Source organism: Halomonas alkalisoli (assembly GCF_021412585.1).
Taxonomy (GTDB): Bacteria; Pseudomonadota; Gammaproteobacteria; order Pseudomonadales; family Halomonadaceae; genus Halomonas; species Halomonas alkalisoli.
In genome coordinates this window covers 57,672-114,263 of sequence record NZ_JAKCMI010000037.1, presented here as the reverse complement: position 1 = coordinate 114,263, position 56,592 = coordinate 57,672, and the positions used below count along the sequence as shown (strand labels likewise).

The window sequence follows — 56,592 nt, the reverse complement described above, 5'->3', positions numbered from 1 at the left end:
TGATATCGCTCGGCGCGGTCCCGCAGCCAGTAGCCAAGGCGAGAGGGGTCCACCGGCCATACCGGTACGAACAGGCCGACCTTGTCGAGCGCCTGGAACCAGGCGCTCTTCTGCTGGCGGTAGTCGAGCTTGCCCATGGAGATCAGCAGCACGTCATCGCTGCCCTGGAGCTCCCCGGCATGCTCCTTGAGTGCCTTGGCACCCTCCTGGCCCAGGCTGCTGGCGCCCAGCCTCAGCTCGATCAACTTGCTGGAGGCGAACAGCGACATGCTGGCGGCGGTTTCACGCAGCCGGCCCCAGGCGAAATTGGCTTCCACATGGAGAATGTCGCGCTCTTCGACGCCGCGCGCGCGTGCGGCCGCGCGGACGGCATCGCAGGCTTCCATGTGCTGCAGCGGCTCGTCACCGGCGATGATGACCACCGGGGGCAGCTTCTTGGCCAGCGCATCGGCAAGCTTGTCGGCAAAGACCTTCATCGTCTACTCGTCACTCCAGTGAGCGCAGCCGGTCCAGAAGCCGGCGGGTGGCATCGCGCCGCAGCTCCTGCCGGGCCTCCTCGCGGAGATCCTCTTGAGCCAAGAGATTGTCATCGCTGACCGTGAAGCGGGTGACGACCTCGAGCTGCTGCTGAGGCAGTCGATAGGCACCGTCGGAGCGTCGCTGAACCGAGTAGGGCAGCCGGAGCGCCATTTCCAGCTCGCGGGGCCCCGTTCCCTGGATGCCAAGGGGGCGCTCACGGAACTCCTCGGCACCCAGGTTCAACACCAATGGCGCCTGGGCGTGCACACGGGTGTCGCCGGACTCCAGCCTTTCCCGCACCATGCCGGCAAGATCGCTGTCGCTACCGGCGATGGCAAGCTCGCTGAGGGCCGGGCCAGGCGTATCGAGACCGCGCAGGCGATAGCCGCAGCCTGTGAGGCCGAGACTGGCGCTCCCGGTCAACAATAGCCCGAGGAAGGTGCGTCGCTGCATTGATCGACTCCTTTACGTGTTACGCCACTACGATATTGACCAGCTTGCCGGGCACCACGATCACCTTGCGGACCGTCTTTCCCTCGATGTGGCGCTGCACGTTCTCGGCAGAGAGTGCCTGGGATTCGATGGCGGACTTGTTGGCATCCGCCGGTGACTCGATACGTGCCCGCAGCTTGCCGTTGACCTGCACGACCAGCTCGAGGGTGTCGCGTGCCAGGGCTGCTTCATCCAGCTGTGGCCAGCGAGCGTCGATGGCTGGCTCGTCATGGCCCAGGCTGTGCCACAGGGCGTGGCAGGCGTGCGGCGTGATCGGGGAGAGCAGCAGTACACAGGCCTCGATCGCTTCGCGTGCCACGGCCAGGTCCTGGCCACTGCCGTCATGATCGGCTTGGAAGCGACCCAGGGCGTTGGAAAGCTCCATGACCGCGGCGATGGCCGTATTGAAGGTGGTGCGACGGCCGATGTCGTCGCTGGCCTTCTTGATCGTCTCGTGGGTCTTGCGGCGCAGCTCGCGCTGAGGCTCATTCAACTGGGCCACATCGAGTGTGCCGGGCTGCCCGGCTTCCAGGCGCTCGGACTCGATATGCTCAAAAACAATGCGCCACAAGCGCTTGAGGAACCGACTGGCGCCCTCGACGCCGGAGTCGGACCATTCCAGCGACTGCTCGGGCGGGGCGGCGAACATCATGAACAGGCGCACGGTATCGGCGCCGAAGCGGTCGATCATCGATTGCGGGTCGACGCCGTTGTTCTTCGACTTCGACATCTTCTCGATGCCGCCCATCTCCACCGGCTGGCCATCTTCGATCAGCACTGCGCTGATTGGGCGGCCCTTTTCGTCGCGCTTGACCTCCACGTCGGCGGGGTTGAACCACTCCTTTCCGCCGTTGGGCGTCGAACGATAGAAGGTCTCGGCGATCACCATGCCCTGGGTGAGCAGGCGCTGGAAGGGCTCGTCGACCTTCACCAGGCCCAGGTCGCGCATCAGCTTGGTGAAGAAGCGCGCATAGAGCAGGTGCAGGATGGCGTGCTCGATGCCGCCGATATAGAGATCCACCGGCAGCCAGTAGTCGGCACGCTCGTCGAGCATGGCATCGTGGTTATCGGCACAGCAGAAGCGTGCGAAGTACCAGGAGGACTCCATGAAGGTGTCGAAGGTGTCGGTCTCGCGCACCCAGCCGTCTCCCAGGTCCGAGAACTCGGGCATCTTCTTCAGCGGCGAACCGCTGGCATCGACGGTGACTTCCATGGGCAGGGCAACCGGCAGCTCCGCGTCGGAGAGCGGCACGGTCTGGCCCTCGGGGCCGTACTTGACCGGGATCGGTGCGCCCCAGTAGCGCTGGCGGGCGACACCCCAGTCGCGCAGGCGATAGTTGGTCTTCACCTCGCCACGGCCGAGGGACTCGAGCCTGGCGGCGATGGCATCGAAGGCCTGTGTGAAATCGAGGCCGTCGAATTCACCGGAGTTGATTACCGCGCCGTACTCTTCCAGGGCACCCTCGGAGAGGTCCGGTGCCTGACCATTCTCGTCGGCGATCACCGCTTCGATTGGCAGGCCATACTTGGTGGCGAATTCCCAGTCGCGCTGGTCATGGCCGGGTACCGCCATGACCGCGCCGGTACCGTATTCCATCAGCACGAAGTTCGCCACGTAGACCGGCACTTCTCGCCCGGTCAGCGGATGCACCGCAACATGCCCGGTGGGCATGCCCTTCTTCTCCATGGTGGCCAGCGCCGCTTCGGAGGTGCCGCCACGGGCGCACTCCTCACAGAAGGCAGCGATTTCGGCGTTGCCTGCCGCTGCGTCACGGGCCAGGGGGTGGCCGGACGCCACGGCAACGTAGGTCACGCCCAGCAGGGTATCGGGGCGGGTGGTATAGACGCTGACCGGTTCGACTTCCGCGCCATCAGCGTTCTTGATATCGAAGCTGAGCTCGATACCCCTGGACTTGCCGATCCAGTTGCGCTGCATGGTCTTGACCTGCTCGGGCCATTGGATCTTGTCCAGGTCGGCGAGCAGTTCATCGGCGTAGTCGGTGATCTTGAGAAACCACAGCGGGATCTCCTTGCGCTCGACCAGGGCGCCGGAGCGCCAGCCGCGCCCCTCGATGACCTGTTCGTTGGCCAACACCGTCTGGTCCACCGGGTCCCAGTTGACCGTCGACATCTTCTTGTAGACCAGCCCCTTCTCCACCAGCTTGGTGAAGAACCACTGCTCCCAGCGGTAATAGTCGGTATCGCAGGTGGCGAACTCCCGGCTCCAGTCGTAGGCGAAGCCCAGCGCCTTCAACTGATTGCGCATGTAGTCGATGTTGTCGTAGGTCCACTTGGCCGGCGGCACCCGGTTCTGGATCGCCGCGTTCTCGGCCGGCATGCCGAAGGCGTCCCAGCCCATGGGCTGCATGACGTTCTTGCCCTGCATGCGCTGATAGCGGGAAACCACGTCACCGATGGTGTAGTTGCGCACGTGCCCCATGTGCAGCTTGCCGCTGGGGTAGGGGAACATCGACAGGCAGTAGAACTTCTCGCGGCTGGCATCTTCCACCGCCTTGAAGCACTGGTTCTCGTCCCAGAACTGCTGGGCGTCGCGTTCGATCTCAAAGGGCTTGTACTGTGCGTCCATCGGTTTTCGCGCTTACCTTGAATGTCGGGCACCGTGACAGGGCACGGTGCGGGTCGGCGGAGTCTTGTCCGGCGTCAGGCGTTGATCGCATCTTGGCGATAAAACGTTGAACTGACGGCTAGATGTCGTCTAAATGGTAACCAAGGATACCCCACTAGGGCAGGGCCGGCCATGCCCGACCCCGCCTGCGAGCCGCTTCGAGGAGAAGAGCATGAGCGAACGTCCCGACCTCAATCGCGAACACCGGCTGCGCGAAGCCTACGAGCGCATGCTGGATAGGCTGCGTGATGGCGCCAAGGAGCTGACCTGGGAGAACCTGCAGCAGGAACTCGACGATGCCGTTGAGTTCGAGGCCGAGCTCGAGGAGTTCACCAAGGACGAGTTGGCCTTGCTGCGCGCCTGGGTCGAGCGTGACCTGGTCGACATGCGCCGCTATCTCCATGCCGGTGGTCATAGCGTCGCCACCTGGCTGGGCATCGATCTCGACCAGCTGTCGCGGCGCGTGGTGGAAGCGCTGTTCTCCATCGCCGATCGTAGCAAGGTCGAGCGGTTGCGTTTCGAAGAGGACCTGGAGGCGTCCCGCGCCGACTACTGCGAGGGCGAGATGGCTGCCCCGGGGCGCATGGCCTGCGTCCACTGCGATGCCGTGGTCGAACTGGAAGGTGTGACGCGCATAGAACCTTGCCACCAGTGCGGGCATCGCTATTTCTATCGCGTTTCGGAGTGATCGTGTCCTGGAGTGCGAGGGGGGCGCCGGGGTGGTCTACCAAATTCGATCCAGTAGCAGAAGGGCGGCCACCACCAGACTGCTCATGATCAGCGCGTAGAGTAGGTTGTGTTTCATCATGCGGTAGCCGCTGACGCCGTAGCGCCCCTGCAGCGAGAGGTTGATGCCAGACAGCGGCCCCACCGAGGTGCCGACCGCCCAGGAGGCCAGGGCCGTGAAGGCGAACAGGGTCTGGCGGTCCGCGCCCAGGTCGAGCATCGAAGCCAACACCGAGACGCCGATGATGGGGTGCAGCCCGACGATGGCGCTGGCGACAATGGCCAGAAAGCTGAAGATTGCTTCCCTGGCGCCAAAGTGGTCGAACAGTGTCCATTCACTGCCGGTTGCCGCGGCAATGGCGGTGGAGAGGCCGAGGGTCAGCAGCCCGGCTGACAGGAACAGCGTAATCTCCCCGCGCATGGCGGGTAGTCGCATCAGGGTATGCTGACGAACGCGATACAGCGTCCAGCGGGGGCCGGCGGGCAGGTTGCTGGCCAGTGCCACGGCGGGCAGCAGGAAGGTGATGATGCTGACGATGCCCAACTGAGGTGTCAGGCGATAGTGAAACAGCATCACCAGGGCGGCCATGCTCAGCGGCATCAGCAGGCTGCGGGGTGAAAGCGAGAACCCTGCCACCTCCGCGAGATCGAAGCGACGCGATAGCTCGAAGGTGGTCAGTGCCCCGCTGAGCAGCGCCAGCGGCAGGCCGATGGCCAGTACCCGGGAGTACTCGAGCGCCGGGGCCAGCGTCATCACTACCCCCATGGAGGCGAAGAAGGGCGACCAGAGGGCGGCGCTGGAGAGCCCCCGGTTGAGTGCCAGCAATTGCGGCGTGGTCAAGGGACCGCGTCGAGCTAGCCGATCACCGATCATGAACACGGTCGATAGATTGAGGATGGTGCCGAGCATATGAACGCCCAGCCAGGTACCGGCGGTGCCGCGACTCCCGGTGACAGGTCGGCCCAGCGGTCGCTTCGAACCGCTGCGGTTGCCGATCAGCCCGATGAAACTGACCCCCACCAGCATGGCGACCACGTAGGTGTTGCCATCCAGCACGGCCGGCCAGGCAATGGCGGCATCGTAGCGCAGCCGGGCCAGCACCAGCAGCCCCAGCCCGATGGCGGCGAGGACCCCGGCCTGCCAGCGGGTACGGAGGGGCGTGTCGGGCCACAGCAGTGCCGTTGCCAGCCAGAAGCTGTAGCCAACCAGATGGGGGAGCGGCAGCAGATCGACGAAGCCCAGGATCTGCAGCAGCAGGCCGAGCAGGATCAGGGTTCCGGCCAGGGTGTGGCGTGATGAAGGTGCTGTCGATGAAGGCGAGGTCACGTCGACGAGAGGCTCCGTCTCGAAAGGCTGGTCTACAGTTTGATAAGCAGTCTAACAAGATACGCCCGGGTCAGTCCCGGCTTGCTTCGTCGCGAGCCGCTTCCAGCAGGCCAAGCATGGCCCTGGCCGCATTGGAGAGGGTGCGGCTCTTGTGCATCAGATAGCCCAGGGAGCGGTGGATAGGAGGATGGTCCACCACCAGCTCATGGAGTTCGCCGGCCACCAGTCGCTCAGGCAGCAGGCTCCAGCCCAGGCCGATGGCGGTCATCATCTTCAGCGTTTCCAGATAGTTGGTAGAGAGCGCAACTGGCAGGGAGAGGCCGGCCGAGGCGAAACGGGTCTCGATCAGGGTGCGGGTGAAGGTCATCGGGCCCGGCAGCACGGCATCGAAGGCACAGAGTTCGTGCAACGACAGTCGGGGCTGTCCGGCTAACGGGTGGTCATGGGCGCAGACGAAGCAGAGCCGGTCGTCCCACACTGGCACCACTTCGAGCTGCGGGTCCGGGTGTGGCGCGAGCGTCACCACGGCGAGTTCCAGTTCACCGTCGAGTACCCCCTGGTAGGCCTGCTCGGAGTCGAGGAACTGCAGGTCCAGGCGCACTTCCGGATGGTTGCGGGTATAGGCCTTGAGCAGCGGCGGCAGGCGATGAAGGCCGATATGGTGACTGGTGGCGAGGGTCAGGCTACCGGCGACGCTGCCACCAAGATTGACCAGCGCCCGTCGGCTGTCGTCCACCATGACCAGGATCTGCCGGGCGCGCGGCAGCAGGATTCGACCGGCTTCGGTCAGCGTGACGCGGCGGCCGATGCGATCGAACAGGCGGGCGTCGATCTGGTCTTCCAGCGTGGCGATCCGCTTGGAGACCGCAGGCTGGGTCAGGTGCAACTGCTCGCCCGCCCGGGAGAAACTGCCGCTGTCGGCCACGGCGAGAAAGGCCTGAAGGCTCTGGGTATCCACGGGCTTCCCTTGTCGAAGTGATGTCTTTCAACTGGTATTCCAATATGGAATCCAATGAATAAATAACATGAATTGCTTTTATGGTCGAGTCGCGCAAGACTGACTGTCAATCGGCCAACCTATGTGGCAGGGGCTTTGCCGGCGACAAGGTCTTCGAGGGGGCGCTGTGAATCCATCCCTGGACGCTACATTTGCCATCCATGGCAAATGACCCCCTCTCCGACCTGTCCCCGGCGCCCCTTGGCTAGCGCTGCTGCAATGGCCACCTGAAGCAGAACGTCAATACAAGACCGGACAGGCAAAGGGCCCCAGAGCCCGGGAGAACGATATGGCAGGCCAGACACTCTACGACAAGCTGTGGTCGCAGCACCTGGTGAAGGAGCGCGACGACGGCACCGCACTGATCTACATCGACCGCCAGTTGCTCCACGAAGTGACTTCGCCGCAGGCCTTCGAGGGGCTGCGCCTGGCCGGGCGCAAGCCGTGGCGGCTCGACGCCAACCTGGCAACGCCTGACCACAACGTGCCGACGACGCTCAAGGAGCGTGCCGAAGGCAACGCCGGCATCAAGGATCCGGTGTCGCTGATCCAGGTGCAGACGCTTGATGACAACTGCGTCGAGTTCGGCATCGAGGAGTTCAAGATCAACGACCCGCGCCAGGGCATCGTCCACGTGGTGGGGCCGGAGCAGGGCGCTACCCTGCCGGGGATGACCGTGGTCTGTGGCGACTCTCATACCGCCACCCACGGCGCCTTTGCGGCCCTTGCGCATGGCATCGGCACCTCCGAGGTGGAGCACGTGCTTGCCACCCAGTGCCTGCTGGCGCAGAAAATGAAGAACATGCAGGTTCGGGTCGAGGGCAAGCTCGGCGCGGGTGTCACCGCCAAGGATGTGGTGCTGGCCATCATCGGCAAGATCGGCACCGCCGGAGGCACCGGTTACGCCATCGAGTTCGCCGGCAGCGCGATTCGCGACCTTTCCATGGAAGGCCGCATGACCGTGTGCAACATGGCCATCGAGGCCGGCGCCCGGGTTGGGTTGATCGCAGTGGACGAGACCACTATCGACTACCTCGGCAACCGACCCTTTGCCCCGTCCGGTGAGCTGTGGGGCGCTGCCGTGGCCGACTGGCGCAACCTGGTTTCGGACAGCGACGCCGTCTTCGACAAGGTGGTGGAGCTCGATGCCGCCGAGATCGAACCCCAGGTCAGCTGGGGCACCAGTCCCGAGATGGTCACCGGCATCTCCGGCGAGGTCCCCGACCCGGCCGAGGCCGGTGACGACACCGTGCGCCGCGGCTACACCCGGGCGCTGGAGTACATGGGCCTCAAGCCCAGGCAGAAGATTACTGATATTCGCCTCGATAAGGTCTTCATCGGTTCCTGCACCAATTCGCGCATCGAGGACCTCCGCGAGGCCGCCAAGGTGGCCCGCGGCAAGAAGGTGGCCGACTCCATTCAACTGGCCATGGTCGTGCCGGGCTCGGGCCTGGTGAAGCGTCAGGCCGAGGCCGAGGGCCTGGACAAGATCTTCATCGAGGCCGGTTTCGAATGGCGCGAGCCGGGCTGCTCCATGTGCCTGGCCATGAATGCCGACAAGCTCGGCGCCGGCGAGCACTGCGCCTCTACCTCGAACCGCAACTTCGAAGGTCGCCAGGGCTACGGCGGGCGTACCCACCTGGTCAGCCCGGCCATGGCCGCCGCCGCCGCCATTGCCGGTCATTTTGTCGATGTGCGTCGTTTGGACGACCAGCCCGTAGCAGAGGAGGCCTGAGCCATGAACAAGTTTGAACGCACCGAAGGCCTCGTCGCGCCGCTGGACCGGGCCAATGTCGACACCGACCTGATCATCCCGAAGCAGTTCCTCAAGTCGATCAAGCGTACCGGCTTCGGCGTCAATCTCTTCGACGAGCTGCGCTACCTCGACGAGGGGCAGCCCGGCCAGGACTGCTCGCAGCGTCCGGTGAATCCCGATTTCGTGCTCAACCAGGCGCGCTACCAGGGCGCCAGCATCCTGCTGACGCGGCGCAACTTCGGCTGCGGCAGCTCCCGCGAGCACGCTCCCTGGGCGCTGGAGGACTTCGGCTTTCGTGTGGTGATCGCGCCGAGCTTCGCCGACATCTTCTACAACAACGCCTTCAAGAACGGCCTGTTGCTGGTCACGCTGGGAGAGGAGACGATCGATCGCCTCTTCGCCGAGGTGGAAGCCAGCGAAGGCTATCGCCTCGACGTCGATCTGGAGAACCAGCGGGTGATCACGCCCTCCGGCGAGATCTTCGAGTTCGAGGTCGATGGGTTCCGCAAGCACTGCCTGCTCGAGGGGCTCGATGATATCGGCCTGACTCTCAAGGACGAGGATGCCATCCGCGCTTTCGAACAGCGCCATCGTGCCGCGCGGCCCTGGCTGTTCCGCGATAGCGCTCAGGCCTGACTCTTTACATGCTGAATCCGCTGGAGGCGCGGGGCTGATCCGGTGGCAGGCCTGCGAGGATGCGCTGTGAACCCATCCCTGGGCGCTACTTTTGCCATCCATGGCAAAAGACCTCCTCTCCGGCTTGCCCCCGGCGCCCCGCGGGGCTGATCCGGCGGCAGGCCTCCTCGCAGGCCTGTCGCCGTGCAGCCTGCCGCCATTCGCTAAAGAAAGGCAAGGACAAGGATTGAATAACACATGACACGCAAGATTCTGGTACTGCCGGGCGACGGCATCGGCCCCGAGATCACTGCCCAGGCGAGCCGCATCCTGGCCGCCTGCCAGGCCCGCGGCCTCGACGTCGAGGTGGAAGAAGGCCTGGTCGGTGGCAGCGCCTACGACGAACACGGCGAGCCGCTGCCCGCGGTGACCCTGGACAAGGCCAAGGCCGCCGATGCCATCCTGCTCGGTGCCGTGGGTGGTCCCAAGTGGGACAAGCTCGAGGATCTCACCAAGCGCCCCGAGAAGGGCCTGCTCGGCCTGCGCAAGAACCTCGGCCTGTTCGGTAACCTGCGCCCGGCCATCACCTATCCGCAGCTCGCCTCCGCCTCCAGTCTCAAGCCCGAGCTGGTGGCCGGTCTTGACATCATGATCGTCCGCGAGCTCACCGGCGGCATCTACTTCGGCCAGCCGCGTGGCATCGAGGTGCGCAACGGCGAGCGGGTCGGCTTCAATACCTATATCTATTCCGAGAGCGAGATCGAGCGCATCGGTCGGGTCGCCTTCGAAATGGCACAGAAGCGCGGCAAGCGCCTGTGTAGCGTCGACAAAGCCAATGTGCTCGAGGTTACCATCCTGTGGCGCGAGGTCATGGAGCGCCTGGCGCCGGAGTATCCCGATGTCGAGCTCTCGCACATGTACGTGGACAATGCGGCCATGCAGCTGGTGCGCGCGCCCAAGCAGTTTGACGTGATGGTCACCGGCAACATGTTCGGTGATATCCTGTCGGATGCCGCGGCGATGCTGACCGGCTCCATCGGCATGCTGCCCTCAGCTTCGCTCAACGAGAGCGGCCAGGGCATGTATGAACCTTGCCACGGCAGCGCGCCGGACATCGCCGGCCAGAACGTGGCCAATCCGCTGGCCACCATTCTCTCGGTGGCGATGCTGCTGCGCTATTCCCTAGGCGAGCCTGCGCTGGCCGAGCGTATCGAAGCGGCCGTGGGCAAGGTGCTGGACGACGGCCTGAGAACCGCCGATATTGCCTCCGAGGGGACGCGTACCGTCTCCACCAGTGAAATGGGTGACGCCGTGCTGAGGGCCTTCGACGCAATTTGATACGCAGGCCGGGGGCTATGCCCGCTATCCTCGTAGGGGCGGACGCCCCAGGCAAGCCTGTCTCGCGACAGGTGCGGCTAAAAAGACCCGGCGCAATTCTGTATAATGGCTGGTTCATACTTTTCAGGAGGACTTCACATGTTGAAAGTCGGTTTCGTCGGTTGGCGTGGCATGGTGGGTTCGGTGCTCATGCAGCGCATGCAGGAGGATGGAGACTTCGACGGCATCGAGCCGATCTTCTTCACCACCTCCCAGGTCGGCAAGCCCGGCCCGGACATCGGTGTGGACGTTCCTCCGCTCAAGGATGCCACCGACATCGACGAGCTCAAGGCGCTGGATGTCGTGATCACCTGCCAGGGTGGCGACTACACCAAGCAGGTCTATGGCGATCTGCGCGGTGGCGGCTGGAAGGGTTACTGGATCGATGCCGCCAGCACCCTGCGCATGGAGGACGAGGCCACCATCATCCTCGATCCGGTCAACCGCAAGGTGATCGACGATCAGCTCTCCCGCGGCGCCAGGACCTTCGTCGGCGGCAACTGTACCGTCAGCCTGATGCTGATGAGCCTGGGTGGCCTGTTCGAGGCCGACCTGATCGAGTGGATGACCTCCATGACCTATCAGGCCGCTTCCGGCTCCGGTGCCAAGCACATGCGCGAGCTGCTCAACCAGATGGGTGCACTGCGCGACAGCGTGGCCACTGAGCTGGACGACCCGGCCAGTGCGATTCTCGATATCGACCGCAAGGTCACGGCGGCCATGCGGAGCGATGCGTTCCCGACCGATAATTTCACCGCTCCCCTGGCCGGCAGCCTGCTGCCGTGGATCGACGTCAAGCGCGACAACGGCCAGAGCAAGGAGGAGTGGAAGGGAACCGTCGAGACCAACAAGATCCTCGGCCTGCAGGACAACCCGATCCCCATCGACGGGCTTTGCGTGCGAATCGGCGCCATGCGCTCCCACAGCCAGGCCTTCACCATCAAGTTGAAGAAAGATGTGCCGATAGATGAGATTGAGGACCGCCTGGCCAGGCACAACGACTGGGTCAAGGTGATCCCCAACGACAAGGAAGCCACTATTGCCGGGCTGACCCCTTCGGCTGTCACCGGCACCTTGACCGTTCCGGTGGGCCGTCTGCGCAAGATGCAGATGGGGGGTGAGTACCTCTCCGCCTTCACTGCCGGCGATCAGCTTCTGTGGGGTGCTGCCGAACCACTCAAGCGTATGCTGAAGATTCTGCGCGAACAGTGATTCAACGCTTGGACTAGCGATGGCGGGGCGCTTCTTTCGGGAAGCGCCCCGTTTTCATGTGGGGAGATGGCAATTGGGGAAAACCAGGTAAAGACGAGTCACCATGGGCCTGGGCAAACACAGACTAGGGAGAATGTGATACAAATTTCGTATTGGCTTGGTCATTGCCTGAGAATAAATCAAACGAACTGCTGCACGTCGGTGACGACAGCGGCGCAAGGGAACCTATGAGACGCAAGCTGACAATTGCCATGCTGCTATCGCTTTCGGCCTCGAGCCTTCAGGCGCTGGCACTTGGGGTCGGGGAGGTCGCGGTAAGCTCTCCGCTCAATGCGCCATTGCGTGCCACGATCCCGTTGACCGATACCTCCGGCCTGGAGCCGGAATTGTTGAGAGTGTCGGTGGCCGAACCCCGTGAGTTCGAATCCGCCGGACTGACCCGCTCGCCGTTGGCTGCCAACGTGCGTACTTCCGTACAGGTGCGAGATGGGCAGCTGGTGGTGGATCTCATCACGGAGCGTGCCGTACGCGAACCCTGGCTGGACTTGATGCTGAGCTTCGAGTGGCCGGGAGGCCGGCAGCTTCGAGAGGTCACCCTGCTACTGGATCCGCCCGATTACGACCAATTGCCGGTTTTGGTCGGGCTATCGCCCGCGCAGCCTGCCTCCACGGCCGGGCGCTCCGCCACCGAACCCGTGCGGGAGGCGCCGGCGCAGCCCGTCGTGACCCAGTCGCGAGACACGCAGTCGGGGGATCCGGCCTGGGTGAGCAGCGGCGATACCCTGTGGGCCGTCGCCGGCCGGCTGAGGCCCGACAGCGGTATCAGCATGGACCAGATGATGGTTGCGCTGGTCGAGGCCAATCCAGAGGTCTTTCCCTCCGGCAATATCAACGCCATGCGGGCGGGCCATGCACTGGTCGTGCCTTCCCGCGACGCCATCGCGGCCCGCTCTTCCCAGCAGGCCGGCGATGTGGTGCAGGCCATGAACCAGGCCTGGGCCAGTCGCGGCAGCGGCGCCCCCGCGCGGGTGCCCCTCGGATCTTCCGAGGTTGCCATTGCCGAAGCGGCGGCTGCCGAGCTTGTCGATCCCGTCACCGAGCCTGAGCCTGAACGTGAAGCGGCGGCGGTCGCCGCGACGGATGTGGCGGCTGCCGTCGAGGAGGTCGCAGAGCCTCGCCTGACCCTGCTCAGCGATGCCGAGCTGGCTGCCGAGGCCGCCGGATCCCCGAACCAACCAGCCGAGGACGGGGCAGGCGGCGGGGAAACGGATGCGAGCGGCCTGAGCGAGGCAGGGCAGTCGCCTGAGTCGCGGCTCGACCCGGATGTGCTGGCATCCCTCGATGCAGAGGCGCTCGTTCCCCAAAGCGAAGCGCAACGCCTGGAAAGCCTGGAGCGTCGCTGGCGGGAGAGTCGGAGCGCCCTCGAGGCGGTTCAGGCTGAACGTGATGCACTGCAGGAGGAACTGGGTGGCCTGCGCAGCGAGGTCGATGCCATGCGCGACCAGTTGGCCGCCCTGGTCGCCGGTGGACAGGGTGTGGATGGCCCCGGTGGAGGGGGCATGGTGCCACCTGGCGGGGAGGCAGTTGAGGCGGAGACGCCCTGGTGGGGAGCGGTCTACCAGGACGGGCTGGATCGCCAGCTGATACTGGGCGGAGCGGGGCTGGCAGCCTTGTTGGGCCTATGGCTGCTGATACGCCGTCGGCGCTACCGCGAAACAGCATCGACAAAGGGCTTTACCACCATGCCCAACGTGACCTATGGGGCGCCGGCGGCATCCGCGGCGGTGCCGCCGGCTGCCCCGGTGACGCCGCCGGTTGTGGAGGGCATGTCCGTTGCCAGCGCCGAGCCCGCTGTCGAGCAGCCTGGGCAGATGCCGCAAGCCGAGGCGATCAGCGAGGCTGATATCTTCATGGCCTATGGCCGCTACGACCAGGCCAGGGAGAGTCTCCAGGCCGGGCTTGCCCAGGAGCCAGGGCGAGATGATCTGCGCCTGAAGCTGCTCACCGTCCATGTAAAGCAGGGTGACTGGGCCGCGGCCCAGCGCGAGGCCGAGCGGCTGGCCGAAGGGGGCGATCCCGCCATGGTGGCGGAAGCCAGTCGCCTCATGGCCGCTCATCGTGCGGCAGCGTCCGGCGGCGACGATGGCGACGATGGCGACGATGGCCGGGGCAAGGTGCCGGCCGAGTTTGTCGCCGCCAGAGAATTGCCGCCACAGGAGTTCGACTCCCTGCTCGAGACGCACGGCGATGAGGTCGAGGAGGGTGGTGAGGTCAAGGAGGGCGACGAGGTCGAGAAGGCCGGCGACGCCGAAGCGCAGCCGCCGTACTTCGAAGCGGCGCTGCCTTCGGACGGCGATGATGCGGTGGCGCAGGACGACGAGCCTGAGCCGGCTCCGCCGCTGGACAGCAAAGATGAGCAGGCGACGGTCACGCCTGCTGCCGACAGCAGTCATGCCGGTGAAGGTGCGGCCGTGGAGCGTGACATGATCGACTACCGCCCCCCCACCCTCGACCCGGAACCGGGCCGACGCGAGGAAACACCGATGCAGCCCAGCATCGATTTTCCCACCACCGGGACGGGCATGGGAGAAGAAGTCGAAGCGACCGACGACAACAAGGAGGGCGCGTCGGTGGACGCTGAGCACCTGGGCCAGGCGCCGCGGGCGGAAGATGAGGAGTGGGAAGTGGAGGAGGTGGCCTTTCCGCCTCTGGACCGGGATAATGAGGCCGCAAGCGACTCCCTGGCCGGGTTCGATGAACTGGAAGAGGCGCGGCGACTGCTCGACGTCGGCGCGACCGAGCGGGCACACGCCATGCTGCAGCGTCTGCGGGATAGCGCCGACCCCAGGCTCCAGGCCCAGGCCAAGGAACTGATCACCCACTATCGACTCTGATGGCCGAATGACCCTCTTTCGACGTCTCGATGAACGTAGCCCCCTCAGCGGCCGCCTGGCCCTGGGGGTGGAATACGATGGCAGCGCCTACTGCGGTTGGCAGCGCCTCAAGAACGCACCCTCGGTACAGGCCGAACTGGAGCGGGCGCTGGCGAAGGTCGCCAGCCAGCCGGTGACGGTGCACTGCAGCGGGCGCACCGATTCCGGGGTGCATGCCACCCGCCAGATCGTTCATTTCGATCCTCCGGTGCCGCGTTCGCAGAAAGCGTGGGTATTCGGCGTGAACGCCAACCTGCCGCGGGACATCGCGGTGCGCTGGGTGCATGAAGTGCCGGACGATTTTCATGCGCGCTTCAAGGCGCTGGCGCGGCGCTACCGCTACATCATCCTCAACCAGCCGAGTCGGCCGGTACTCGAGAGAGCCAACGTCACCTGGTGCCGCGACCCGCTGGACGCCGAGGCGATGCATCGGGCCGCCCAGGCGCTGGTGGGTGAGCATGACTTCTCCAGTTTCCGGGCTGCTGGCTGCCAGTCCAAGACACCGTGGCGCAAGGTGCATTTCATCGAGGTGCACCGGCATGGGTCCCTGGTGGTCGTCGACGTCCAGGGCAACGCCTTTCTCCATCATATGATCCGTAACATCGTCGGCGCCCTGGTGACGGTGGGGCGTGGCGGCCGCGGTGACGATTACCTGGCGGAACTGATGGCACTCAAGGACCGTACCCTCTCCGACGTCACGGCCCCGGCCTGTGGCCTGCACTTCGTCGATTCGCTCTATGACGAGGTCTGGGGGCTGCCCCGGGAGCCAGTGGGGCCCAACCTGCTGGCGTTCCTGGGCGAGTGGACCGGTGAGCGGGCGCTTCCCGACTGTCCCATGGTCGAGTTCCGTCGAGGGCGGCCGCTGGCTGAGCCGCTCCCTCCGGCCGGGCTGGAGGAGACGCTGGTCGAGGAGAAGGCGCCATGAGCGAGTCGTACCGGCACTCCATTCGTACACGCATCAAGTTCTGCGGGCTGACCCGTGAGCAGGACGTGGACGCCGCTGTGGCCGCCGGTGCCGATGCCCTGGGCTTCGTATTCTGGCCCGGCAGCAGCCGCTACGTCGACGATGCCCGCCTGGCGGCGCTCGTCGATCGGGTGCCCGCCTTCGTCACTCGCGTCGGGCTCTTCGTCGATCAGTCACCGGAGCTGATCATGCGGGTCAGCCGGTATCTGGACCTGCTGCAGTTCCACGGCAATGAAACCCCTGCCTATTGCGCCGGCTTCGAACGCCCCTGGATCAAGGCGCTGCGCATGCGCGACGGTCTCGACCTGCATGCGGCGGCAGCGGCCTATTCCGGTGCCCAGGCGCTGTTGCTGGACGCCTATCGACCGGGCGTGCCGGGCGGCACCGGGGAGACCTTCGACTGGTCGCGAATCCCCGCAAGCCTGGCAAAACCTGTTATTCTCGCGGGAGGTCTGACGCCTGCCAATGTGGCCCAAGCCATTGCCAGCGTGCATCCTTTTGCGGTGGATGTTTCCGGTGGCGTCGAGGCGGCTCGCGGCTGCAAGGACCCCGAACTGCTGAAGGCCTTTGCGGCGGCGGTGCATGGTGCCGATGGCGGGTGCCGTTGAGCGTCGACCGTATCTTCGTTGTACTTCCCCTGTTCCTACTGGCGACCCTGTGAGGTGTCTTTCGTGAGCAAGTTCAGTGACCTGACCCGACTGCCGGATGCCCGTGGCCATTTCGGCGCCTATGGTGGCCGGTTCGTTTCGGAGACCCTGAGCTTCGCCCTGGACGATCTTGAGAAGGCCTACCTGAGCCTTCGCGACGATCCCCAATTCCAGGCCGAATTCGACTATGACCTGGCCCATTACGTGGGCCGTCCGTCACCGCTCTATCATGCCGAGCGATGGTCGAAGCAGCTTGGCGGGGCACGGATCTGGCTCAAGCGAGAAGACCTCAACCACACCGGCGCCCACAAGGTGAACAACACCATTGGCCAGGCTCTCTTGGCCAAGAAGAGCGGCAAGCCGCGGGTGATCGCCGAGACCGGCGCCGGGCAGCATGGCGTGGCCACGGCCACGGTGGCGGCGCGCCTCGGGCTGAAGTGCGATGTCTACATGGGCGCCGAGGACGTGCAGCGCCAGAAGCTCAATGTCTATCGCATGCACCTGCTGGGTGCCAACGTGATTCCGGTGGAGTCCGGGACCCGCACGCTCAAGGATGCCATGAACGAGGCGCTGCGCGACTGGGTCACCAACGTCGACGACACCTTCTACATCATCGGCACCGTGGCCGGCCCGCACCCCTATCCCATGCTGGTGCGCGACTTCAATGCCGTGGTCGGTCGTGAGGCGCGTCGTCAGTCGCTGGAGGAGTTCGGCAGGCTGCCCGATGCGCTGGTTGCCTGCGTCGGCGGCGGCTCCAACGCCATGGGCCTGTTCTATCCCTTCGTGGAAGACGATGACGTGGTGATGTATGGCGTCGAGGCCGGTGGTGATGGCGTCGAGACCGGCCGCCATGCGGCACCGCTCGCCTCCAATGCGCCCCGTGGCGTGCTGCACGGCAACCGAACCTACCTGATGTCCGACGAGGGTGGCCAGGTTTCCGACACCCACTCGATCTCGGCGGGCCTGGACTATCCCGGCGTCGGCCCCGAGCATGCGCTGTGGAAGGACGTCGGGCGGGTCAACTACGTGGCTGCCAACGATAAAGAAGTGCTCGAGGCGTTTCGCGAGTTGACCCGGGTCGAGGGCATCATGCCCGCGCTGGAGTCCGCCCACGCCCTGGCCTATGCCAAGGTGCTGGCGCCGACCATGCGTCCCGACCAGAACATCGTCGTCAACCTTTCCGGCCGCGGCGACAAGGACATCATGACGGTTGCCAAACTCGACGGCATCGAATTCTAAGGGGCTCAAATGAACCGTATCGACCAACGCTTCGCCGCGCTCAAGGCCGATGGCCGTCGGGCGCTGATTCCCTTCATCACCGCCGGTGACCCGGCCCCGGAGTATACCGTCGGGTTCATGCATGCGCTGGTGGAGGCGGGCGCCGACATCATCGAGCTGGGGGTGCCGTTTTCCGACCCCATGGCCGATGGTCCGGTGATCCAGAAGGCCTGCGAGCGCGCCCTCAAGCACGGCGTGCGCCTGACCCACCTGTTCGAGATGGTGCGTGAGTTCCGCCAGACCGACGCCGACACGCCGGTGGTCCTGATGGGCTACCTGAATCCGGTCGAACGGATCGGACTGGACGCCTTCGCCGACCAGGCAGCCGCTGCGGGTGTCGACGGTGTACTCACCGTCGACATGCCCCCCGAGGAAGCCGATGTGTTGGGCCCTATCCTCAAGGCGCGCGGGCTCGCCTCGATCTTTCTCGTTGCCCCTACCACTTCCCATGAACGGGCCGCTACAATATGCGGCCATGGCGAAGGCTACCTCTACTATGTGGCCCTCAAGGGTGTGACCGGTGCCGCTACGCTCAATGCAGAGGATGTGGCCGCCCATCTGGCCCCGCTGCGTGAACTGACCGACCTTCCGCTCTGTGTGGGCTTCGGTATTCGCGACGGTGCCTCGGCCGCCGAGGTCGGCAAGGTGGCCGACGGCGTGATCGTCGGCAGCGCGCTGGTCAGCCGCATCGCCGCCAATGCCGAGAACCCGGGCGTCATTGCCGGTGAGCTCAAGGCGGTACTGAGTGACATGCGCACGGCGCTGGATGCCCTGAGCGGACGCTGATGTCGCCAACCAATTCGATACACCACGCCCGGCCCTGCCGGGCGCGACAGCATACGGAAGCCTTTCATGAGCTGGCTTGACAAGATCGTACCTTCCATGGGGCGTATACAGCGCAAGGACCGGCGGGCCAGTGTGCCCGATGGCCTGTGGCGCAAGTGCCCCAAATGCGAAGCGGTGCTCTACCTGCCTGAACTGGAGAAGCATCACAACGTCTGCCCCAAGTGTAATCATCACCTGAGGCTGACCGCGCGCAAGCGCATCGACTGGTTTCTCGACAAGGAGGGGCGCGAGGAGATATCGGCGGATCTCGAGCCCACGGATCGCCTCAAGTTCCGTGACTCCAAGAAGTACAAGGATCGCCTCAGCGCCGCCCAGAAGGAGACCGGCGAAAAGGACGCGCTGGTCGCCATGCGTGGCAGTCTCGACGGTCTGCCGGTGGTCGTGGTGGCCTTCGAGTTCACCTTCATGGGTGGCTCCATGGGCGCCGTGGTGGGGGAGAAGTTCGTACGTGCGGCGACCCTGGCACGGGAGGAGCGCATCCCGCTGATCTGCTTCTCTGCCTCGGGCGGTGCGCGCATGCAGGAAGCGCTGTTCTCTCTCATGCAGATGGCCAAGACCTCGGCGGCGCTGGAACGGCTGCGTGAGGCGGGCGTGCCCTATGTCTCGGTGCTCACGGATCCGGTCTTCGGCGGTGTCTCTGCCTCGCTGGCCATGCTTGGCGACCTCAATGTGGCCGAGCCCAATGCCCTGATCGGTTTCGCCGGTCCGCGGGTCATCGAGCAGACCGTGCGCGAGAAACTGCCCGAGGGCTTCCAGCGCAGCGAATTTCTGCTCGAGCACGGCACCGTGGACATGATCGTATCGCGAGGCGATATGCGAACTCGGCTGGGCGGGGTGCTGCGCAAGCTGACCCACCAGCCAGCCAGCGGCCTCGACGCAGAGATGCTGGCCGAACCGGATCTGGTCGATATGGCCGAACAGGTGGAGGAAGTGGAGGTCGAACAGCCCCTCGCTTCCGAGCCGGCCGACTTCGAGGAGGCGTCTGCGGAGCCCGGCGAGCCCGACAGCGAAGCCGACCGCTCCGAGTCGCCGCGTTGATCCGGCCGTGACGCGACCCGCGACATCCCTGCGCCTCGATGCCTGGCTGGCACGGCTTGAGGCAGCACATCCCATGGGTATCGACCTCGGGCTCGACAGGGTGGCCGAGGTCGGCCGTCGTATGGGATTGCTCGATACCACCCTGGCTCGTCGTGTCATCACCGTGGCGGGGACCAACGGCAAGGGCTCCACGGTGGCCATGCTCGAGGCACTGGCCCGTGCGCATGGCCTCTCCACTGCCAGCTACACGTCGCCACACCTGCTCCGCTACAACGAGCGTCTGCGCCTGGATGGGGTGGAGGCCAGCGACGACATGCTGATTGCCGGGTTCGAGGCGGTCGAGGCGGCACGCCTTGACGGTGACCCTGTCAGCCTGAGCTACTTCGAAGTCGGCACCCTGGGAGCCCTATGGGCCATCGTCGGCTGCCAGCCGGACCTGGCGATCCTGGAGGTCGGCCTGGGCGGGCGCCTGGATGCGGTGAATATCATCGATGCCGACGTGGCGGTGATTACCACCATCGCCCGGGACCACTCCGCTTATCTGGGCGACGACCTCGAGGGCATCGGCCGTGAGAAGGCGGGGATCTTTCGCGCCGGCAGGCCAGCGGTCCTGGGCAGTCGGGAGCTGCCCGGCAGCGTTCGCGGGACGGCTGCCGCGCGTGGTACCCCGGTCGTGGCTATTGGCGAAGACTTTCAGTGGCATGAGACCGGGCCATCCCACTGGTGCTGGCAGGGTTGCGGACTCCCCGCTGATAACGTCTCTCTCGATGACTTGCCTGACCCCGGCCTGCCGCTGGACAATGCAGCAACGGCCCTTCAGGCCCTGACCCTGGCCGATGTGGCACTGGATGCTGTCGCCTGCCGGCTGGCGCTGGCCGACGTCAAGCTGCCGGGGCGGATGCAGTGGCTGGGGCAGTGGTGCCTGGACGTCGGACACAACCCACATGCTGCGGCCTACCTGGCGGAGCGACTGAAGGCCATGCCCTGTACTGGCCGAACCTGGATACTGCTGGGCATGTTGGGTGACAAGGATGCCGATGGCGTGATCGGCGCCCTGGCGACAGTGGCGGATGCCTGGGTGACAGTGACGCTGGAGGGGGAGCGAGCCCGCACCGCAGCGGAACTGGCCGGGCACGTGCACGCAAGCGGCGCGCCGGTGGCCTTTCAGGCGGCATCGCCGGAGGCGGGCGCCGAGTGGCTGAGCGGGCGGCTCGCGCCTGAAGACCGAGTACTGGTCTGCGGCTCCTTCTATACCGTGGGCGCCATTCTGGCATGGATGCAGGTGTAGGTGCGGCTTAGCCTGGGCAGGAGATCAAGATGAAGTACGGAATGCGTGAGCGAGTCAGCGGGGCCATAATTCTGATTGCCCTGGCGGTGATCTTCGTGCCGATGCTGTTCGACGACCCGGCGCCTCGCGACGAGCGACCGCAGCCGGTCATGAGCATCGAGCAGCCGGTACCGGTCGAACGGCGCGATGTGCCCGACCCGCAGCCGCCGAGCAGCCTGGGTGAGATACGCGGCCCCGAGTCGGCGGGCGAGGTCGGCTCGCTGCCTGAGCCCGTCGATATCGAGCCTGTCGCCGAATCCGACGTCGAGGCGGCGGAAGAGACGGCTATTGTCGAGGTGCCGCCAGCAGAAGTGGCCCCGCCGGACCCCGCGCAACAGGCCGACGAGCCGCCGGCCGAAGACCCCATCGCCGACCTGGCCCGTGCGGCATCCGAGCGGATGGAAAGCCAACAGGACGATGCTGCGCCGAGCGCCACGCCCACCACCCCTGCAGGTGAGTGGGCGGTACAGGTGGGCAGCTTCGGTGAGCCGGGCAACGCCGAGCGGCTCCAGGCCCAGCTGGAGGAGCAGGGCTTCTCTGTCTATAGCCGTCGCCGGGACAACAACATGACCACGGTGTATGTGGGGCCCTACGATTCATCCGAGTCCGGCGAGCGCGCCATGGCTGAGCTGAAAGAGCAGGCCAACCTTCAGGGGCTGCTGGTGCGGGTGAGGGAGTGACGCAGAGAGTGTGCCCATGTTACTGACCTGGATCGACTGGATATTTCTCGGCGTACTGGCGGTGTCGACCCTGGCCGGGTTCATGCGCGGTCTGATCCGTGAAGGCCTCGGGCTCGCCGCCTGGATCATCGCCTTGCTGGCGGCACGACTGCTGGCCGAGCCGGTGGCCGATCTGCTGTCGGGTTTCATCGACAATCCCGATGGTCGTCTGGTGCTGGCCTTCGTGTTGGTGATCCTCGGGGTGATCCTGCTCTGTGGCATCGTCATCCGCATGGTACATGCGGCAGTGGAGTGGGTGGGCATGGGGTTCTTCAACCGCGTGGCCGGCGCCTGTTTCGGCGTGGCGCGTGGCGCGGCGATACTGATCATCGCCACCATCCTGATCACGCTGACGCCATTGGCCCAGCTTCAGGCCTGGCAGGAAGCCGAGCTGAGACCCGCCTTCGAGCAGCTGCGTGACTGGGCGGTCAGCCAGCTCGAGGCCTGGGAGGATCGGGTGCCCGAGACGCCCGAATCCTGGCGAAACCTGTCGTTTCCGGAAGGCCGCGAAGCCACGGAACCCGAGGTGCCCGAAGAGCGCACGCTCTGAAGGCGCGCTCTGAAGCACCTGTTTAACATCGGCTTTGACCCGCCGATTCTCGATGTTTGACCCTGACGCAGCGTACGACAAGCGAACGATAAGCCGGCCCAGGCCGGCCCCCATGGCAGCGAGGTAAGGTGGAATGTGCGGTATCGTGGGCCTTCTGGCCAAGCAGACCGTCAACCAGGCGATCTATGACGCCCTGACAGTGCTACAGCATCGCGGGCAGGATGCCGCCGGCATGATGACATGGAGCGAAGGCCGCTTCCTGCTCCGCAAGAGCAATGGTCTGGTACGCGATGTCTTCCACACTCGCCACATGGCGCGACTGAAGGGCAACGTGGGTATCGGTCACGTGCGCTACCCCACGGCCGGGTCGTCCAGCGAGGCGGAGTCCCAGCCCTTCTACGTCAACTCCCCCTACGGTATTTCCCTGGCGCACAACGGCAACCTGACCAACTCGGATCAGCTCAAGCAGGAGCTGTTTTCCTCCGATCTGCGCCACATCAATACCAGCTCCGACTCCGAGGTACTGCTCAATGTCTTCGCCCATGAGCTGGGCAAGCAGGGGCCGCACCTGGAGCCGGGCGATATCTTCGATGCCGTGCGTCGTGTCTATCGGCGCTGCCGGGGTGGCTATGCGGCCGTGGCGATCATCAACGGCTTCGGCCTGGTGGCGTTCCGTGACCCCAACGGCATTCGACCGGTGGTGTTCGGTACCCGCGACGAGGGCAGCGGCCAGGAGGTGATGATCGCCTCGGAGTCGGTGGCACTCGACGTGGGTGGCTTCGAACTGCATCGCGACCTGGCGCCCGGCGAGGCGATCTTCGTCGACATGGAGGGCAATATCCACACGCAGTCCTGCGCCGACCGGCCCAGCCTCTCGCCCTGCATCTTCGAACACGTCTACCTGGCCCGCCCGGACTCCATTCTCGACGGGGCCTATGTCTACGGCACCCGCATGCAGATGGGCCGCAAGCTTGGCGACCGCATTCGCAGCGAATGGCCGGAACACGACATCGACGTGGTCATCCCGATTCCCGACACGTCGCGCACCTCGGCCCTCGAGCTGGCCCAGCACCTGGGTGTGACCTACCGTGAAGGCTTCATGAAGAACCGCTATATCGGCCGGACCTTCATCATGCCGGGGCAGACCCAGCGCAAGAAGTCGGTGCGCCAGAAGCTCAATGCCATCGATATCGAGTTCAAGGGCAAGAACGTCCTGCTGGTGGATGACTCCATCGTGCGCGGCACCACCTGCAAGCAGATCATCCAGATGGCTCGGGAGGCCGGCGCCAACAAGGTGTACTTCGCCTCGGCGGCACCGCCGGTGCGCTATCCTAACGTCTACGGGATCGACATGCCGGCCGCCACGGAGCTGATTGCCCATGGGCGCAGCGAAGCGGAGGTGGGTGAGCTGATCGGTGCCGACAGGATCTTCTATCAGGACCTGGACGATCTCAAGGCGGCCTGTCGTGAAGTGAATCCGGAACTGACCAGCTTCGATTGTTCGGTCTTCGACGGCCGCTACATCACCGGCGATATCGATGCCGGCTACCTGTCGGCGCTGGAGGCATCGCGCAACGACGCGGCCAAGCAGCAGCAGAGCACGGGCGGTCATGCGCTGGTGGGAATGCACAACCAGGACGACGACATCGACGATTGATCGCTGTCACTGCCATCGACCACTCTGGCCAACAATTAAGGACCGAGCATGCAAGACGACCCGACACCGGAAGCGGCCTGGGCGCTGGAGACCCAGGCGATTCGCGCCGGTCACCAGCGCACCTTCGAGCAGGAGCACAGCGAGCCGATCTTCCCCACGTCGAGCTTCGTCTATGGCAGCGCGGCGGAAGCCGCGCGGAAGTTTGGCGGTGAGGAGGCCGGCAACGTCTACTCGCGTTTCACCAATCCCACGGTGCATACCTTCGAGCGGCGCCTGGCGGTGATGGAGGGGGGCGAGCGCTGCGTGGCCACCAGTTCCGGCATGTCGGCCATTCTGGCCACGGTCATGGCGCTGCTGTCGGCGGGGGACGAGATCGTCGCCTCACGCTCGCTGTTCGGTTCGACGGTCAGCCTGTTCGACAAGTATTTCGGCAAGCTTGGCATCACCACACGCTATGTGGAGTTGTCGGACCTCGCGGCCTGGGAAGCGGCCATCACGCCGAATACCCGGCTGCTGTTCGCCGAGACGCCCTCCAATCCGCTTTCGGAGGTCGTCGACATCGCGGCGCTGGCTGAGATTGCCCATCGTCATGATGCGCTGCTGGCCATCGACAACTGCTTCCTGACGCCCGCTCTACAGCGGCCGCTGGCGCTGGGGGCCGATCTGGTCATCCACTCGGCCACCAAGTACCTGGATGGCCAGGGCAGGGCGGTAGGGGGGGCGGTGGTCGGGCGCAACCAGGAGCTGGAGGAGGTCTTCGGTGTGGTACGCACCTGTGGCCCCTGCCTGAGCCCCTTCAACGCCTGGATCTTTACCAAGGGGCTCGAAACGTTGAGCCTGCGCATGCGTGCCCATTGCGGCAATGCCCTGGCGCTGGCCCAGTGGCTGGAGAGCCATCCGGCAGTCGAGCGGGTCCACTATAGTGGCCTGGAACACCACCCCCAGCATGCGCTGGCATCACGTCAACAGCAGGGCTTCGGCGCGGTGCTCGGCTTCGAGGTGAAGGGCGGGCGTGACGTCGCCTGGTCGGTCATCGATGCCACGCGAATGCTCTCCATTACCGGCAACCTGGGTGACGTCAAGACCACCATCACCCATCCGGCCACCACGACCCATGGTCGCCTCTCCGATGACCAGAAGGCCGCTGCCGGCATCACAGAGGGCTTGATTCGGGTGGCGGTGGGGCTGGAATCCCTCGACGACATCCGTATCGACCTGGCGCGGGGGCTCGACGCCCTGGCTTGAGGGGTTGGATGCTCGAGGTGGTAATGCGAGGACGTTGCCAAGGGCTTGGGCATCTGCTGTTGCCGGCCGTTTTACCAATCGCGTCATTTTTTTGAACGTTGTATTCGGCTTTTTTCAGCAGATGCTCATACTGCGCTGCGGTAAGCTTCGCCTCGTTGTAGTCCATTCATTCCGCGAGGGCCGATATGTGGCGTAATACCCGCTCAGGCTGGGGCCTGGTCAGCATATTTCTGCACTGGCTCAGTGCCCTGGTCATCGTCGGGCTCTTCGTTCTTGGCTGGTGGATGACGGACCTGGGCTACTTCGACGCCTGGTATAACCTCGCCCCCTGGTGGCACCGCTCCATTGGCATGCTCCTGCTGTTCGCCACGCTGCTGAGACTGTGCTGGCGCTTCATTCAGCCGACGCCTGCCGCTCAAGGCAGCCGGCTTGAGCGTATCGCCGCGCACCTGGGCCATACTGCTCTCTATGTACTGATGCTGCTGGTCATGGTCAGTGGCTACCTGATCTCCACCGCGAGAGGGCGTGGGATCAGTGTCTTTGACTGGTTCGAAGTGCCGGCATTGATCAGCCACCTGCCTAACCAGGCCAGTATCGCGGGTGAGGTCCATTGGTACAGTGCACTGGCCTTGATGCTGCTGGCCGCTGGCCATGCCCTGGCGGCACTCAAGCACCACTACCTCGATCGCCACGATACCCTGACCCGTATGTTGAATCCGGCGCGTTCGCGGCGCCGGTGACCGATGCGCCACTGGCGTACCATCACAAGGAGAACCACCTGATATGCTGACCAACACGTTCAAGAAAACTGCGCTTGTCACCGCCCTGGGCGCCGCTTCCTTCGTCGGCTTCAGCCAGGCTCAGGCCGACGACTACGTGATCGACACCGAAGGCCAGCACGCCTTCGTCCAGTTCAAGATCAACCACCTCGGTTACTCCTACATTCTGGGCAACTTCGAGGAGTTCGAAGGGCAGTTCCACTATGACCCGGAGAACCTCGAGGCCTCGAGTGTCGAAATGGAAGTCCAGGTCAACAGCCTGAACAGCAACCATGCCGAGCGCGACCGTCACTTCCTGAGCGATGACTTCCTGAGTGCCGGCGACTACCCGACGGCCACGTTCGTCTCCACCGGCTTCGAGCCGACAGGCGATAACGAGGGAGTGATCACCGGCGACTTTACCCTCAAGGGGGAGACCCGCGAGATCGAGATGCCGGTCACCCTGGTCGGTGAAGGTGAGGACCCCTGGGGCAGCTACCGCGCCGGCTTCGAGGGCAGCACCATGTTGACGCTGGCCGATTTCGGCATCGACATGAGTGATTTCCCGGAAATGATGGAAGAGCTCGAGCTCTACGTCACCTTCGAGGGCGTGCGTCAGTAATTCCGATCTGGCCCAGGCACGAATGCAACATCCCCGGGGCTCCTTACCCGGGGATGTTGCGTTGTGGTGGGTTATTCACGCGGGCGGTATCTGCCTACCGCCCGACTTGGGACTTCAGCGGGTCTCGTTGAGCACCGCGTCGGGGAAGTGACGACGCAGAATGCGGTTCTGAAAGTCGTCCACGAAGCGACTGTTGATGATGATGATGAAGCGCTCGAAGGGGATGGCGGGGTTTTCCTGGGTGATGCCATCCACGCTATGGTAGAGCCGGTCATCGCGGAGGTGAAGGATGTCCCCGGGCGCGAGGGTAGCATCCGCTAGCGGCTGGGTGCCGGCCTTGTCGGCATAGAGGTGGTTGTCTGCACCACTTACGTTCTCCCGCTTGAGCACCAGGATGCTGAGGGCCTTGCAGCCGTCGGCGTGGATGCCCTGCCCCTGCAGGGGGTCGACCAGCCCCTCCCCGCGCACCCCTGTGATCTGCATCAGGATCGGCTCATGGGCGGCCAGGTTCCATAGCCTGGCCCAGGCCCTTACAAAGGCCTTGACGTCGGGACGAGCCAGGAAGTCGGACGTCAAGGGGTCGTAGTAGCGTAGGCGATCAGCCATGCTCTCGGCGTCGTTGAAGGCACCGCCTTGTGCCATTGGGCAGTGCCCCATGTCCCTGACATCGCCCCTCTCATCAAGGGCCAACCAGGACATGCGTTTCCAGCGGCAATTGACGTAAGGGTCCCGCGGAAGGTCGTCGGCGAAGGTTTGCCAGGCCTCCAGGTCCAGGCGTGAGCGCACATCGGTCAATGCCCAGTCGCGCTGTGCCAGAGAGGTGGTTGTCGATGCCGGCCAGTAGTCGGCCAGGGGGTCGAGGGGCATGCTGGTGAGATCGAAGCCATGCTTGAGGGTCTCGAGTTTCATGAGAGCTATCTCCTGTCAAGAGGGCGGAATTGCCCATGCGTTGTCGAACAAAAAGTCCGACCCACAGGAGAAAAATGAAAATAAATGCAATGAAATGTCAAAGAAATGTACTTATTATTTACAAATATGGTGATGGATCTCGTTCCGCAGTATGGAATAGGTGAGACCACTTCTACCGAGGATGTAGGAGATGAGCGACAGGGAAGTGTAGGATATAAAAACAGGCGCCAGCATGATCAGGCCACTTGGCCATTCAAGGGAACTGGCCCGTTCTCTGACGATGAGGTTATAAATGTTCGGCCACGACTCCCGTCTCAGACAGTGGCTGGGGCACTGGCTGCCGAAAAGGCCGGTGACTCAGCTCGATTCGCCTGCCGTCGCTCAGGAAGGCCAGGGTGACGTGGAGCGGGTTCGGAGCCAATATCTGGAGAGCGAGCAACGCTTCAGGGCGTTGCTGGAGAGCTTACCGAAGGTGGCAGTGCAAGGTTACGATCGCGACCGCCGCGTCATCTACTGGAACGAGGCCAGCACTCGCCTTTACGGCTATTCGCCGGCTGAGGCACAGGGGCAACTGCTCGAGGACCTGATCATTCCCGACGCCATGCGTGAGGGAGTCATCGGAGCTCATCAATTGTGGATACACGAAGGTATCGAAATTCCCGCCGCTGAACTGGAGCTCAGGCACCAGAGTGGTGAGGTGGTGCCCGTCTTCTCCCACCATGTGATGCTCAACGAGCACACCGATGAGCCACTCATGTTCTGCGTTGATGTGGACCTTTCCGACCAGAAGCGAGCCCATCGTGATCTGGAGTTTGCCACGCGCTTCGATCGCCTCACTCACTTGCCCAATCGCGAGACTTTTGAGGCGGATCTCGATGAGGCACTCGATGGCTGTCGCCGTCGCGGCCTTGGTTTGGCACTGTTTTACCTTGATATCGATCGCTTCGTCGATATCAACGATACCCTGGGTTATGAGCAGGGAGATAGCCTGCTGATTGAGCTGGCGCGCCGACTGAGTGGGCAGCTTCGTGCCACGGACCTGATGTCGCGGGTCTCAAGCGACGAGTTCGTGCTGGCGTTTCCTGCTGTGCACCGGGAAGACGATGTGATGCGTGTCCTGCACAAGGTGCAGGAGGTCTTCCGGCAACCCTTCAGCCTGGCAGGGCTCCAGCGCCGCGTCACCGCAAGCCTGGGAGTCTGCCTATTTCCTGACAACGGCTCTGGCGCGCGCGAACTGATCCGTAATGCCGATGTGGCCAAGAACCAGGCCAAGCTGGAAGGGCGGGGTGGGCTGCAATACTTCCATCAGCACCTGCACGACGATCTGATGCGGCAGCACCGCCTGGCCGAGAGCCTCGAGCGTGCCCTGGACAACGATGAACTCTTCCTTCACTACCAGCCCCAGGTGTCGGCAGCCAGTGGCCGGATCGAGAACCTGGAGGCCCTGCTGCGGTGGGAGCCACTCCCCGGGCAGCCGGTATCGCCTCAGGAATTCATCCCCGTTGCCGAGCGTTCCGGGCTCATCCACCGGTTGGGCGATTGGGTCATGGAGGAGGCTTGCCGACAGCGGGCGCAATGGCGGGATGCCGGCTTGAAGCTGGAGCGCATCGATATCAACTTCTCCGGGCGGCAGATGGGGCGGCACGACGTCTTCGAGCGACTTGAGGCCCACCTTCGTCGCTATCGACTCGGGCCGAGGGAGATTGGCATCGAACTCACCGAGAACGTGTTGATCGAAGCCGATACGCGCATCCTCGAGGGGTTGTCCTCACTCCACCATCGCGGCTTTCGCATTGCCATCGATGACTTCGGTACCGGTTACTCTTCGCTGAGCTATCTCAAGCAGTTCCCGGTGACATCACTGAAGATCGACCGCTCTTTCATTCGGGATGCGCCCGGGCAGCCCAAGGATCGTGCCATCATGGAGGCGGCTGTCTTCATTGGCCACCGGCTCGGGCTTGAGGTCGTCGCCGAAGGGGTCGAGACCGATGAGCAGCTTGCCTTGGTCCGCGATATCCACTGCGATCTGGTGCAGGGTTTCTACTTTTACCGTCCCATGTCCGCCGACGCCATCGAGAGACTGCTCGTTGGGGAGGTGCCGAGTCCCGGCAGTCTGTCGCACTGAGCACGGCCAGCGTAGAATACGGCATTTGCTCTAGCACAGGAGCATTGTGACGAAAACTGCAGTTTCCCCCTCCCTGGGCTTGACCCTGTGGCGCCAGACCTGGCCCATGGCCATCGGCGTGCTGGCGCTGCTTGGCTTCCAACTGGTGGACAGTGCCTTTATCGCTCGGCTGGGTACCGCGCCTCTGGCGGCCCAGTCCTTCACCTTTCCGCTATCGTTCCTGGTCATCGGTGTCCAGGTCGGGTTGGGCATCGCGATTGCCGCAATGATCTCCCGTACGCTTGGGGCGGGGGAGCAGGAGCGCGCCCGGCGACTGGGCTCGCTGGTGCTGTTGGCAGGTACCGCCCTTATTGCGTTGCTGGCGCTGCTGCTCTGGTGGGTGCAGGAGCCGGTGTTCGCCCTTCTGGGAGCCGATACCGCGACACGTGGGTTGATACGTGCCTACTGGGCACCACAGCTGCTGGCTGCCTGGTTGGGTGCCGTGCTCTACTTTGGCTACAGCCTGTTTCGCGCCCATGGCGATACACGGTTACCCGGCAAGCTGATGGTCATCACCAGCCTGGTCAACCTGGTGCTCGATCCCCTGTTGATTTTCGGTATCGGGCCCTGGGAAGGGCTGGGCCTGCCAGGCGCCGCCTGGGCAACGACGCTGGCATTCGCCTGTGGCCTGCTGGTATTAGGGCGTCGCCTGTGGCAGACCGACTGGCTGTCGTATCTTGGGTTGGGGGGAGAGCTGGTTCGTTCTGCGCGACCCTTTGCCGGCATTGCTGGCCCCGCCATGGTCAGCCAGTTGATGCCGCCCCTGGCGGCCATGCTGGCGATCTCGGTGGTGGCGGGCCTCGGCGAAGCCGCAGTGGCGGCCTGGGGTTTGGCCAGCCGATTGGAGACGGTCTCCCTGATGGTCGTGCTGGCCATGACCATGTCCCTGCCTCCCTGGCTGGGGCGCTGCTACGGTGCGGGTGACTGGGACCAGGTGCATCGGCTCATGAAGCTCGCACTCAAGGTCGTTGTTCTCTGGCAGCTGGGACTCGGGGCGGTAATGGTGCTGGCGGCACCCTGGGTAGCGCTGGCGCTCTCCGGCAACCCGGAGGTACGCGATGATCTGGCTACCTTGATTCGCTTTCTGTTGCCAAGCTATGCACTGCTCGGCGTCTGCATGCTGGTGGTTTCCGCGGGCAATGCCCTGGGCTGGCCTCTGCGTGCCATGCTGCTCTCCTGTGCGAGACTCTTTCTCTTCTACCTGCCCTGCCTATGGCTGGGGGCGCAGCTGGGGAGCCTGACCGGATTGGCGCTGGGCGCAGCGGCCGGCAACCTGCTGGCAGGATTGGCTGCGTGGCACATGCTCCGGCGGATTCTTGACCGTCCCCAGCGGCGCTCACGTTGCCGGGAAGGTCTCGGGCCACATCGGCCGATCTAGGAGCCTGTCGGACTTAACGCTGATCTACTGCGAGATCCGGTCTTTCGGCCAATTTCATTCGATCTGATTCGTTAAATAGCGGGCTATTCGCCTCATCAGATCGATAAACTTGTCTCGAAATCCAAATCTCTCGCGACGATCGGTCAAATCCGACAGGCTCCTAGGGGGTGAAGTGCAACGGGCCGAACTAGTTGAGTTTTTCCGTGTCAGGGTAGGGTGCGTGGCCATTCAGCCACAGACCTGTCCATGACGAATCGGAGTAATAAATGAAAGTAGTCAAGCTTGTAGCAACGGCCCTTGTGACACTGGGAATGGCATCACCGGCCATGGCTCAGCAGTCCATGCAGGCTCCGCCGCAGCAAGGTGACCAGGTTGATCAGCTCAACGAACTGCTGGACCTGGACGACGGTCAGCAGCAGGAGATTCGGGGACTTCTCGACGACGCCCAGCAGCGCCTGCAGCCCATGGAGCAGGAGGCTCAGGCCCTGCAGACTGCACTGGGCGACCATATCGATCCCAATTTCGATGAATCAGCGATTCGTCAGGATGCAACAAGGCTGGGTGAACTGACCGGCGAACTCGCCGCCGAGACCACCCTGCTGCAGGCCAGGGTGGAAGCCGTCTTCACCGAAGAGCAGCGTACTCAGCTCGAAGAGGTGATGGCGCAGCAGCAGCAACAGATGAATCAGTTGCAGGAGCAGATGCAGCAGCAGCAGGCTCCGCCCGCTCAGTAACAACGCCTGGCCGATGGGCGCAGCTCGCCGATTGGTCTTCAATGGGCCCCGCCGGATGACCGGCAGGGCCCTTTTAGTTCCGGGGCCCCTCATTGGCGGTGACTTTCATCAGTAGCGAACGATATTGTCGCGTAACGCAGACGCCAAGGCCTTCTGTCGTGGCGGCCATGTCCGGCTCGTTTCCCATTTAGTGTCCTCATATCGCGACGGATATCGCTGCATATCCTCCGTGATGGCAGCATAAGAAAACGCTGTTCTTTAATATCTACCTGATTCGACGAGAATTGTTTCTCTTCTGGCACGGTGCTCGCTTGGTAAGAGCAGGAGCGAGACTCGTCACGACGAGCGGCTCAAGGAGGAGCCATCCCACAGGATGATGGATACAGCCCCAGGGAACGCGGGGCACAAGGAGGCGTTATGAAACTCAAGACACTAGCTGCCAGCATGGCACTCATTTTCTCCGGTCTGGCCGGCACGGCTGCCCAGGCGACCAGCCTTGAAGACGACGTTCAAGGCGGCAACTTTTCCGCCATGCCCATCACGGGAGCGGCCAGCGAGCTGTTGTTGGCTGAAGCCAGCGCCAGTGCCAGTGGTGATGCGGCTGCCGGCGCTGGTGTCGATGGCGGCACCGACGGAGACGCCGAGGGCACTGATACCGATGGCGGCATCGACGGAGACGCCGACGGCACTGATACCGGTGGCGGCATCGACGGAGACGCAGATGGCACTGATACCGAGACGGGTGTCGATGCTGAAGCCAGCACCGATACCGAGGCGGGTGTAGAAGCCGAAGCCGAAGCCGAAGCCGAAGCCTACACCGACATGGAGTCAGAGCAGGATGTCGAGGCAGAGGCCGATGTGTATACCGAGGATGAAAAGACCCGTGCACCCGGGCTGGATCGTGCCATTGATCGTGCCGCCGAACCCGCGCAGGATCGCCTCGAATCGAACCGCGATCGCATAAGAGGTGAGATCGAGGAGAGCGAGCCGCAAGCCGAGGAGTACCTTGAGGGTGGCGCCGAGGCCGAGGCTGAGGTAGATGCCGAAGTCGATGCGGATGCCGATACCGAGGTCCAGTAGGAGAGACCTTCCGCGAAGTATTCGTACCCATGAAAGGAGGCCCTCTCGGGTGACCGGGAGGGCCTCGGTAATCAGATGATCAGTCGGTTGATGGAGGCGAGGTCGGTACCGGCTGCGGGGCAGCCAGACGCTCCTGCTGCCAGGCGAAGTAGAGGAAGAGGACGCCCATCCCCAGATAGCCCAGGGTGAAGTCGGAGGCGGCGTTGAAGGCCAGCTCCGGTGCGTGCATCAGGCCCACGAAGGAGAACCCCGCCGCGATGGCGGCAAACACGGCCGCACGGCGGAACTGGTGGTCGATCACCGATACGGTCATTGCACCGATGAAGATGGCCATGAACATGGCGCCCTGGCCCATGGCGACGATGCCTCCCGAAATATCGGCAACCACATCGCCGGCACCGCGATTGAAACGCGTCATGACGTAGTTGGCGAAGTAGGGCAGCATGGCCAGCGCGACGGCAGGGTAGTAGCGCGTATCGTTGCTCTGAAAGGCGGTGGCGATCATCGACATGCCGACGAATACCAGGATCGGCGCCACCACCGACACGGGGATGATGGCGGCCAAGGCCGCGATCAGGCCGAACATGGTGGCAATGGCATAGACGGCACCGTTGAGAATGCTGTAGCCACGGCCCGCCCCCATCCACTTGGCGCCCACTGTGGCGATGTAGACCGTGGTGGGGAAGACACCACCGAACAGTGCGCCGATCATGGTGCCGGCGCCGTCCACTGCCTGGCATTCACGGACGTCGTACTTGTCGCCGGCGGCTTCCATGGCCTCGACGTTGTTCATGGTTTCGATCGCGTTGTAGAGCGTGATCGGCAATACCACCGTCAGCACCGCCAGCATGCCGGTGAACAGCAGTCCCAAGCCTTCGAGCCAGGCCAGGTTGGGCAGCAGCGGATAGAAGCCCAGATGGGTGAAGGCATCGCTGAACCGCTCACCACCGGCATCGCCGATCAGGTAGGCCATGGCGGTACCTATCACGATGGCAAACAGTGACGTCGGAATGCGGAATGGCATCGATACCCTGGCGACCAGGCCTACGATGATGATGGCCAGCACCAGCAGGCCGATGATCGGCATCTCCAGCGTCTTGAACAGCATCTCACCGGCGATGAAGGTGAGTGCGACACCGGCCACCGCCCCGAGCATGGCGGCGCGAGGCAGGTGGTACTGCACCCAGCGACCCACCAGGCTGACCATCGCTTCGATGGCGCCGCTGATGAAACAGGCAGCTACCGCCACCTTCCAGGCCAGCTCGGCGTCCCCGGTCAACTGCTTGGCTGGCAGCAGCACGCCGAAGAGGAAGACGAACATCACCGGGGTCGAGATACCGTAGGAGAGTGCTGTCACATCGGCGCGATTCTCCTTGCGCGCCAAACGGGCCGCCGTCCATGCGTAGTAGAAGTTGCCCACCATGACCGCCACTGCAGCACCCGGGAGCACTTGGCCGAAGACGATCGATGAGGGAAAGCCCATGCCCAGCATGGTGATGGCGATGATGACGAAGTTGGCAATATTGTTCTGGAACAGGGCGAAGAAGGCATCGGTGTCTTCCTTCTTGTACCACGGATAATGCACAGGGGTTGCTGCCATGGTGCGCCTCTTCTGTTATGGGGTTGTATACAAGGCAGGGAGCAGTCTGACGCCAATCTGACTGATTGGTCAACCCCGCTTTAGGCGTAGGCGCAACGCAGAGCCAACGCTGGTTGAAAGAAGGGCGACCTGTCGTGACTCGGGGTATGATAGATGTTACAGAAGCTGCGGTTTACTAAAGAGAAAGTGCATTCATGGTGTGCTGAACCCTCTGTGTGCTCTGGCTGCCGAATGGCTCAGACGGTTCGGTCCCATGAATCAAGGCTCCTTGGGCTTGCAGTTGCCGTCTGCCCATTGTTTTGAAACGAGGGGAGAGTGAAGGTGGAGCACTTGGATAGCTGTATCGTTCGTCATTTCCGCTACTACTACGATCTATCCCGGAACGACGAGGAGCTGTTGCTCGAGCTCGAAAGGCGCCCGACCAAGGTCAAAGCGGGCACCCAGCTCTGGGAGGAGCGGGATAGCGCCAATGAATTCTGTACCCTGAGTCGTGGCTGGGCCTACTCCTATCGCATCATGGAAAACGGCTCCCGTCAGATCCTCGAGCTGTACATGCCAGGTGATATCATCGGTCTTCGGGAATTCGCTTTCTCTCAGCGGCTGGCCGGCGTGAAGATGGCCGAGGATGGTGTGGTCTGCTATTTCCCTCACCAGCATGTCCTTGACCTGTTCCGCCAATCGGTGATACTGACCACCATCATGTTCGCCATTTCCAGCCGCCAACAGGTCTTGATCACGGAGCGCCTGGTCAACCTGGCTCGGCGCAATGCCAAGCAGAAACTGGCGCATTTCCTGCTCGAGACCTACCAGCGCCTGAAGCATACGCATGCCGACGGCCACGACAGCTTTCGTCTACCTCTGTCCCAGGAGCTGCTGGCGGACCTGCTTGGCCTGAGCCCGGTGCATGTCAGCCGTACCCTGACCGCCCTCAGCGATGAAGGGCTGGTTTTTCGTGAGCGACACGTCGTGACGATTCCGGATCTGAAGGCGTTGAAGGAGATGGCCGATTTCGATGACCGCTACCTCATCGACAATATGCGGCCGCTTTTCCACAGTCACAATAGCCAGGGCCGCGGCGGTCACTGAGGTCGAGGCGCGTGGCTCCGCGCTCGAGGCGAGTCGTGGGTGAGGCTGGGCAGTTTTCGGACAAAGCCTAGTCGCGCACCGGGCTCTCATCCCGAATGCGCGACTGACAGGGTGGGGTCTCAGTTGACCGCGGCGATTGCCTTGGCCAGGTAGGGAAGGTTCTCGTGGGAGAAGCCTGCCACATTGGCGCGGCCCGAGCGCACCATGTAGATGCCGAACTCGTCCCGCAGGCGGTCCACCTGCTCCGGGGTCAGGCCGGTATAGGAGAACATGCCTCGCTGTTCCGCCACACAGGCATACTTCTGATCGAGGCCGTAGGGCTTGAGGGCTTCGACGAAGTCACGACGCAGCGTATTGATACGATCGCGCATTTCGGTCAGCTCTTCGCGCCACAGGGCGGTCAGCTCAGCGGAGTGGAGGATTTCGCTGACGATGGCACCGCCATGGGCCGGGGGATTGGAGTAGTTCTCCCGGGCCACGATGGCTACCTGGGAACGCACGTTCTCCATCTGCTCGGCGTTCTTCGCCACCATGATCAGGCAGCCGGTGCGCTCGCAGTAGATACCGAAGTTCTTTGAGCAGGAGCTGGTGATGATCACCTCATCGAGATTCTCGGCCATCAGGCGAACGCCATAGGCATCCTCGTCGAGACCCTCACCGAAGCCCTGGTAGGCGAAGTCGATCAACGGCAGCAGGCTGCGCTCGCGGACGACCTCCAGGACCTGCTGCCACTGTTCGCGGGAGAGATCAAAGCCGGTGGGGTTGTGGCAGCAGGCATGCAGCAGCACCACATCGCCTTCGGGAATCGTCTTCAGGGCTCCGAGCATGCCGTCGAAGTCCAGGCGGTTGTCGGCATCCACGTAGGGATACTTGTGCAGCGTCAGGCCCGCGGCGGGGAAGATGCCCAGGTGATTCGGCCAGGTCGGGTCGCTGACCCAGATATCCTTGCCGGGCAGCTGGTGGGCAATGAAGTCCGCCGCCAGGCGCAGGGCACCGGTGCCACCCGGCGACTGAGTCGCGCTGGCACGCTTTGCCTCCAGTACCGGGGAACCTTCTCCCAGCACCATGGGCAGCACCACTTCACCATAGCTCGGAGCACCGTGGGAGCCAATGTAGGTCTTGGTTGTCTCGTTCTTGAGCAGCAGGGCCTCGGCTTCCTTCACGGCGCGCATCACCGGTGTGTTGCCCTGAGCGTCCTTGTAGACGCCAACGCCGAGATCGACCTTCTGGGGGTTGGTGTCCTTCTTGAAGGCCTCGATCAAGCCGAGGATGGCATCCCCGGGCACCCGCTCAATATGTTCGAACATTTAATTCGCTACCTCGTCGGTTCTGGCGGCAAGTATGAAGTCGTAGCGGTGAAGGTACAGACCCGCTCAAGCTGCATGATGCCATTGCGCTCGAGGATCTGCCACTCGGGAACCTCCGGTTTGAACAACAGGATCTCTGCCTTACTGACGGTCGGGGCGTTGCGGCGGCAGGCTATGCTTGAAAGGCACGATTGAAGGGTATGCCTGAAGGGAGGGCGCTATGTCTCGTCGCGTTCGCCAGTTGCCACTCTGGCTCAAATGGCTCTTTACTGCCTGGATTCTGTTCTGGGCGCCGGCCTATGCCATCATGCTGGGGGCGCAGAACTACTTCTGGCTATGCAATCTTGCCAGCTTTCTCATCCTGATAGGGCTATGGACGGAGAACCGGCTGCTGCTCTCCATGCAGTGGCTCGCCGTGCTGCTGGTCGGGCTATTCTGGGCTCTGGACGTCGGAGTGGCGTGGCTGGCCGGTTTCCATCCAATCGGCGGTACCGAGTATATGTTCGACCCGGATCACCCGCCACTGGCGCGCGTGCTGTCGCTCTATCATCTGGTGCTGCCTTTCGTGGCGGGCTTTGCCATTCTGCGGCTCGGCTATGAAAGCCGCGCCTTGATCTGGCAGACGCTGCTCACCTGGCTGGTGATTCCACTGACCTACCTGTTCACCGAGGCCGAGCGAAACATCAATTGGGTGCATGGCCCCTTCGGGATGCAGCAGGAGACCCTCTCCCCCCTCGTCTATCTGGCGGGACTGATGCTGGGCTGGCCACTGGTGCTGTATCTGCCGGTACATGGCCTGATGCGTTATCTCCAGTGGCGTGGCAAGGCACGGTGAGCTCGGCCTCAGCTCTCGACCCGATTGCGCCCTTGATGCTTGGCCGCATACAGGCTGCGGTCGGCGCGTTCGATGAGGACATCGCGGGGTTCGCCTGGCCGGTATTCGGCCAGGCCAATGCTGACGGTGATCTGTCCGGGTTCGATGCCGAAGGCGTGCTCGGCAATTCGCTGTCGCAGCCGCTCGGCAAGGGGGAGGCTGCGGACAAGGGGGGTGAGCGGCAGGATGACTGCGAACTCCTCGCCGCCGAGCCGGGCGATGGTGTCTTCTTCACGCAGCAGCTTGCGGCACAGCTTGGCAAGCTCGATCAGTACCTGATCCCCCTGGAGGTGCCCCCAGGTGTCATTGACGCGCTTGAAATGGTCGAGATCGATGAGCATCAGCGACAGGGGTGAGCCATGCCGGTTGCATCTGGAGGTCTCTTCGGCGAGTCGAACCATCAGCTTGCGGCGGTTGGCCAGGCCGGTGAGATCGTCGGTATCCGACAGACGCCGTAGGCGTGCTTCCTCCACCATCTGTTCGGTGATATCGATCATCAGGCCATGCCAGAGTACTCCCGTCTGGGCATCCTCCGGCTGTGCGCGTAGCGCAACCCAGCGGCATCGGCCATGGGGCAGGCGGATGCGGAACTTGGTCGCGATAGGCACGCGCCAGCGAGCCGAGCGTTCGATGGCGGCCATCAGCTTCGGATAGTCGTCGCCATCGAGTCGGTCGAGCATGTGCCGTGCATCCTGGCCCAGAGCATCACGGTCGATGCCTGGCAGGCCGGTACCGCTACCGGCCAGGTAGGGGAAATGCATGTGGCCATCCAGGCCGCGATGAAACTGGAAGATGACGCCGGGCAGCCGTTCGGTAAAGTCTCGAACGTTGCCAGGCATATCCAGCCCCCCACCCGTCATGGCGTTCTCTTCGGTCATGCGGGCGTCCTAGTAGTCCCTGCTGCGTGCAGGCCTGTCATTCTTATAGTGTCGGCTCAATGGGTGACAAAAGCCGAGGTGCTGGGAAGCACCGACATCAAGGGCCGAGCCGTTGGTGAACGGCTAATATACGTTGTAACTGAGCGTAAATCATCTGGCTCTTGCTGTAGGAAATTGCCGACAGTGATTGTAAGGGGGGTCCGGAGGGCTGGTAGAGAGCACCGTAAAGATGTTAGGACGGATCCTCTCGCAGTCTGGCTCAGCGCGGGGCGTCATAGCGACTGGCACGTTCGCGTGAGAAGACGATCTGCCAGAGCTGCATGTCCCTGCCACGGAAGGCGCCAGCGCATACCGAAAGATAATAGCGAAACATGCGGTGCGTGCGTTCGCTGTAGCGTTCGGCCAGCTCCGGCCAGTGGTGCTCCAGGTTCTTCAACCAGGCCATCAGGGTCGTGTCGTAGTCGGGCCCAAAGTTCTGCCAATCCTCCATCAGCAGCAGGTCTTCGCTGGCGTCTGCCACCTGCCGGGCAGAGGGCAGGACGCCATTGGGAAAGATATAGCGATCGATCCAGGGGTCGACGGTGATATGCGAATTGTTGGAGCCAATGGTATGGAGCAGGAAGAGTCCACCATCGGCCAGCACACGCTGGACGGTTTCGAAATAGGCACGATAGTTGCGATGTCCCACGTGTTCGAACATGCCAATGGAGACGATACGATCGAAGCATCCTTCGATATCGCGATAATCCTCGAGATGAATCTCCACAGGCAGGCCTGAGCAGCGCTGCTGGGCCAGGGCAGCCTGTTCCCGGGAAATGGTAACCCCGGTGACGGAGACGCCATGGCGTCGGGCTGCGTGCTCGGCAAAGCTCCCCCAGCCACAGCCAATATCGAGCACCCGCATGCCGGGCTGTAGCTCGAGCTTGCGGCAGGCAAGCTCCAGTTTGGCCAGCTGTGCCTCGTGCAGGGAGCCGGCTTCCTTCCAGTAGCCGCAGGAGTAGCACAGGGTGGGATCGAGCATGCGCTCGAAAAGGTCATTGCCCAGGTCGTAGTGGGCTTCTCCAACCATATAGGCGCGCGCCTTGCTCTGAAGGTTCATCAGCCCGGCCTGGAGTCGATATATCAGCCGGTCGGAGGGCGGGCGGGCACGCTCCCCGAGGCCATGCTGCAGCAGGCGGCGGGCCAGCTCATCGAGGCGGTCACACTCCCACCAACCTTCCATGTAGGATTCGCCCAGGCCCAGCGAGCCCTGGCGGAGAATTCTGGCGCAGAAGTCCGGGTTGTATATCTGCGGGTCCCAAGGGGCATTACCGTTCAGGGTGATGCCGGAGCCTTCCAGCAGTGATTCGAGGACTCGCCGAGCGCGGCTATCGGGCAGGGCGATTGGACTGATTCGATGGTCGCTGGTCATGGAATCCTCCCGGCCATCAGGCAAGAGCAAGGCGCTGGAACTGGCTATCGTCTTTTCCTCCTTTGGATTTCAGCATAGCCCAGGCGGCAGGGGAACGGTTAGTCCAAGGGGCTGATATACTCCCTGCATCCAACCAAGATGCCGACTGGAGCCCTCATCGTGTCTAGTGACTCACCGCTGATCATCGCCCTGGATCACCCTTCGCTTGATGCCGCCCTTTGCCTGGCTGACCGGCTCGACCCGTCCCGCTGCCGGGTCAAGGTGGGCAAGGAGCTGTTTACCCGCAGCGGCCCGGACGTGATCGAGGCGCTGCATGGGCGTGGCTTCCAGGTCTTCCTGGATCTCAAGTTCCATGACATCCCCAATACCGTGGCCGGCGCCGTTCAGGCCGCCGCCGAGCAGGGCGTCTGGATGGTCAATGTCCATGCCGGGGGCGGGCGCCGCATGATGGAGGCTGCCCGAGAGCGCATTGAACGACAGGGGCTGGCCACGCATCTGATCGCCGTGACGATATTGACCAGCATGGACACGACGGATCTGCAGGAGGTGGGCATCACGGTGTCGCCCGCGGAGCAGGTCGAGCGCCTGGCGCGTCTGGCCATGGACAGTGGTATGGATGGCGTGGTCTGCTCGGCTCAGGAGTCGACACGGTTACGAGAGCTGTGCGGCGACACCTTCCTCAAGGTCACGCCGGGAATACGCCCGAGCTTTGCCGCAGCGGACGACCAGCGGCGAATCATGACCCCTCTTCAAGCCATGACGGCAGGCAGTACCCACCTGGTCATCGGCCGGCCCGTGACACAGGCCGAGGACCCCATGGCGGCCCTGGAGGCCATCGAGCAGGAGCTGGCCGGCTGAGGCGCGCGGCCTTGTCGCTCACTCCCCCTCGATACCGGTAATGGGGCGGGTCGTGCCCCAGCTGCGGCAGCGTGGGCACTGCCAGTGAAGCGGTTCGCCGGCGAATCCGCAGCGTCCGCAGCGATGGCGGGGTCGTGCCTGGAGCAGGGTATGGGTGTGCTGCTTGAGCAATTGGATACGGCTATCGGGCGTGCCGTGCTCATGCTGCTGGTGTTGATAAAGGTCGAGCAGGTAGTCGAGCGCGCCCAGGCTCGGCGAGCGATTGAGCTGCTCGCTGACCAGGTCGATGGCCGTCTGGATGCCATGGCGTCTTCGCTGCGTCTCGGCCAGCATGATGATCAGGCTGGTGAAGTGGGCGCGATCCAGCAGACCTTCCAGGTGGGCCACCAATCCTTCTTCGTCGCCCAGCAGCTGATAGGCGTGGTGCAGGGGTTCCAGCACCGTGGGGATGAATTCCAGGTCCTGATCGGGGATGCGCATCAACAGGCGAATGGCGTCCCGATAATGGCCGGTATCCTGCGCCATGGCCGCCAGCAGCAGATTGGCACGAACGCACCTTGGATCGACGGAGAGCGCCTGTCGCAAGTGCTTGCGAGCCAGCCCGGGGCTGGCGGAGTGGCGCTCCTGGTCGGCCAGTTCGCAGAGCCAGTGGGCGGCGGCCCGTCGGACATCGTCGTGCTGACGGGTCAGGGTGGGGTGAGCCACGTCGAAGGCGGCCTGCCACTCGCCTTCCCGGTCGAAGAGGTCGGCCAGCAGGCGCTTGGCGGCATGACGGATCTCGTCGCGACTGGATTCACGGATGAGTTGCTGCAACAGACGCTCGGCCCGGTCGAGCAGTCCCAGGTTGAGAAAATCGCGCGAGAGTTCGAGCTGGACCTGGTCGCTCTGTGCGGCCGTGAGGGTCGGCCGGGCCAGCAGGTTCTGGTGAATCTTGACGGCGCGATCAGCCTCGCCCCGGGTGCGGAACAGATTGCCCAGGGTGATGTGGGTGTCGATCGTCTCGCTGTTGACCTCGAGGGCCCCGACAAAGGTCTCGATGGCGCGGTCCGGCTCCTCGTTGAGCAGGTAGTTCAGGCCAACGAAGTAATCCCGCGACAGCGATGTCGAAGACTCGTCACCACGGGAGCCTCGACGTTCACGGCGGCCAAGCCACCAGCCGATGGCAACGGCTGCCACCAACAGGGTCAGCAGCAGAGCGTCGGGCATTTAGGGTAGTTCCTTGAGCTCCTGCACACGCAGCCGGTCGAGCTCCTTGCGCTGTTGCCGATTCTGTCGCTGGGCCCGGGATAGCGCAGCGCGGAGTCTCAGCCATACCCCGGTCATGGCCAGCATGCCCAGCAGCACCCCAGCGACCAGGGCAGCGAGCAGCCAGACCGAGAGCGAAACGGCCGGCAGCTCCGTCCAGATCAAATTGAGCGGCACCGTCTGCTGATTGTTCACGGCAAACAGGATGCCGACCAGCAGTACCGCCAGCAGAATAATGGCCAGGATAAGGCCTTTGAGCCAACGCATGTAGGTATCCCTTGTATAAGATTCGGTTAGTAGCCGAGGGCGCGGCTGGCATTGACCTGCTCGCGAAGCTCCTTGCCCGGTTTGAAGTGTGGCACGAACTTGCCCTCGAGCGCGACCGGGTCGCCTGTCTTGGGATTGCGGCCGACGCGCGGCTCGCGATAGTGCAACGAGAAGCTGCCGAAGCCACGAATTTCCACCCGGCCACCCTCGGCCAGGGTATCGGTGATGTCGTCAAGGATCAGGCGAACCGCAGATTCGACTTCCTTGATCGAAAGCTCCGGCTGATGCATCGCAATCTGCTCGATCAATTCGGATTTGGTCATCGGTGATCTCCAGGCAGCCCCCTGATCCGGTTGGACCTGGGCGAGATTATTGTTCTGTCATCAGCATACTGCGCAAACCGAGATAAAACAACGCACTACGACCAAGGTCAAGCAATCCTTCGAAAGCGGCCGGCTGTGCTGCCCCCTTCGGGTGGCTCCGGTATACTGATGGCTCACTCACCAGCACAGCCGAGGCAGACGTTGAGCGACACGACGAATCCGGATGACCAAGTGACAACCCCCGAAGCGGCGGCCCTGCGCAAGCAGCTCTACTGGCACTCCCGCCGCGGCATGTGGGAGCTGGACCTGCTGCTGATTCCCTTCCTCGAGCACTGTTTTGACCACCTGGACGCCGGGGACCAGAACGCCTACCAGCTGCTGATCGAAGGGGAGGATCAAGATCTGTTCGCCTGGCTGATGCGGCGCGAGCAGCCGGAAGATCCCGCCTTTCATCGAATCGTACGGCTGATTCAGGAACATGCCGAGAACGCCGATAACGATCCGCGTCGTCCCGTCTAGGCTGGCACGCTGGGCCCACGGCCTGTTGTCTCTGGTGCTGTTGGCTCTGCTGGTCCGCTACGGTGCTACCTGGCTGGCAGGTCTGACCATGGCCTGGTTGGTGCTGATGGCGTTGTTGCTGACGGCATGGCGGCGTGAGCATGGCCGTGTCTGCGGTGAGCTGCGAATCGTGCCCCAGGAGAAGACCGGTTGTCGCTGGGACTGGCGGCCCCGTACCGGCCATGAGCGACAGGATGTCGCACTGCGCTGCCGCTATCTGGGGCCCTGGCTGATAGCGCTCGAGATCGATGGCAGCCGTTTATGGCTATGGCCGGACAGCAGTTCCCGGGAGTCGCTGCGCCAGCTGCGTCGTTGGCTGGTTAAGACTGGCTGACGGTTCTCGGCAGCGTTTGCCGCATGTCTCGGCTTTACTCGGTCGAGGTTCTTATTCGAGAGTTTTATTCGAGATCGGTGACATGCAGCCGGGAAGGTTGTGGATGCGCCGCCGGGTGAGGGCAGTCGGGATTGAAGTGCAGGCCGCGGGATTCACGGCGGGTTCTCGCAGCGGTCACGGTCAGCCTTGCCAGCCTCAAGGCATGCCACAGGCTGGCAAGAGGCGCACTTGGGGCGGCCTCGTTCACCGCTTTTTCGACCTCGGCGCTCAATGCGTGAAGCTCGCTCGCCGCGGCTTCCAGGCCGTCGTCCCGCCGCACGATGGCGACACGATGACTCATGATCTCGCGCAGGGTCCGGCGCCAGCCACGAACCTGATCGAGATCCACACTCCCTCCTTCCGCCTGCTTCATCACCAGCGGTGCGGTGAACGGCGGTGGCGCTTCGGCCAGGCGTGACGCACAGCTGCGGGCGAATACCAGGCACTCCAGCAGTGAGTTGCTGGCCATGCGGTTGGCGCCGTGCAGGCCGGTACATGCCGCTTCTCCGATGGCGTAGAGGCGCGGGACGGTGGAGGCGCCGACGAGGTCGGTGGCGACCCCGCCGCAGCTGTAGTGAGCGGCAGGCACCACCGGTATCGGCTGTTGGGCGATATCCATCCCGCGACCAAGGCAGTGCGCGTGAATGGTGGGGAAGTGGTGGCGAATCGCAGTTTCACCCAGATGGCGTACATCGAGCCAGACGTGGGGCGCCCCGGTGCGCTGCATTTCGGCATCGATGGCGCGGGCGACGATATCACGGGGCGCCAATTCCGCCCGCGGGTCCAGCGCCGTCATGAAGCGTTCCCCTTGCGCGTTCAACAGGTGGCCGCCTTCCCCCCTGACCGCCTCGCTGATCAGGAAGGGGGCGCCTTCCGGATCGTAGAGGCAGGTGGGGTGGAACTGCTGGAACTCCAGGTTCATCAGCTCGGCGCCGAGCTCGGCGGCCATCAGCATGCCTTCGCCGCTGGCTGGGTTGGGGCTGGTGGTGTGTCGATAGAGGCCACTGGCGCCGCCCGTGGCCAGGATGGTGTCGGCCGCCAGCAGTTCGGTCGGCTCGCCTTGCTCGCTCAGGCAGCGCGCGCCGCGGCACTGGCCGAGGGCATCGGCCAGCAGGCCGATGGCGGTGAGATCGTTGCGTATCGTGATGGCGGGGTGGGCCAGGGCGTTGGCCATCAGGGTGTCGAGTACGGCGCGCCCGGTGGCGTCTTCGGCATGAATGATGCGTCGTGCCCCATGTCCCCCTTCCCGAGTCAGGTGGAAGGGGTAGGGCGAGGCGGGGTCCGGGTCGCGAGTAAAGGGGACGCCCAGTGAAAGCAGCCATTCGATGGCGGCGGGCCCCTGTTCGACGGTGAAGCGGACGGCGCGTTCGTCGCACAGGCCGGCACCTGCCACCAGGGTGTCGGCCACATGGGCGTCGAAATCGTCTTGCGGAGAGAGAACGGCGGCAATGCCACCTTGTGCCCATCGGCTGGCGCTTTGATCGTCGCTTGCGGGGCGAACCAGGGTCACGCGGCGATGGTCCGCGGCGTGCAGTGCCAGGGTCAGGCCGGCAACGCCACCGCCGACAATCAGTACGTCATGTTCGCTACGGGGCATGCGGGGGTCTCGCTGGATCCTGTCGCCGACTGACTCGGCTCGTTAGCGTCCGATGATACCGGTAGAAGAACGGGATAGCGAAGAGTCTGGTGCCCGGAGCCGGGCTCGAACCGGCACGGTGTTGCCACCGAGAGATTTTAAGTCTCTTGCGTCTACCAATTTCGCCATCCGGGCGGCACGGGATTCGAGCAGACAGCTGAAGGGAATAAGTGGAGGCTGGAGTCGGAATCGAACCGGCGTACACGGAGTTGCAGTCCGCTGCATAACCACTCTGCCATCCAGCCTCAATGAGTCGTATGGAGCGGGAAAGGAGATTCGAACTCCCGACCCTCGCCTTGGCAAGGCGATGCTCTACCACTGAGCTATTCCCGCTCGACTCGAGAGCGAATTATACGGATAAGGTCGTTACTGTCAATCACTTGTTGGCATCGAGTGCTACATGGAACGGCTCAGGTGGGGCCAGGCCGAACGCAGGTAGAGCGCCATGGACCAGAGGGTCAGGATGGCGGCAACGTAGAGCGTGGCGACGCCGACCAGGGCGAGCTGGGTGCCCGGCGAGAAGGCGAGCAGCAGCAGCAGCGCAATCATCTGCAGGCTTGTCTTGACCTTGCCCAGCCAGGAGACGGCGACGCTGCCGCGCTTGCCCATCTCGGCCATCCACTCCCGCAGGGCCGAGATGACGATCTCGCGGCCGATGATCACCAGCGCCGGTAGCGTCAGCCAGACACTGTCGAAGCGTTCGATCAGCAGGGCCAGGGCGACGGCGACCATCAGCTTGTCCGCCACCGGGTCGAGGAAGGCGCCGAAGGGCGTGGCCTGGTCCCAGCGGCGTGCCAGGTAGCCGTCCAGCCAGTCCGTCACCGCTGCCAGGGCGAAAAGGCCGGCGGCAACCGGCATGCTCCAGGCGAAAGGCAGATAGAAGAACACCACCAGCAGCGGGATGAAGGCGATTCTAGCCAGCGTCAGGATGTTGGGGATGTTCATTGACAGGGGGATCCTTGCCTGAGGTCAGGGTTGCCGAGAAGGCCACCATTCTATCCGCAGTGGGCCCTTTCATCCATGCAGCGAGCGATGAATCGTATCGGCCAGGGTGGCGCTGATGCCGGGGACCCTCGCCAGTTCCTCCCGGCTTGCCTGCTTGACGCCCTGCAGTCCGCCGAAGAAGCGCAACAGTTCCCGTCGGCGCTTGGGCCCGATGCCTTCGATGTCTTCCAGCGAGGAGCTGCGCCGGGCCTTGTCGCGCCGGGTACGGTGCCCGGTTATGGCGAAGCGGTGGGCTTCGTCACGCACATGCTGGATGAGATGCAGGGCCGGGGAGGCGCTGTCCAGGTCGAGCGTGCGATCGACGGTTTCCACGAACAGGGTTTCCAGGCCGGCCCGGCGGGTGGTGCCCTTGGCCACGCCCAGCAGCAGGATATGCTCGAGCCCCAGTTCGGCCAGCACGTCACGGGCCTGATTCAGCTGTCCCTTGCCGCCATCCACCAGCAGGATGTCCGGCGCCACGCCTTCTCCTTCGGTGAGGCGGCGGAAGCGGCGGCTCAAGGCCTGGCGCATGGCGGCGTAATCGTCACCCGCCGCCACCCCCTCGATATTGAAACGCCGGTAGTCCGATTTGCGTGGCCCATTCTGGTCGAATACCACGCAGGAGGCCACGGTGGCCTCGCCATGGCTGTGGCTGATGTCGAAGCATTCCAGCCGCTGCGGCGCCTGGGGCAGCGCCAGGGCATCACGCAGCGCATCGAATCGATGGGTGAGCTGCGCCTGGCTGGCCAATTGCCCTGCCAATTGCTGCTCGGCGTTGGTGCGAGCGAGCTCGAGCCACTGCTGGCGATGGCCACGGACGCTGTGTGTCAGGCGAACGCGGCGCTCGGCGCGAGCCGCAAGGGCACTTTCCAGGATATCGGCATCGGCAAGCGCCAGGCTGGTGATCACTTCCCGGGGGATTTCCCGACCCTGGCCGAGGTAGTACTGGCTGACGAATTCAGCCAGCAGGTCGCAGGCCGCCAGGCCCAGGCTGTTGCCGGGCTTGTGATGACGTGCCCCGAGCAGACGCCCCTGGCGCACCGCCAGCACGGAAATGCACAGCGAGTCCTCGCGCTCCGCCAAGGCGAAGACATCGGCGTCGCCGCCCTCGGTGTCGACGAACTGGCGCTGCTGGAGCTGGCGTAGATGCTGTACCTGGTCGCGCAGGCGGGCGGCGTCCTCGAAGGCCAGCGCCCGGCTGGCGGCCTCCATGGCCTCGGTCAGCTCGCCGGTGACCTGTTCGCTGCGTCCTTCTAGGCACATGACGGCATGCTCGAGATCGCGCCGATAGTCGGCCTCGCTGATATAGCCTACGCAGGGGGCGCTGCAGCGCTGGATCTGGTACTGCAGGCAGGGCCGCGTCCGGTGCGCGAAGACGCTGTCCTCGCAGTTGCGGATACGGAAGATCTTCTGCATCAGCGACAGGCTTTCGCGCACCGCACCGCTGCTGGGGTAGGGGCCGAGATAGCGGCCATCCTCGTGACGCCGCCTGGCCCGCTTGTACTCGAGCGCCGGATAGGGGTGGCGATCGGTGACGAAGACGAAGGGGTAGGACTTGTCGTCGCGAAGCAGGATGTTGTAGGGCGGGCGCAGCTCCTTGATCAGGGTCTGCTCGAGCAGCAGCGCTTCGATCTCGCTGCGGGTCACGGTGACCTGAACGTCTGCTATGCGCCCTACCATGGCTTGCGTCTTGGCGTTGAGGGCGCCGCGGAAGTAGCTGGCCAGGCGGGCCTTCAGGCGCTTGGCCTTGCCGACGTAGAGGGTGTCGCCTCGCTCGTCGAGCATGCGGTAGATGCCCGGTGCCTGGGTCAGGTGGGCGAGGAACTGACGGGAGTCGAAGGTCATCTTGGGACTGGCTGAGGCGTGAGCCTCCAGCTTACCAGATCGTTTGCATCAGTTGGTGGTGTCGAATCCATCCACCAGGCCATGTTTCAGGCCCAGATGGGTCAGCTCGACATCGGTCTGCACACCCAGCTTTTCGAAGATTCGGTAGCGGTAGGTGTTGACGGTCTTCGGGCTGAGGAAGAGGCGGTCGGAGATCTCGGCGACACGCTGGCAGTTGACGATCATCATCGCCACCTGAAGCTCACGCTGGGAGAGCTGGTCGAAGGGGTTCTCTTCCGAGTCGAAGCGCGACAGCACCAGGCGTTGAGCGATGTCCGGGCTGATATAGCGATGGCCGGCGAATACGCTGCGGATCGCATCGACCATGTCGGGCACCTGGGTATCCTTGCTGATGAAGCCGCCCGCTCCCGCTTCCAGCAGGCGCTGGGCAAAATTGTCTTCCATGAAGCCGGTCAGGGCCAGGATGCGGATGTCGGCGCTGTTGCGCATGATCTTGCGCGTCGCTTCCAGGCCGCCGATTCCCGGCATGCGCAGATCCATCAGCACGACATCCGGGTCGAGCTTGCGGCTCAGGGTGATGGCTTCCTCTCCGCTGGCCGCCTCCCCGACCACGTCGATGTCCTCCTCCTCATCCAGCAGGCGAGCGAGACTGGTGCGAACCAGGTGATGGTCATCGACAATGAGAACCTTGATCAAGGCTGACGTTCCTCGTCATTGCTGTTGATCACGGAAGTGTCCGTGAAGAGAGCGGATAGTCTAGAAGCCACCAAGCTTGCCATACTCGTCGCCCAAGGGAAATTGGCTAAGTGCCGGTACTAAACGATATCGTCAACGGGGCGTGAAACCTGATTGTCGATATTGACTGCCAGGGTGGTGGTCGGTATCATTCGCCTCGTTCTCGCGAGAGCAACAACGTGGGGCCTTAGCTCAGCTGGGAGAGCGCAACACTGGCAGTGTTGAGGTCAGCGGTTCGATCCCGCTAGGCTCCACCATCGAATTTCACGAAATGCCGCCTGACGCTTTGTGTCAGGCGGCATTTTCGTATACCTGCCGTTCGTCGACGGCTACCCCTGGCGGTTGGTCAGGCGTCGACGCCGCTAACTTGTCAGGTGGCAGACATTTCCCACACTCTATACGGACTCACTGGAAAAATTGGAGGTCCGTGTGAGCGATACCGATCTAGGAACCATGGATGCCAGCCAACTGCGAAGTCTCTTCGAATCGCACAAGGCTTCCCCGCTGGAGGCCACGAGAGCCGCTCTCGACCGAATCGACCGCTTCAACGGCGAGGTCAATGCCTACGTCCACGTCGACCGGGAGGGTGCCGAGGCCGCCGCCCATGCATCGGCGCGGCGCTGGGGGCAGGGGCGGCCGCTCAGCCCGATCGATGGCGTGCCGGTTTCACTGAAGGATCTGACCGAGGTCACGGGCATGCCGGCCAGGAAAGGCTCCTTGACCGCGTCCGATGCCCCCTGTGAGCACGACTCGCCTCCGGCTCGCCTGCTGAGGGAGGCCGGGGCCGTGATACTCGGCAAGACCAATACGCCGGAGTTCGGATGGAAGGCGGTCACTGACAACCGGGTGCATGGCGCAACGGCCAACCCCTGGGATACCCGCCTGACGCCCGGAGGCTCTTCGGGGGGCGCCGCCGTCGCCGCCGCGCTCAATATGGGGGTGCTGCATCAGGGCGGGGATTCGGGTGGGTCGATCCGTATTCCCGCCGCCTTCACCGGTGTGTTCGGCTTCAAGCCGACATTCGGCTGGACGCCTCAGTGGCCGCCTTCGGAGGAGCCGACCCTGTCCCATATCGGCCCCTTGACCCGTAAGGTCACCGATGCGGTGAGCATGCTCAATGTCATCGGACGCTACGATTATCGCGATCCCTATGCCACGCGGGGTCAGCCCGACGACTGGGGCGAAGAGATGGGCCAGGGGCTTCAGGGGCTGCGAATCGCCTATTCGCCGGACCTGGGCTATGCCAGGGTGGATAGCCAGGTGGCGGAGAGGGTGCGTGCGGCTGCCCACAAGCTGGAGGCGCTGGGTGCCGTGGTGGAGGAGGTCGACCCCGGGTTTGAATCGCCGCTGGATATCTTCAACAAGCTCTGGTTCACGGCTTCGCTGGCGGTCTACGCCGAAATGGACGAGCGCAAGCGTGAGCTTCTCGATCCGGGCATGGTGTCCGATGCCAAGCGAGCCGCGCATTGGAGTGCCTTGGACCTGTTTCGCGCGCTGCGTGGTCGAGCCCGCCTGACCCAGCAGCTGGAATATTTCAATCAGCAGTACCACCTGGTGATGACCCCCACGGTGGCCATCTCGCCGTTCGAGCTCCTGCACAACGTACCGCCCGACAGCGACATGCGGGACTGGGAGGAGTGGGCGCCGTTTTCCTACCCATTCAACCTCAGCCAGCAGCCTGCGGTATCGGTGCCCTGTGGCTTCACCGACGAGGGTTTGCCTGTCGGTTTCCAGCTGGCAGGGGGCAAGCATGACGATACCCGAGTGCTTCGGGTCGCCCATGCCTTCATGGAGGCCTATCCGGCTCGCTATCCTGCCGTGCCTAACCCATATCAGAGTGGGTAGTTATATCAGGGCGAGCAGGTATATCAGTGGATAGGGACGAAGCGCGGCTAGTTGCGGGCCGCCTTGCGTTCGGCAAGCCACCGGTCGAGTTCCTCTGCCGGCAGGGCCGGGCAGTAATGATCGCCCTGGACTCGCTTGAGGGAGAGGCCACTTACGGCGGTTACCTGCCACGGATCGTCGATATCCGTGATGACCGGCTCGATATGGAGTGCCTGCAGCAGTCGGCACAGCGCTTCCGCGAGGTTGCGCTCCTCCTGTGGGGGAGTCATGGCCAGGCTGACACTGATTCTGGCCTTGTTGAAGGGCAGGCGTGACAGCCAGGCGAGGTCGACCGGGCCGGCACCCAGATCATCGATGGCGAGCCGAACGCCGAGTCGCTCGAGCCGCTTGAGCATATGGGAGGCGGCGTCCAGGTTGCTGGACAATCCCTGGCCAGGCACCTGCAGGGTCAGCCACGCCAGGGTGTCGAGGCTCTGAAGGCGCAGGAAGTGATCGAGAGGTCGGCGGTCGAGGGTGTCATTGACCAGGTGAGACTCGCAGAGGCGAATCGAGACCGGCAGTTCACCCAGCGGCGAACCGCTCTCCAGCCAGCTCAGATGGCGGGCAATGACGGTCTGGATGGCCCAGCGATCGAGACGAATGCCAAGGCCCAGTCGGGCGATGGTGTCGAGCAAGTCAGCGGGTGGCTCCTGCCACTGCTTGGGCTGTTTCCAGCGCAATACGGCTTCCAGGCCGGTGCAGCGGCCGGTGGCGATATCGATTTCAGGCTGAAAGTGGAGCTGGAAATGGCGCTCGGGGAGATGAATGGCCTCGCTCAGCCGGCTCTCGAGCCGATGTTTTTCCTTCAGCTTTGCCGTCAGGCGGTGATCGACGAAGGCCTGGCGTCCGGGGCCTTTCCTGCGAGCCGTATACATGGCGCTGCGTGCCGTGGTGATCAGGGCCTCCTCATCCTGTGCGTCGGCCGGGTAGAGCGCAATGCCGATGGAGGCGGTCAGCAGCAGGTAGCGGTTCTCGGAGAGGAACGGGGGCTCCAGCGCCTCTTGAAGCCGCTCTGTCACCACCTGCGCGGCTTCCGCGGTACCATCCTTTTCCAGCAGGACGACAAACTGGTCGCCACCCAGCCTGGCCAGGGTGTCTCGGCTGCGTAGCGCCTTCTGCAGTCGCTGGGCCAGCTCGCCCAGCAGTCGGTCGCCTTCCAGATGGCCGGCCGCATCGTTGACCGCCTTGAACCGGTCGATGTCGATGAACAGTACGGCGAGGCCGTTATCGGCACGATCCGCCTGGGCCAGGGCGTGATTGAGGCGATCGCGCAGCAGCAGCCAGTTGGGAAGGCCGGTCATCGGGTCGACGTGGACCCAATGCCTGTCGCCGAACTGCTTGCCATCGGGGGCGGCGAGGCTGACGAAGGTGCGCAGGTAGTGGTGTGGGCGCTCCCGGTCGTCGAGCAGGGCGTCCACGGTCATCAATACCGGCATCGATTCACCGTCGTTGCGACGACACAGCACCTCCTGCTGCCAGGAAGTGGGTTCGTCGACGCTCGTGTCCGGGTCGGTCGCAAGCATCGAGGGTGTCCTCAACGACACGAAAAAGTGTTCGACTGGCCAGCCGGCAACCTCGCTGCGCTCGCAGCCGGCAATTTGGCAGAACGCCTCATTGGCCAGGACGACGAGTCCCGCGGTATCGGTTATCACCATGCCGGTCTGTCCCTGCTCGAACGCGTTCAGGGTGAGCCGTGCGGGGTGCTGGGCCAAGGATTTTACCCTGTCGCCTGGTGGGCGTTTGCCGTGATGACTCATCGATTCGCTTGTTTAGCCCCTGCCGTTTGGAGTGAAGCGCCGAGATAGGGTTCGGCGCTGGCATTGTTAATTATCGTCAGGATCAGCCCAGACTTTAGTCCTGCGCAAGGTAAAATTCGGAATTGTCCCGATAAATCGTTCGACAAGGGGAGATTGACGCCAGGGCAAGCCTCAAGTTCGGAATTCAGGCGCCGATACAAGAGGAGGAAGATATCGTTCCCTGAGGCAGGGTCGCCAGGGGAGGGGTTCAAGGCTTGGCGTCGTTCACGGTGGATGAATCGCTTGGCCCCCTGTTTTCGCCAAAGGGGAACGCGTTGCACACCTCGGTTCGAATAGAAGCATTGACTCGGTTCCTCTGCTCCCTGCAGGGGCGACTGCTTGCCGGTCTTGCTGCGACGTGGTTGGTCATCGTGGGCATTCTGTTGATGCTGGCGTGGCAGTATGGAAAGGCCCTGGTGGATCAGGTCAACCTGGAGCACCTGCGTGACGAGTCGCATTTGATTGCCGATGGCCTGACCGAGAAGGTGAATCGGCGCCTCCATGCCCTTGCACGGCTGGAGGCCGGCCTGCGGGGAGTGAGCCCGGAGCGACTGGGAGCCTCCCTCGAGCATAGCCAGGTTCTCATGGAGTGGTTCGAGGGCATCATGGTGACCGGCCCCGACGGCGTGGTGCTCGCCGATTGGCCGGTGGTGGAGGGCAGGGTCGGTCTCGAGACGGCGGAAACGGAGTATTTCCGCATGCTGAGTCGCTTGCGCCGGCCCTACGTCAGTGAGCCCTTCGTGGGCCGGGCCAGCGGTGACGACCTGGTGCTGATGCTGGTGCCGCGGTTCGACGACCAGGGGGCGTTCGCCGGGGTCGTCGGAGGGATGGTCAACCTGTCCCGGGGCGGATTGTTCCAATGGCTGGAGCGCAGCTGGCTGGGCGAGGAGGGGCGTATCTCGGTGCTGTCGGCATCGGGAGAGCTGCTGTTTCGTCCCCGTCGCCCGTCCCTTGTGGCGAGCAAGGAAGCATACAGAGGACTGCCTGCGCTCGATCTGGCCCTGGGGGGCTGGGAGGGCGAGACCATTGCCCGCGGGGCCGATGGTGAGTCGGCGCTGATGTCGTATCGTCAGATCCGGCCGGCAAACTGGATCGTCAAGGTGGCGCTGCCCCGGGAGCAGGTTCGTGCGCCACTGGGCGATTATCTCGTCACACTGTGGTGGGCCTGGCTGGCGTTGGCTGTGCTGTTGATGTTCAGCATGCGTTGGCTGGTGAGGCGCCTGCTCGAGCCACTGCATCGGCTCGAGCGCCAGATCGCCCAAGTAGGCGCGGGGGAGCGTCGCTACCTGGCGCTTTCGACCAATATGAATGAGTTGAGCCAGGTGGCCAGCAGCTTCAATCGCCTGGAGCATGAACGGCTCTCGGCGCTGGAGCACCTGCGGGATCGCCAGGCGTTTCTCGATGCCGTGCTGGGCTCCACGCCGGTAGGCATGTTCGTCGCCGATCTCAAGGGCCACCTGAACTACATGAATCCTGCGCTGCTGGAGCTGCTGGGGCTGGATGCGTCGTGCAGTGCAAGCGACTGGTGGGAACGGATCCATCCTGACGACCGACAGGGAACCCAGGACATGTGGCGCCACTCCCTGGCGACCGGTAACGACTTCATGCGTCAGCTGCGATTCCACCATTCGGGCGGGGTCACCCTGTGGGTGGAGGTGCATGCCAGCCAGGTGAGGGGGAGCGATGAGCCCCTCGGTTTCGTCGGCATGGTGAAGGACATCACCGAGCGCCGCCAGCAGGAAGCGCTGCAGCGCTGGGAAGCGGAGCACGATCCGTTGACCGGGCTGCTCAATCGTCGCGGTTTCGAGCGGCGCCTCGAAGAGGCGCTGGCGGAATATTCCAAGACCGGCACGCCGTCGGTGCTGATCCTGTTCGACCTCGATCATTTCAAGCCGATCAACGATGAGGGTGGGCATGCCCTGGGCGACGAGATGCTTCGGCGCATCGCCCAGGTGGTGGCATGGGAAGTCCGGCGTAGCGATCATGTGGCTCGGCAGGGCGGGGACGAGTTTGCGGTGCTGCTGCCGAGCTGCACCCTCAAGCAGGCCGGGGACATTGCCGAATCGCTGCGCCGGGTGGTTTCCGAAGTCACGGTGGTCAATGAAAGCAAGGTCTACAACATCACCCTCAGCATGGGGGTGACCGCGTTCCAGGAGGGCGATGATGCCGTCGAAACCGTGCTGGCGCGTGCCGATGCCGCCAGCTACGAGGCGAAGGCCAACGGTCGCAATACCGTGGTCATGGCAGTCCCCGACGATGAGAAGCTTATTGATTCACTGTGGTAGGCGAGTAGTGGTAGGCGAGTATGCGCGGCGATTCAGGGTCTGGCGGATGAGAGATTTCTGGCGGGGACTGGCAGGCTAGCAAGAGGAAAAGACTAGACCGAGGTATTGAAGCGTCCCGGCTGCGCCTTCACCCGCCCGCTGGCGCCATAGGTGGTCTTCTCGGCAGCTTCATGAATGAATTCGAGCAGGCGCTTGTTCTGGCCCATGCGCAGGCTGACCAGTTGGCCGTTCATGGCGTTGAGCCGATGGGCCTTCCGGGTCCGCTCCAGAGTGCTTTCCCACTCATGGAGGCAGCCGGCTTCGTCTGCCGCCTGGCGCGCACCGGCGGCACCCTCGGCATAGCCCAGGCGGTGCTGGACGCTATGGCGCAAGGTCTCGGTGGCTTCCAGCTGCTGCAGACGTTGCTGCTTATGTTCGGCAATCGCGGCCAGCCGACGCCCGTCGATATCGGCGGCGGCCAGCAGTTCGCGCTCCTGCTCAAGCAGTTCGATGACGCCATCGAGGCGCTGCTGCTGCTCGCGTAGAAGCTTCGCCAGGCTCATTCGTCACCTTTGGCCGCAGAGGGCAGCAGCGACTCTATCAACCCATCGGCGATGCGCTCGGCGCGAATTTCCATGCGCCCCTCGCGAATGGCCTCGCGGATCTCGTCGACCCTGGCGGTATCGATGTCGCGGGAGGTGTCGGTGGCATTCTGGCGCAGGTGCGTCGTGGCCGCGGGGCCGGCATCCTGCTGGCTCGACTGACTGGGACCCTTGACCGGCTGCGCTTCCTCGCGGGGCGTCGTCGGTGTGGGGCGAGTCAGGGGGTTCTGGCTATTGATCTTCACTGTATAGGCCTCGTGACCGGTGCTTTTACACGCTATCGGCTGCCCCGGGAAAAACTTTAGGCATGATATGGCGGATGCGTGCGAGGCGCATCCGCTGGAGGGTGTCATTCACCTCAATGCCATTCACCTAAATATATTAGTGTCGGCATGGCGTGTCGAACGCGCCCTCAGAAGTCGACGATCACTATCCCTTCTCCGGCCACTTCCCCGGTGACTACCTCGCGGGAATCGAAGCGTATCCGCACCCGGTCGCCCAGGCCGCCGGGCTCCAGCGCCTGTCCTTCGCGGGAGACCCGAAACCCCGACCCCCTGGCCTCGACCACGACACGCTGATTGCGCTCCACCAGTGGTAGGGAGCGGAACTGGTGGGCCTGAAGCGGCTGGCCGGCACGCAGCGTGCGTGTCGCGACTTGACCGATGATCTGCTCTGGGTCGAGCAGGCTGTTATTGGGCAGCTCTGCCAGGTTGCCCTGCTGCTGCACCAGGTGTTCCTGGCGGACCGTATCGCCGGCGTTGAGTGTCGCTGCCAGCACCGGGTACTCCCCTAGAACGCCGATGTCAGCCTGCATGTAGCGCACCTGGCGCCCATCGCTGCCGCAGCGTACCCCCACCGATACCCGCCCTAGAGGCAGTTCGCCTTCCCGGGTCAGAAAGGGCTGGGGCGATACGCACTCCGGCAACCGGGCCGAAGGGGGGCGTAGTTCGATGACGATCTCTTCGCCCAGGGACTGTGCCTCGCTGTGCAGAAAGCCATGCACGGCCTGAAGCAGGGCGTCGTCGTCGGCCTTGGCGATGCCGGGTAGCAGTACCAGGCTGGCGAGGAGCGGCCAGAGGGTGAGCGGAAGCTTGAAAGGGTGACGCTGCATGGCATTCGGCCGAGGTTGGTGATGGTGCCAGTGAATTCTAGCGTTCGGCGATCTCATGAAACAGTGGAAATGAATGCGGAAAACCGGCCTGTTCTTGCCATTGATGTGACATCACCCTGGCTATTCTTCAGTCTCAACAAGTTCCGCACACTGTTCATATGGGTTTCGACCACGGGGAGCGCCGGCATGATCGATCAGCTCGAGGCCGCCTTTAACTACCACCAGCAGGCGCTGGGCTTGCGCCAGGAGCGCCACAAGGTGCTGGCCAGCAATATCGCCAATGCCGACACGCCGAATTACAAGGCGCGCGACATGGATTTTGCCGGCGAGCTCAAGAAGGCGGTCGAGCATGGTCGCTCATCCGGTGGCGGTTTGTCACTGGCCAGGACGTCCGCGGGGCATCTTGCCGGTCAGGGCTTCGCGCGGCCGAGCCAAGGGCTGCTGTATCGGGTGCCGGAT

The 56,592-nt window shown here is 63.7% G+C and carries 51 protein-coding genes and 4 tRNA genes (2 of these 55 running past the window's edge); 31 read left to right on the top strand and 24 right to left on the bottom strand.

Going from position 1 to position 56,592, the window contains the following annotated elements; translation table 11 throughout:
• The 3 genes in view from holA to leuS are tightly spaced (at most 19 nt apart) and all read right to left on the bottom strand, a layout consistent with a single transcriptional unit that may run on beyond the window.
• Positions 1-476, bottom strand: the 5' end (the start) of a protein-coding gene (holA, locus tag LY622_RS16710) for a DNA polymerase III subunit delta (RefSeq protein ID WP_234291926.1). Its footprint begins 583 nt before the window's first position; the window shows 476 of its 1,059 coding nt (coding positions 1-476); it begins with the start codon at positions 474-476; its stop codon lies off the left edge, out of view.
• A 10-nt stretch (positions 477-486) separates the two neighbouring features.
• Complete coding sequence (locus tag LY622_RS16705) at positions 487-972, bottom strand: LPS-assembly lipoprotein LptE (RefSeq protein ID WP_234291925.1); 486 nt, start codon at positions 970-972, stop codon at positions 487-489.
• Between the two features lie 19 nt (positions 973-991).
• Positions 992-3,598: a leucine--tRNA ligase gene (leuS, locus tag LY622_RS16700; RefSeq protein WP_234291924.1), complete on the bottom strand. Its 2,607-nt coding sequence runs from the start codon at positions 3,596-3,598 to the stop codon at positions 992-994.
• A 211-nt stretch (positions 3,599-3,809) separates the two neighbouring features.
• Between leuS and LY622_RS16695 the strand changes: the two genes are divergently transcribed.
• A complete protein-coding gene (locus LY622_RS16695) occupies positions 3,810-4,325 on the top strand; it encodes a zinc ribbon-containing protein (protein WP_234291923.1) in 516 nt (171 codons plus the stop codon).
• Between the two features lie 36 nt (positions 4,326-4,361).
• Here LY622_RS16695 and LY622_RS16690 read toward each other — a convergent pair whose 3' ends face one another.
• Both LY622_RS16690 and LY622_RS16685 read right to left on the bottom strand, forming a co-directional pair.
• A complete protein-coding gene (locus tag LY622_RS16690; RefSeq protein ID WP_234291922.1) occupies positions 4,362-5,690 on the bottom strand; it encodes a hypothetical protein in 1,329 nt (442 codons plus the stop codon).
• Positions 5,691-5,760: 70 nt separating this feature from the next.
• Positions 5,761-6,648 carry a LysR family transcriptional regulator gene (locus LY622_RS16685; protein WP_234291920.1) on the bottom strand — a complete coding sequence of 296 codons (888 nt, stop codon included), beginning with the start codon at positions 6,646-6,648 and terminating at the stop codon, positions 5,761-5,763.
• A 328-nt stretch (positions 6,649-6,976) separates the two neighbouring features.
• Between LY622_RS16685 and leuC the strand changes: the two genes are divergently transcribed.
• The 17 genes from leuC (at position 6,977) to LY622_RS16600 (ending at position 26,231) form a co-directional block, all read left to right on the top strand.
• The gene (gene leuC / locus LY622_RS16680) at positions 6,977-8,422 is read left to right on the top strand and encodes a 3-isopropylmalate dehydratase large subunit (RefSeq protein ID WP_234291919.1); all 1,446 of its coding nucleotides are present in this window, start codon (positions 6,977-6,979) and stop codon (positions 8,420-8,422) included.
• A gap of 3 nt (positions 8,423-8,425) precedes the next feature.
• Positions 8,426-9,079, top strand: a complete 654-nt coding sequence (gene leuD, locus LY622_RS16675) for a 3-isopropylmalate dehydratase small subunit (protein WP_234291918.1) — start codon at positions 8,426-8,428, stop codon at positions 9,077-9,079.
• Between the two features lie 237 nt (positions 9,080-9,316).
• Complete coding sequence (leuB, locus tag LY622_RS16670) at positions 9,317-10,396, top strand: 3-isopropylmalate dehydrogenase (protein ID WP_234291917.1); 1,080 nt, start codon at positions 9,317-9,319, stop codon at positions 10,394-10,396.
• 138 nt (positions 10,397-10,534) lie between these two features.
• The gene (gene asd / locus LY622_RS16665) at positions 10,535-11,647 is read left to right on the top strand and encodes an aspartate-semialdehyde dehydrogenase (protein WP_234291916.1); all 1,113 of its coding nucleotides are present in this window, start codon (positions 10,535-10,537) and stop codon (positions 11,645-11,647) included.
• Positions 11,648-11,874: 227 nt separating this feature from the next.
• On the top strand, positions 11,875-14,541 hold the full coding sequence (locus LY622_RS16660) for a FimV/HubP family polar landmark protein (RefSeq protein WP_234291915.1): 2,667 nt from the start codon (positions 11,875-11,877) through the stop codon (positions 14,539-14,541).
• Positions 14,542-14,548: 7 nt separating this feature from the next.
• Complete coding sequence (gene truA, locus LY622_RS16655; protein ID WP_234291914.1) at positions 14,549-15,505, top strand: tRNA pseudouridine(38-40) synthase TruA; 957 nt, start codon at positions 14,549-14,551, stop codon at positions 15,503-15,505.
• Positions 15,502-16,152 carry a phosphoribosylanthranilate isomerase gene (locus tag LY622_RS16650; RefSeq protein WP_234291913.1) on the top strand — a complete coding sequence of 217 codons (651 nt, stop codon included), beginning with the start codon at positions 15,502-15,504 and terminating at the stop codon, positions 16,150-16,152. The genes truA and LY622_RS16650 overlap by 4 nt, the downstream gene beginning before the upstream one ends.
• A 63-nt stretch (positions 16,153-16,215) precedes the next feature.
• On the top strand, positions 16,216-17,430 hold the full coding sequence (gene trpB / locus LY622_RS16645; protein ID WP_234291912.1) for a tryptophan synthase subunit beta: 1,215 nt from the start codon (positions 16,216-16,218) through the stop codon (positions 17,428-17,430).
• A 9-nt stretch (positions 17,431-17,439) separates the two neighbouring features.
• Positions 17,440-18,255, top strand: a complete 816-nt coding sequence (gene trpA, locus LY622_RS16640) for a tryptophan synthase subunit alpha (protein WP_234291911.1) — start codon at positions 17,440-17,442, stop codon at positions 18,253-18,255.
• A gap of 66 nt (positions 18,256-18,321) precedes the next feature.
• Positions 18,322-19,353: an acetyl-CoA carboxylase, carboxyltransferase subunit beta gene (accD, locus tag LY622_RS16635; RefSeq protein ID WP_234291910.1), complete on the top strand. Its 1,032-nt coding sequence runs from the start codon at positions 18,322-18,324 to the stop codon at positions 19,351-19,353.
• Between the two features lie 73 nt (positions 19,354-19,426).
• Entirely contained in the window at positions 19,427-20,641 is a 1,215-nt protein-coding gene (gene folC / locus LY622_RS16630; RefSeq protein WP_234292048.1) for a bifunctional tetrahydrofolate synthase/dihydrofolate synthase, read from the top strand.
• Positions 20,642-20,670: 29 nt separating this feature from the next.
• Positions 20,671-21,360 carry an SPOR domain-containing protein gene (locus tag LY622_RS16625; protein WP_234291909.1) on the top strand — a complete coding sequence of 230 codons (690 nt, stop codon included), beginning with the start codon at positions 20,671-20,673 and terminating at the stop codon, positions 21,358-21,360.
• 16 nt (positions 21,361-21,376) lie between these two features.
• Positions 21,377-21,949 carry a CvpA family protein gene (locus LY622_RS16620; RefSeq protein ID WP_234291908.1) on the top strand — a complete coding sequence of 191 codons (573 nt, stop codon included), beginning with the start codon at positions 21,377-21,379 and terminating at the stop codon, positions 21,947-21,949.
• 133 nt (positions 21,950-22,082) lie between these two features.
• The gene (gene purF, locus LY622_RS16615; RefSeq protein ID WP_234291907.1) at positions 22,083-23,606 is read left to right on the top strand and encodes an amidophosphoribosyltransferase; all 1,524 of its coding nucleotides are present in this window, start codon (positions 22,083-22,085) and stop codon (positions 23,604-23,606) included.
• Positions 23,607-23,654: 48 nt separating this feature from the next.
• Positions 23,655-24,851: an O-succinylhomoserine sulfhydrylase gene (locus LY622_RS16610; RefSeq protein WP_234291906.1), complete on the top strand. Its 1,197-nt coding sequence runs from the start codon at positions 23,655-23,657 to the stop codon at positions 24,849-24,851.
• Positions 24,852-25,036: 185 nt separating this feature from the next.
• On the top strand, positions 25,037-25,591 hold the full coding sequence (locus LY622_RS16605) for a cytochrome b (RefSeq protein WP_234291905.1): 555 nt from the start codon (positions 25,037-25,039) through the stop codon (positions 25,589-25,591).
• Positions 25,592-25,634: 43 nt separating this feature from the next.
• Positions 25,635-26,231 carry a YceI family protein gene (locus LY622_RS16600; RefSeq protein ID WP_234291904.1) on the top strand — a complete coding sequence of 199 codons (597 nt, stop codon included), beginning with the start codon at positions 25,635-25,637 and terminating at the stop codon, positions 26,229-26,231.
• 114 nt (positions 26,232-26,345) lie between these two features.
• Here the strand turns inward: LY622_RS16600 and LY622_RS16595 are convergent, their stop codons facing one another.
• The gene (locus tag LY622_RS16595; protein WP_234291903.1) at positions 26,346-27,140 is read right to left on the bottom strand and encodes a 2OG-Fe dioxygenase family protein; all 795 of its coding nucleotides are present in this window, start codon (positions 27,138-27,140) and stop codon (positions 26,346-26,348) included.
• Between the two features lie 292 nt (positions 27,141-27,432).
• Between LY622_RS16595 and LY622_RS16590 the strand changes: the two genes are divergently transcribed.
• The 4 genes from LY622_RS16590 (at position 27,433) to LY622_RS16575 (ending at position 32,496) form a co-directional block, all read left to right on the top strand.
• Positions 27,433-29,265 (top strand): putative bifunctional diguanylate cyclase/phosphodiesterase, encoded by a 1,833-nt coding sequence (locus tag LY622_RS16590; RefSeq protein WP_234291902.1) that lies wholly within the window; start codon positions 27,433-27,435, stop codon positions 29,263-29,265.
• A gap of 106 nt (positions 29,266-29,371) precedes the next feature.
• Positions 29,372-30,682, top strand: a complete 1,311-nt coding sequence (locus LY622_RS16585) for an MATE family efflux transporter (RefSeq protein ID WP_234292047.1) — start codon at positions 29,372-29,374, stop codon at positions 30,680-30,682.
• Positions 30,683-30,948: 266 nt separating this feature from the next.
• Positions 30,949-31,416 (top strand): Spy/CpxP family protein refolding chaperone, encoded by a 468-nt coding sequence (locus LY622_RS16580; protein ID WP_234291901.1) that lies wholly within the window; start codon positions 30,949-30,951, stop codon positions 31,414-31,416.
• A 417-nt stretch (positions 31,417-31,833) separates the two neighbouring features.
• Complete coding sequence (locus tag LY622_RS16575; RefSeq protein WP_234291900.1) at positions 31,834-32,496, top strand: hypothetical protein; 663 nt, start codon at positions 31,834-31,836, stop codon at positions 32,494-32,496.
• 79 nt (positions 32,497-32,575) lie between these two features.
• Here LY622_RS16575 and LY622_RS16570 read toward each other — a convergent pair whose 3' ends face one another.
• A complete protein-coding gene (locus tag LY622_RS16570; protein WP_234281115.1) occupies positions 32,576-34,096 on the bottom strand; it encodes an NCS2 family permease in 1,521 nt (506 codons plus the stop codon).
• Between the two features lie 321 nt (positions 34,097-34,417).
• On the opposite strand from LY622_RS16570, the gene LY622_RS16565 reads away from it, so the two are divergent.
• The gene (locus LY622_RS16565; RefSeq protein WP_234291899.1) at positions 34,418-35,182 is read left to right on the top strand and encodes a Crp/Fnr family transcriptional regulator; all 765 of its coding nucleotides are present in this window, start codon (positions 34,418-34,420) and stop codon (positions 35,180-35,182) included.
• 119 nt (positions 35,183-35,301) lie between these two features.
• Here the strand turns inward: LY622_RS16565 and LY622_RS16560 are convergent, their stop codons facing one another.
• Complete coding sequence (locus LY622_RS16560; protein WP_234291898.1) at positions 35,302-36,489, bottom strand: amino acid aminotransferase; 1,188 nt, start codon at positions 36,487-36,489, stop codon at positions 35,302-35,304.
• A 220-nt stretch (positions 36,490-36,709) separates the two neighbouring features.
• Here LY622_RS16560 and LY622_RS16555 point away from each other — a divergent pair, with 220 nt between their 5' ends.
• Positions 36,710-37,324, top strand: a complete 615-nt coding sequence (locus LY622_RS16555; RefSeq protein WP_234291897.1) for a hypothetical protein — start codon at positions 36,710-36,712, stop codon at positions 37,322-37,324.
• 8 nt (positions 37,325-37,332) lie between these two features.
• Here LY622_RS16555 and LY622_RS16550 read toward each other — a convergent pair whose 3' ends face one another.
• Together LY622_RS16550 and cfa are read right to left on the bottom strand one after the other, a co-directional pair.
• Positions 37,333-38,241 (bottom strand): GGDEF domain-containing protein, encoded by a 909-nt coding sequence (locus tag LY622_RS16550; RefSeq protein ID WP_234291896.1) that lies wholly within the window; start codon positions 38,239-38,241, stop codon positions 37,333-37,335.
• Positions 38,242-38,500: 259 nt separating this feature from the next.
• Entirely contained in the window at positions 38,501-39,652 is a 1,152-nt protein-coding gene (cfa, locus tag LY622_RS16545) for a cyclopropane fatty acyl phospholipid synthase (protein ID WP_234291895.1), read from the bottom strand.
• A gap of 159 nt (positions 39,653-39,811) precedes the next feature.
• Here cfa and pyrF point away from each other — a divergent pair, with 159 nt between their 5' ends.
• On the top strand, positions 39,812-40,510 hold the full coding sequence (gene pyrF, locus LY622_RS16540; RefSeq protein WP_234291894.1) for an orotidine-5'-phosphate decarboxylase: 699 nt from the start codon (positions 39,812-39,814) through the stop codon (positions 40,508-40,510).
• An 18-nt stretch (positions 40,511-40,528) separates the two neighbouring features.
• On the opposite strand, the gene lapB is transcribed toward pyrF, so the two are convergent.
• The 3 genes from lapB to ihfB are packed head-to-tail and all read right to left on the bottom strand — an operon-like array spanning position 40,529 to position 42,345.
• Entirely contained in the window at positions 40,529-41,716 is a 1,188-nt protein-coding gene (gene lapB / locus LY622_RS16535) for a lipopolysaccharide assembly protein LapB (RefSeq protein ID WP_234291893.1), read from the bottom strand.
• A complete protein-coding gene (locus LY622_RS16530; protein ID WP_234281108.1) occupies positions 41,717-42,022 on the bottom strand; it encodes a lipopolysaccharide assembly protein LapA domain-containing protein in 306 nt (101 codons plus the stop codon).
• Positions 42,023-42,048: 26 nt separating this feature from the next.
• Positions 42,049-42,345, bottom strand: a complete 297-nt coding sequence (gene ihfB, locus LY622_RS16525) for an integration host factor subunit beta (protein WP_114477602.1) — start codon at positions 42,343-42,345, stop codon at positions 42,049-42,051.
• Positions 42,346-42,636: 291 nt separating this feature from the next.
• Between ihfB and LY622_RS16520 the strand changes: the two genes are divergently transcribed.
• Complete coding sequence (locus LY622_RS16520) at positions 42,637-42,864, top strand: FAD assembly factor SdhE (RefSeq protein ID WP_234292046.1); 228 nt, start codon at positions 42,637-42,639, stop codon at positions 42,862-42,864.
• Positions 42,824-43,237 carry a protein YgfX gene (locus LY622_RS16515; RefSeq protein WP_234291892.1) on the top strand — a complete coding sequence of 138 codons (414 nt, stop codon included), beginning with the start codon at positions 42,824-42,826 and terminating at the stop codon, positions 43,235-43,237. Before LY622_RS16520 ends, LY622_RS16515 begins: the two co-directional genes overlap by 41 nt.
• A gap of 64 nt (positions 43,238-43,301) precedes the next feature.
• Here LY622_RS16515 and nadB read toward each other — a convergent pair whose 3' ends face one another.
• From nadB to uvrY, 7 genes are all read right to left on the bottom strand, one after another.
• Complete coding sequence (gene nadB, locus LY622_RS16510; RefSeq protein WP_234291891.1) at positions 43,302-44,873, bottom strand: L-aspartate oxidase; 1,572 nt, start codon at positions 44,871-44,873, stop codon at positions 43,302-43,304.
• A gap of 87 nt (positions 44,874-44,960) precedes the next feature.
• Positions 44,961-45,047 (bottom strand) — tRNA-Leu (locus LY622_RS16505).
• A gap of 36 nt (positions 45,048-45,083) precedes the next feature.
• Positions 45,084-45,157: transfer RNA gene (locus LY622_RS16500), tRNA-Cys, on the bottom strand.
• A 13-nt stretch (positions 45,158-45,170) separates the two neighbouring features.
• A tRNA-Gly gene (locus LY622_RS16495) sits at positions 45,171-45,245 on the bottom strand.
• A gap of 63 nt (positions 45,246-45,308) precedes the next feature.
• A complete protein-coding gene (gene pgsA / locus LY622_RS16490; RefSeq protein WP_234291890.1) occupies positions 45,309-45,857 on the bottom strand; it encodes a CDP-diacylglycerol--glycerol-3-phosphate 3-phosphatidyltransferase in 549 nt (182 codons plus the stop codon).
• A 69-nt stretch (positions 45,858-45,926) separates the two neighbouring features.
• A complete protein-coding gene (gene uvrC, locus LY622_RS16485; protein ID WP_234291889.1) occupies positions 45,927-47,741 on the bottom strand; it encodes an excinuclease ABC subunit UvrC in 1,815 nt (604 codons plus the stop codon).
• Between the two features lie 48 nt (positions 47,742-47,789).
• A complete protein-coding gene (gene uvrY, locus LY622_RS16480; protein WP_234281103.1) occupies positions 47,790-48,437 on the bottom strand; it encodes a UvrY/SirA/GacA family response regulator transcription factor in 648 nt (215 codons plus the stop codon).
• A gap of 220 nt (positions 48,438-48,657) precedes the next feature.
• Between uvrY and LY622_RS16475 the strand changes: the two genes are divergently transcribed.
• Both LY622_RS16475 and LY622_RS16470 read left to right on the top strand, forming a co-directional pair.
• A tRNA-Ala gene (locus tag LY622_RS16475) sits at positions 48,658-48,733 on the top strand.
• A gap of 172 nt (positions 48,734-48,905) precedes the next feature.
• The gene (locus tag LY622_RS16470; RefSeq protein ID WP_234291888.1) at positions 48,906-50,321 is read left to right on the top strand and encodes an amidase; all 1,416 of its coding nucleotides are present in this window, start codon (positions 48,906-48,908) and stop codon (positions 50,319-50,321) included.
• A 47-nt stretch (positions 50,322-50,368) separates the two neighbouring features.
• Here LY622_RS16470 and LY622_RS16465 read toward each other — a convergent pair whose 3' ends face one another.
• Positions 50,369-52,072 carry a putative bifunctional diguanylate cyclase/phosphodiesterase gene (locus tag LY622_RS16465; RefSeq protein ID WP_234291887.1) on the bottom strand — a complete coding sequence of 568 codons (1,704 nt, stop codon included), beginning with the start codon at positions 52,070-52,072 and terminating at the stop codon, positions 50,369-50,371.
• Positions 52,073-52,458: 386 nt separating this feature from the next.
• On the opposite strand from LY622_RS16465, the gene LY622_RS16460 reads away from it, so the two are divergent.
• A complete protein-coding gene (locus tag LY622_RS16460) occupies positions 52,459-54,441 on the top strand; it encodes a sensor domain-containing diguanylate cyclase (protein ID WP_369413796.1) in 1,983 nt (660 codons plus the stop codon).
• Between the two features lie 92 nt (positions 54,442-54,533).
• On the opposite strand, the gene LY622_RS16455 is transcribed toward LY622_RS16460, so the two are convergent.
• The 3 genes from LY622_RS16455 to flgA all read right to left on the bottom strand — a co-directional run bounded on the left by LY622_RS16455 (position 54,534) and on the right by flgA (position 56,133).
• A complete protein-coding gene (locus tag LY622_RS16455) occupies positions 54,534-54,983 on the bottom strand; it encodes a flagella synthesis protein FlgN (RefSeq protein WP_234291886.1) in 450 nt (149 codons plus the stop codon).
• Positions 54,980-55,267: a flagellar biosynthesis anti-sigma factor FlgM gene (gene flgM, locus LY622_RS16450; protein ID WP_234291885.1), complete on the bottom strand. Its 288-nt coding sequence runs from the start codon at positions 55,265-55,267 to the stop codon at positions 54,980-54,982. Before flgM ends, LY622_RS16455 begins: the two co-directional genes overlap by 4 nt.
• A gap of 167 nt (positions 55,268-55,434) precedes the next feature.
• On the bottom strand, positions 55,435-56,133 hold the full coding sequence (gene flgA, locus LY622_RS16445) for a flagellar basal body P-ring formation chaperone FlgA (protein ID WP_234291884.1): 699 nt from the start codon (positions 56,131-56,133) through the stop codon (positions 55,435-55,437).
• 186 nt (positions 56,134-56,319) lie between these two features.
• Here flgA and flgB point away from each other — a divergent pair, with 186 nt between their 5' ends.
• On the top strand, positions 56,320-56,592 hold the 5' portion of the coding sequence (flgB, locus tag LY622_RS16440) for a flagellar basal body rod protein FlgB (RefSeq protein WP_234291883.1). It continues 141 nt past the right edge of the window; the window shows 273 of its 414 coding nt (coding positions 1-273); its start codon is at positions 56,320-56,322; the stop codon falls past the right edge of the window.

Bases quoted from the DNA above. Each gene is read 5' to 3' on its own strand.
- LY622_RS16590 (WP_234291902.1), top strand. From the start codon at position 27,433: ATGTTCGGCCACGACTCCCGTCTCAGACAGTGGCTGGGGCACTGGCTG.
- truA (WP_234291914.1), top strand. From the start codon at position 14,549: ATGACCCTCTTTCGACGTCTCGATGAACGTAGCCCCCTCAGCGGCCGC.
- LY622_RS16520 (WP_234292046.1), top strand. From the start codon at position 42,637: ATGTGGGAGCTGGACCTGCTGCTGATTCCCTTCCTCGAGCACTGTTTT.
- leuD (WP_234291918.1), top strand. From the start codon at position 8,426: ATGAACAAGTTTGAACGCACCGAAGGCCTCGTCGCGCCGCTGGACCGG.
- flgA (WP_234291884.1), bottom strand. From the start codon at position 56,133: ATGCAGCGTCACCCTTTCAAGCTTCCGCTCACCCTCTGGCCGCTCCTC.
- LY622_RS16660 (WP_234291915.1), top strand. From the start codon at position 11,875: ATGAGACGCAAGCTGACAATTGCCATGCTGCTATCGCTTTCGGCCTCG.
- folC (WP_234292048.1), top strand. From the start codon at position 19,427: ATGGGTATCGACCTCGGGCTCGACAGGGTGGCCGAGGTCGGCCGTCGT.
- ihfB (WP_114477602.1), bottom strand. From the start codon at position 42,345: ATGACCAAATCCGAATTGATCGAGCAGATTGCGATGCATCAGCCGGAG.
- asd (WP_234291916.1), top strand. From the start codon at position 10,535: ATGTTGAAAGTCGGTTTCGTCGGTTGGCGTGGCATGGTGGGTTCGGTG.
- LY622_RS16650 (WP_234291913.1), top strand. From the start codon at position 15,502: ATGAGCGAGTCGTACCGGCACTCCATTCGTACACGCATCAAGTTCTGC.
- LY622_RS16515 (WP_234291892.1), top strand. From the start codon at position 42,824: ATGCCGAGAACGCCGATAACGATCCGCGTCGTCCCGTCTAGGCTGGCA.
- LY622_RS16580 (WP_234291901.1), top strand. From the start codon at position 30,949: ATGAAAGTAGTCAAGCTTGTAGCAACGGCCCTTGTGACACTGGGAATG.
- LY622_RS16455 (WP_234291886.1), bottom strand. From the start codon at position 54,983: ATGAGCCTGGCGAAGCTTCTACGCGAGCAGCAGCAGCGCCTCGATGGC.
- LY622_RS16705 (WP_234291925.1), bottom strand. From the start codon at position 972: ATGCAGCGACGCACCTTCCTCGGGCTATTGTTGACCGGGAGCGCCAGT.
- uvrC (WP_234291889.1), bottom strand. From the start codon at position 47,741: ATGACCTTCGACTCCCGTCAGTTCCTCGCCCACCTGACCCAGGCACCG.
- lapB (WP_234291893.1), bottom strand. From the start codon at position 41,716: ATGCCCGACGCTCTGCTGCTGACCCTGTTGGTGGCAGCCGTTGCCATC.
- LY622_RS16530 (WP_234281108.1), bottom strand. From the start codon at position 42,022: ATGCGTTGGCTCAAAGGCCTTATCCTGGCCATTATTCTGCTGGCGGTA.
- nadB (WP_234291891.1), bottom strand. From the start codon at position 44,873: ATGCCCCGTAGCGAACATGACGTACTGATTGTCGGCGGTGGCGTTGCC.
- LY622_RS16570 (WP_234281115.1), bottom strand. From the start codon at position 34,096: ATGGCAGCAACCCCTGTGCATTATCCGTGGTACAAGAAGGAAGACACC.
- cfa (WP_234291895.1), bottom strand. From the start codon at position 39,652: ATGACCAGCGACCATCGAATCAGTCCAATCGCCCTGCCCGATAGCCGC.
- LY622_RS16550 (WP_234291896.1), bottom strand. From the start codon at position 38,241: ATGACCGAAGAGAACGCCATGACGGGTGGGGGGCTGGATATGCCTGGC.
- LY622_RS16605 (WP_234291905.1), top strand. From the start codon at position 25,037: ATGTGGCGTAATACCCGCTCAGGCTGGGGCCTGGTCAGCATATTTCTG.
- leuS (WP_234291924.1), bottom strand. From the start codon at position 3,598: ATGGACGCACAGTACAAGCCCTTTGAGATCGAACGCGACGCCCAGCAG.
- LY622_RS16555 (WP_234291897.1), top strand. From the start codon at position 36,710: ATGTCTCGTCGCGTTCGCCAGTTGCCACTCTGGCTCAAATGGCTCTTT.
- leuB (WP_234291917.1), top strand. From the start codon at position 9,317: ATGACACGCAAGATTCTGGTACTGCCGGGCGACGGCATCGGCCCCGAG.
- pgsA (WP_234291890.1), bottom strand. From the start codon at position 45,857: ATGAACATCCCCAACATCCTGACGCTGGCTAGAATCGCCTTCATCCCG.
- LY622_RS16620 (WP_234291908.1), top strand. From the start codon at position 21,377: ATGTTACTGACCTGGATCGACTGGATATTTCTCGGCGTACTGGCGGTG.
- LY622_RS16610 (WP_234291906.1), top strand. From the start codon at position 23,655: ATGCAAGACGACCCGACACCGGAAGCGGCCTGGGCGCTGGAGACCCAG.
- LY622_RS16600 (WP_234291904.1), top strand. From the start codon at position 25,635: ATGCTGACCAACACGTTCAAGAAAACTGCGCTTGTCACCGCCCTGGGC.
- LY622_RS16695 (WP_234291923.1), top strand. From the start codon at position 3,810: ATGAGCGAACGTCCCGACCTCAATCGCGAACACCGGCTGCGCGAAGCC.
- accD (WP_234291910.1), top strand. From the start codon at position 18,322: ATGAGCTGGCTTGACAAGATCGTACCTTCCATGGGGCGTATACAGCGC.
- LY622_RS16625 (WP_234291909.1), top strand. From the start codon at position 20,671: ATGAAGTACGGAATGCGTGAGCGAGTCAGCGGGGCCATAATTCTGATT.
- LY622_RS16575 (WP_234291900.1), top strand. From the start codon at position 31,834: ATGAAACTCAAGACACTAGCTGCCAGCATGGCACTCATTTTCTCCGGT.
- purF (WP_234291907.1), top strand. From the start codon at position 22,083: ATGTGCGGTATCGTGGGCCTTCTGGCCAAGCAGACCGTCAACCAGGCG.
- LY622_RS16560 (WP_234291898.1), bottom strand. From the start codon at position 36,489: ATGTTCGAACATATTGAGCGGGTGCCCGGGGATGCCATCCTCGGCTTG.
- trpA (WP_234291911.1), top strand. From the start codon at position 17,440: ATGAACCGTATCGACCAACGCTTCGCCGCGCTCAAGGCCGATGGCCGT.
- LY622_RS16595 (WP_234291903.1), bottom strand. From the start codon at position 27,140: ATGAAACTCGAGACCCTCAAGCATGGCTTCGATCTCACCAGCATGCCC.
- LY622_RS16585 (WP_234292047.1), top strand. From the start codon at position 29,372: ATGGCCATCGGCGTGCTGGCGCTGCTTGGCTTCCAACTGGTGGACAGT.
- leuC (WP_234291919.1), top strand. From the start codon at position 6,977: ATGGCAGGCCAGACACTCTACGACAAGCTGTGGTCGCAGCACCTGGTG.